Consider the following 57482-nt stretch of genomic DNA (forward strand, 5'->3'; position numbering starts at 1 on the left):
CGTACAGGTCGTGGGTCGCCGGGGTATCGGGCAGCAGGTTGAGCACGTAGTCGACCTCGCCGACCAAGCGCGGCAACTGATCGAGCCCAGCCACCTCGACAAACGGCGCCTGCTCGCGGGCACTGCTGGCCACGCCGTAGAGGATGACGCCGAACGGCTGCAGGAACTCCGCCACCCGCTGGCCAATGTCGCCGGTGCCGACGATCAGCACCCGGCGCCCTTCCAGGGTGCGCCCCGGGCGGTCGTCCCAACGCCGCTCGACCTGGCTGACCAGGCGCGACAACACCTCGCGTTCATGGCCCAGCAGATAGGTGAGCATGTACTCGGCCATCACCTGGCCAAAGATTCCCACAGCGCGGGTCAGGCGGTAGTCACGCGGCAGGCCGTCGGCCAACAGCGGTGTGATACCAGCCCAGGTCGACTGCATCCACTGGGGTTTGTGGCCCTGGCGCAGCAGGCTGGCCAGCAGGTCCGGCTGGCCCAGCCACACCGGGCACTCGGGAGCGAAACGCGCCAGCTCGGCGGAATCGCCGCTGGTCAGGACCTCCAGGTCCGGTGCCAGCTCGCGCAGCAGGCGAGCGTAGTGGGCATGATCCTGTTCAGCGATCAGAACACGCATGTGCAAACACAACCTTGGCAAACAACGAAAGCGGCCCGCCAGGCGGGCCGTGGGGAGGAGACCACGCCGGGATCAGGCCGGGTCGTTACGACGCAACAGCTCTTCGGGCAGGTGCTCGATATAGTCGTCTTCCGGCGGCGGCATCTGCAGGTGGTAACCCTGGTTGTCGAGGTTTTCCAGCACCTTGGCGATGTCCTCGCGGGCCAGCTTGCGCTCGGGGGTCAGCACCAGGTCGAACGCATGAACTGGCGTGCCGAAGAACGGCAGCAGCCCCTCTGGGACGCGGGTCAGGCCTTCGGCCTTGAGCACATAGAGGTACATCTCGTTCTTGCGGGGGCTCTTGTAGATCGAGCAGATACGTTTCATCGGCAATCTCCGGCGCCGGCCAGATCGTCCAGCAGGGCCTGGCCCATGCGCTCGCGACGCCAGCCGCGCAGTGCATCAGGCAGTTGATAGGGGCCATTGGGGTAGCCGCTCTTGAGCAGGGCTTCGAGGGCTTTCTTGCGCAGCATCAGCTCTGGGGCGATGCCCAACCGCTCGCCCTCGGCCTGGCCGATGGCACGCAGGCGCTTGAGGATGCCGGCGGCTTCGATCGGCAGGGGCTCCGGCAGTGGCTCGGGCCATTGCTCCTGGGGCTGGCTGGCGGCCCGCTTGATCAGCTGGATCAGCTGCTCACCGTCCTGGCGGATGGTGCGCGGGTGCATCTCGTCGATTTTCGCCAGCGCAGATGGGCTATCCGGCTGGCTCCTGGCCATGGGCCACAGCGAATGTTCCTTGAGGATGCGGTTGCGCGGCACATCGCGGCTGCGGGCCTCACGCTCACGCCAGGCGCACAATTCGCGCAGCACCGCCAGTTGCTGGCGGCCGAGCTTCCAGGCCAGCTTGACATCGCGGTACAGGGTCTCGGGCTCGACTTCGCGGCGCAGCGCGGCGACCAGCTCGGCGCCGTCCTCCAGCACCCAGGCGTACTTGTCGTCGGACAACCGGGGGCGCAGGGCTTCGAACAGCTCGGCCAGGTGCACGGCGTCCTCGGCGGCGTAGCTGACCTGGGTGTCCGACAGCGGGCGCTGCAACCAGTCGGAGCGGGTCTCGCCCTTGGGCAGCTCGATGCCCAGCACATCCTGGACCAGGCGCGAATAGCCCATCGAGAAGCCGATGTTCAGGTAGCCGGCGGCCAGTTGCGTGTCGAACAGCGGTTGCGGCAGCTTGCCGGTCAGGCGCAGCAGCACCTCGAGGTCTTCGCTGCAGGCGTGCAGCACCTTGACCACGCCGCTGTCCTCGAGCAACGCGGCCAGCGGTTGCCAGTCACGGATCAGCAGCGGATCGATGAGATAGGCGCGTTGACCGTCGCCGATCTGGATCAGCCCGGCCTTGGGGTAGAAGGTGTCGACCCGCATGAATTCGGTGTCGAGTGCCACGAAAGGCAGCTCATGCCATTGTTGGCAGTGCTCGGCCAGGGTCTGGTCGTCACGGATCCAGTGAATATCGATGGCCACGAGGCTCTCCCACTAACATTGGCGCGCAGTATATACGGCGCGGGCGCTCTGGGTGAAACCTCGCAAGCCACGCCATCCTTGGTACCGACCGCGGCGGCGGTCAGCGATCGGCCGCCAGCCAGGGGCGGCAGCCGGCAAACATGTCCAGCGACTGCTGGTAGACCCCGGTGCGCACCTGCAACAGGCCAAGCATCGAGTGGAACAGGTTGTCCTGGGACAACGGTGCATCGCGCAGCTTGGCCAGGCAGTCGGTGTCGAGGCCGAAGTCCTGCTGGTAACTGTCGGAGAACCAGGCCAGCAGCGGCACATGCTTCTGCTGGTCCGGCGCCATCATGTACGGCGTGCCATGCAGGAACAGGTTGTACTCGCCCAGCGACTCGCCATGGTCGGACAGGTAGATCATCGCGGTGTCGACCTTGTCTTGCTTGCTGCGCAGGGTGTCGATCAACGATGCCAGTACCTTGTCGGTATAGCTCAAGGTGTTGTCATAGCCATTGACGATTTCCTGTTCGCTGCACTGGTTCAGCGCATTGCTGCGGCACACCGGGGTAAATGGCTCGGCACCGGCCGGGTAGCGCTTGAAATACTCGGGACCGTGGCTGCCCATCTGGTGCAGCACCAGCACGGTGTCCTGGTCGAGGTTGTCGATCAGCTCGCCGAGGCCCTGCAGCAGGATCTCATCATGGCATTCGCCATTGGCGCACAGGGCCGGGTCCTTGAGGTTGCTGACATCGATGAACTGCACCCGATCACAGGTGCCCTTGCAGCCGGACTGGTTGTCACGCCACTGCACGGCCAGGCCAGCGCGCTGGAGGATATCGAGCAGGCCTTCGCGGTTCTTCGCCACGCTCGGCACGTAGTCCTTGCGGCCCATGCCGGAGAACATGCAAGGCACCGACACCGCGGTCTCGGTACCACAGGAATGCACGTCGGTGAAGCTCAGCAGGCCCTGTTCCTTGGCCAGTCGCGGCGTGGTATCGCGGGCATAGCCAAGCACGCCGAAGTTGTCCGCCCGGGCGCTTTCGCCCACCACCAGCACTGTCAACGACTTGCGCGCATGGTGCTGCCAGGCGGCATCGCGGCGGGCATCTTCGCCATAGGCTTGGAACGGCTGGGCAGCACTGCCGATCTGTTCACGCACATAACCGAACGAGGCGCCGACGATATTGCTCGGCGTGAGCATCAGGCGCAGTTCGTGGTGATTGCGCAACAACGAGGAAAGCCCCTGGTAGTTGACCAGCGCCACCGAACCCAGCGCCACCACGCAGGCGCCACTGACCACCAGCTTGCCAAGCAGTTCGCGGTGCCAGGAGCGATAGGCGATGTTGGCCTTCCACACCAGTAGCGACGGCAACACGCCGAGCAACAGCATATACAAGGCAAACTTCAACGAGAGCAAGTCTCGCACTTCCGCAGCGTTGGTTTCGGCGACATTACGGAACATGCCGGCATCGATAAGTACGCCATATTGGTTCATGAAATAAGCCACCGCCGCGCCACTCATGAACAAGACAATCAATACCGGCTTCAATACATAACGAAATGCCAACAGCGTGAGAATGAGATTGAACGCGAACAGCATCATCACCGCGAATGCCAGGCTCAGCCACAGCCCCACCATGCCGGGCGGTACGATATCTTCTAGGTGCCCCCAGAGAAACATGTTCATACCGACCAGCAGGTAAAGGCTGGCCAGCAACGTGACCCATTCAGTCCGCAGGGATTTAATTTTTAGCATGGCGTTCGCAGTAAGGGTTCGACGGGGTCGACCTGCTCGCAGGGGCAGGTTGGGAAGTTGGGCGAACTCTAGAAAGCCGGGCATCAATTTTTTGTGAAAAAGACGCCAACAAATCGCTGACTTGGCGTCTTTCTGTAATTAAACAACTTTCATTCAGCCGCCATTCAGCCAGGCAGGCGAAGTTTGGCGTACGGCGCGCGGTCGATGTCCAGCACCTCCACGCACAGTTGAATGTCCAGCCCGGCCTGGGTCGGAATCGCCTCGCGCAGGACTTCGAGCAAGCTATTGGACAGCTGCTGCTTGACCTGCTCCGCGCGGCCGCTGAGGATCGCCAGGCGCACATGGGCAAAGGCTCGCTCGCCCGGCGCGGTGCCGATACGGTATTGGGCAAACGCTTGGGCGCGACTTTTGATGTCCAGCTCTTCGGCGAACTGGCCGCTGCCGACCAGGGCATGGTTGAGGCGCAACAGCAGCACGTCGACATTGAGGTCACGCAGGTTGTCGCTGTATTCGAGGTTCAGGTGAGGCATGGCGCAGGTTCCAGTTGCACGGGGGAAGTGCGACAGCCTACCCCAGTCCCGCAATGGGGCAAAGGCGACTATCCTCAGGATTCAGGCTCGTTCGACAACCCGCCAGAGAGGTGAAGAAATGCCCGTTCCGCATGATTTGCTCGCAGACCTGCATGTTTCCGCCGAGCAGTTCCAGGCCCTCATCGACAAGGACCACGACCTGCACAAGCTGCACAAGGAATACAACGCCAAGGACAAGGAAGTGGTAGCCGCCGAAGGCAACGGCACCAATGACGACAAGGTCACCCAGCTGCGCAAGGAACGCTTGCTGCTCAAGGACAAGATCGAACGGATCGTCCATCCGCCCAAATCCTGACTGAATCAGAACACTTGCCGGCCTCTTCGCGGGTAAACCCGCTCCCACAGGGTCACCACCCTCATTGCAATCGGTGCTGTACCTGTGGAAGCGCGAATGGGCCGGCAGCCATCACGCGTCAGCCGAAGCCTTCAACGCCATATCCAGATCCTCGATCAGATCGCGATAGTCCTCGATCCCCACCGACAACCGCAGCAGGTTCTCGCTGATCCCCATCCCCCCCTTCTGCTCCGGGCTCAGCGAGTTGTGCGACATGCTCCAGGAGTGGTTGATCATGCTCTCCACCCCACCCAGCGAGTCGGCCAGCACGAAGATCTGCAGGGCCTCGACCAGGCGATTGACCGCCGCCCGATCACCCTTGATACGCAACGCCACCACCGCGCCACCGGTGCGCATCTGCCGTTTGCAAAGGTCATGCTGGGGGTGGCTCTCAAGGCCGGGATAGAACACCTGCTCGACCTGCGGGTGCTGTTCGAGGAACTGCGCCACGCGCAGGGCGTTGGCGCTCTGGCGTTCCATGCGCACATCGAGGGTCTTCAAGCCGCGCAGCGCCAGGTAGCAGTCGAACGGCCCCTGGATCGCGCCGACCGCCATGCTGATCTTGCGCAGGCGCCCCAGCAGCTCCGGGTTGGCCGCCACCACCACACCACCGGTGAGGTCGGAGTGGCCGCCGATGTACTTGCTGGCCGAGTGCATCACCAGGTCGACGCCCAGGGTGATCGGCTGCTGGTTCCACGGCGAGCAGAAGGTATTGTCGATGCAGGTCAGCACGCCGCGGGCGCGCGCCAGCTCGCACACTGCCTTGATGTCCACCAGGTGCAGCAGCGGGTTGGTCGGCGACTCGATCCAGATCAGTTGCGTGTCCGGGCGGATCGCCGCCGCCACGGCGTCGATATCGTTGAGGTCGACATAGGTGGTGGTCAGGCCCGAGGTACGCCCACGGTAGTCTTCCAGCAAGCGGAAGGTGCCGCCGTAGACGCCGTTCATCACCACCACATGGGCATCCTTGGAGAGCAGTTCCAGTACCGTGGCGGTAGCACTGACGCCCGAGGCGCAGGCAACCGCGCCAACGCCCTCTTCCAGCGCCGCGACGCAGGTCTCGTAGGCATGCCGGGTCGGGTTGCTGACCCGGCTGTAGGCGTATTCGGGGTTGTCGTCCAAACCGCGCTTGATGAACGAGCTGGAGGTGACGATCGCCGGGAAGATGGCGTTGTCGGCAACGCTGGACTGCTCGCCGGCGTGGATGGTGCGAGTGGCGAAATTGCGCGGCTTGTCGGACATGTTCGGGCCCATGGGCTGAGAGTGGAAAAGCGTCACTATCTCATATCCGCCCTGGCTCGGCGCTGGCGGAACGTTGTTATCGCCTGGTCGTGCATGACGATTCCAATGGCGTGCGCCAGCCGCTACTCTCTGGAAACTTTTTCTCTTTCCAGGCCATGTCACGCAATGGACAGTTTCGACCAGCACATCCTCACCCTGCTCCAGCGCGACGCCTCGCTGTCGCTCAAGGACCTGGCCGAAGCGGTCAACCTGTCCACCACACCGTGCTGGAAACGGGTCAAGCGCCTGGAGGAGGACGGCTACATCAAGGGGCGCGTCGCCCTGCTCGACCCTGAGCGCCTGGGCCTGGGCCTGACGGTGTTCGTCCAGCTCAAGACCCAGCGCCACGACAGCGCCTGGCTGGCCCAGTTCGCCGCCACGGTGACGGCGTTCGAGGAGGTGATGGAGGTGTACCGCATGTCGGGGGACTGGGACTACATGCTGCGGGTGGTGGTGGGCGACATCGCCGCCTACGACCGCTTCTACAAGAAGCTGATCACCAGCACCGACGGGCTGTCGAACATCACCTCGAGCTTTGCCATGGAGCAAATGAAGTACACCACGGCGTATCCAGTGCATCGCTAACACCCTGCGGCGTGCCCCCTGTGGAAGCGGGTTTACCCGCGAACACCGGCATAGCCAGCACCAGGCACCGCGTCGCCGGGTTCGCCAGCAAGGCCGGCTCCCACAGTTAGTCGACCAGCGGTGTTCCTCAGTCCTGCGCGGCGATCACTTCGATCCGGTTGCCGGCCTGGGCCTTCTCCAGCTTGATCGCCACGAACTTCGAGGTCGGCGTGTAGGTGCCTTCGCCATAACTTTCCAGCGGCACCAGCGGGTTGGTCTCCGGGTAGTACGCCGCCGCCTGCCCTTGCGGCACGTCATAGGCCACCAGGCGGAAGCCCGACACCCGCCGCTCACGGCCATCCTCCCACAGCGACACCAGGTCGACCTGCTCGCCCGGCTCGAAGCCCAGGCGACGAATGTCGGCCTCGTTGACGAACACCACCTCGCGCAGGCCGAACACGCCGCGATAGCGGTCGTCCAGGCCATACAGCGTGGTGTTGTACTGGTCGTGCGAGCGCAGGCTCTGCAGGATCAGGTCCGGCTTGTCGCCGCGCGCCAGCACCGCTTCGTTGACCAGTTGCACCGGCAGTTCGCTGGCGGTGAAGCGCGCCTTGCCAGTGGCGGTGCGGAAGTTGCGGTCCGCGGCGTTGTTGCCCAGGTGGAACCCACCCGGATGCTGCAAGCGCTCGTTGAAATCGCCGAACCCCGGAATCACTTCGGCAATCAAGTCGCGGATGCGGCCGTAGTCAGCGATCACATGGTCCCAATCGATCGGCCGCTTGCCCAGGGTGGCCTGGGCCATGCCGGCGACGATCGCCGGCTCCGAACGCAGGTGCGGCGAACGCGGTTTCAGTTGGCCATGGGAGATGTGCACCATGCTGAAGGTGTCTTCCACGGTAACGCCTTGCGGGCCTTCGGCCTGGATGTCGATCTCGGTGCGGCCCAGGCATGGCAGGATCAGCGCATCGCGCCCGGTGACCAGGTGCGAGCGGTTGAGCTTGGTGGAAATCTGCACGGTCAGCTCGCAGTTGCGCAACGCCGCATGGGTGCGCGGAGTGTCCGGCGTGGCTTGGGCGAAGTTACCGCCCAGGCCGATGAACACCTTGGCCTGGCCCTCTTCCATGGCCTTGATCGCCAGCACGGCGTTGTGCCCGTGCGCACGTGGCACCGTGAACTGGAAGCGCCGCTCGATGGCATCGAGCAACTGCGCCTTGGGTTTCTCGTCGATGCCCATGGTGCGGTCGCCCTGCACGTTGCTGTGGCCACGCACCGGCGACAGGCCGGCGCCCGGCTTGCCGACGTTGCCGCGCAGCAACTGCAGGTTGACGATTTCCTGCACGGTCGGCACCGAATGGCGGTGCTGGGTGACGCCCATGGCCCAGCACATGATCACCCGCTCGGCCTTGCGGTACATGCGCGCGGCCAGCTCGATCTCGGCCTTGCTCAGGCCGGACTGCTCGATGATGTGCTCCCATGGCGTGGCATCCACCAGCGCCAGGTAATCCTCGACGCCGCTGGTGTGCTCGGCGATGAAGGCATGGTCGAGCACCGGCGGCTCGTTGTTCAGCTGTGCCTCGCGCTCCCACTGCAGGAGGAACTTGGCAATGCCGCGCATGGCCGCCATGTCGCCGCCCAGGGCTGGACGGAAGTAGGCAGTGTTGGTCGGCTCGGAGCCATTGCTGAGCATCTCGAACGGGTGCTGCGGATGCTGGAAACGCTCCAGGCCCCGCTCCTTGAGCGGGTTGAAGCAGACCACCTGGGCACCACGCTTGACCGCCTCGCGCAATGGCTCGAGCATGCGCGGGTGGTTGGTGCCGGGGTTCTGGCCAATGACGAAGATCGCGTCGGCCAGCTCCAGGTCGTGGAATACCACAGTGCCCTTGCCCACCCCCAGCGTTTCGGCCATGCCCACGCCACTGGCCTCATGGCACATGTTCGAGCAGTCAGGGAAGTTGTTGGTGCCGTAGGCGCGCACGAACAGCTGGTAGAGGAACGCCGCCTCGTTGCTGGCCCGACCCGAGGTGTAGAACTCGGCCTGGTCGGGCGACTCGAGGGCGTTCAGGTGCCGGGCGATCAGGGCGAAGGCTTCTTCCCAGCTGGTCTCGACGTAGTGGTCGGTGGCTGCGTCGTAGCGCATCGGATGAGTGAGGCGGCCCTGGTATTCAAGCCAGTAGTCAGTCTGCTCACGCAGCGCGCTGACGCTGTACTGGGCGAAGAACGCCGGGTCCACCGAGCGGCCGGTGGCCTCCCAGTTGACCGCCTTGGCGCCGTTCTCGCAGAACTTGACCATGTCGCTTTCCGGCGACTCGCCCCAGGCACAGCCTGGGCAGTCGAAACCGCCGTTCTGGTTGGTCTTGAGCATGGCCCGCAGGTTCTTGAAGGCGTTCTCGCTGCCCAGCCAGCTCTTGGTCACGCTCTTGAGCGCGCCCCAGCCGGCGGCCGGCCCCTTGTAGTCCCTGATGTGTTCGTCCTGGCTCATGCTCTGAATATCTCGCGCGGTGTTTTTTCCAGCCTAAGAAGCGCGCCCCAGATGCGTCCAATCGAAATAAGTGAAAGCGTGATAAACGCCGTCGATCACGGAGCCAAGCCCTTGCCTGCCGTGGCTTGCAGCCACGATAGAGGAGACTGATCGAACGGTCGGGCAAAGCAATTTGACGGCACTGGGCACAGGTTATAGCTTGAACCTTGTCTGCGGCTTATCGCCGCCCCCTTCTTCTTCAAAGACGAGCGCGAACGTGGAAAAGAACCCCCAGGCCCTGATCGACGGTTTCAACCGCAAAGTCGACTACCTGCGGATGTCGGTCACCGATCGTTGCGACTTCCGCTGCGTCTATTGCATGGCCGAAGACATGCAGTTCCTGCCGCGCCAGCAGATTCTCAGCCTCGAGGAGCTGTACCAGGTTGCCGAGCGCTTCGTCGCCCTGGGCACCCGCAAGATCCGCCTGACCGGCGGCGAACCGCTGGTGCGCCAAGGTATCGTCGAACTGTGCGGGCGCATCGCCGCCCTGCCCGGCCTGCGCGAACTGTGCCTGACCAGCAATGGCTCGCAGCTGGGTCGCCTGGCCCAGCCACTGTTCGACGCCGGCGTGTCGCGCCTGAACATCAGCCTCGACAGCCTCGACCGCGAGCGCTTCCGTGCCCTGACCCGCACCGGCGACCTCGACCAGGTGATTGCCGGCATCGACGCCGCGCGCGCTGCGGGTTTCCGTCGCACCAAACTCAACGCCGTGGTGCTCAAGGGCCGCAACGATCACGAGATCGTCGACCTGGTGCGCTTCGCCATCGACCGCGAACTGGACATTTCCTTCATCGAGGAAATGCCCTTGGGCGTGATCAGCGAGCACGAGCGCGGCGAGTCGTTCTGCTCCAGCGATGATGTGCGCGCGCGCCTGGCCGAGCACTTCACCCTGATCGAGTCGGCCGAGTCATCCCAAGGCCCGGCACGCTACTGGCGCCTGGCCGAGGCGCCGAACACCCGGGTCGGGTTCATTTCGCCCCACAGCCATAACTTCTGCGCCACCTGCAACCGCGTGCGCCTGACCGTCGAAGGCCGCCTGCTGCTGTGCCTGGGCAACGAGCACTCGGTGGACCTCAAGCAGATCCTGCGCCAGCATCCCGGCGACCGCGAGCGCCTGGAGCAGGCGATCCGCGACGCCATGCAGCTCAAGCCCTACCGCCATCATTTCGAGGTCGGCGGCGAGGTGCAGATCCTGCGCTTCATGAACATGACCGGCGGCTGATCGGCTGCCTCTGGAACCGCCTTGATCGTCCATTCACGCCCCGACATGCTGCGCGTGCTGTTCACCCTCAAGGGCTCGATCGTCCAGCGCATCGCCTTGCGCTGCCTGGGCGTGACCCTGCTGGCGGCATTGATCGTGCTGATCGAGCGGCACTACCCGGCGCTGTTCTACCCGGTCAGCGCCACGCCGTTCACCCTGCTCGGCCTGTCGCTGTCGATCTTCATGAACTTTCGCAACAACGCCTGTTACGACCGCTGGTGGGAAGGGCGCAAGGCCTGGGGGCGGATGATCATCGAGGTGCGCTCGTTCATCCGGGAAAGCGTGGCAATCGACGATCAGCAACTGCGCGCGCAGATGCTGCGCGGCCTGTGCGGCTTCGCCCACGCCCTCAACGCCCGCTTGCGCAACGAAGACGAACGGCCCCTGGCCCGCACCTGGCTGGCCGCGGACGCGCCGATCACCGCGCACAACGTGTGCGACGGTATCCTGCGCGATATCGGCGGGCAGTGCTCACGGCTGGCCAAAGACGGCGCGATCAGCGAGTTTCGCTACACCGTGCTGGAACAGCGCCTGACCGGGCTGTCGGATGTGCAAGCCACCTGCGAGCGGATCAAGGGCACGCCCCTGCCCTTCCCCTATACCCTGCTGCTGCACCGCACCATCTACATCTTCTGCCTGCTGCTGCCGTTCGCCCTGGCCGAACCCCTGGGCTGGCTGGCGCCGCTGTTCACCACCATCGTCAGCTACACGTTCTTCGGCCTCGATGCCATTGGCAACGAGCTGGAAGACCCGTTCGGACGCGATGAGAACGACCTGCCGACCGATGCACTGGTGCGCACCATCGAACGCGATGTGCTGGCGGCACTGGGGCACGAGCCGCTACCACCGGCGCTGGAGCCGGTGGATCATGTGCTGAGCTGAAGCGTCGGATTCTTCCGCTCCGGCCTCTTCGCGGGCAAGCCCGCTCCCACAGAATTATCTGGCGCCTGGCGTGTTCCAAGGGTTGGGGGCAGTCCCCCTGTGGGAGCGGGCTTGCCCGCGAAGAGGCAAGTACAGAAAAGCACTAACCTCGGCTTTCACATGGCCCGATCGGCTTGAGGTGGGCAACGAAGTTGCACGGCCGGTGCCGCGCGTCCAGTTGCTCGGCAAGGATCCCCTCCCAGGCCGTGCGGCAGGCGCCGGTCGAGCCCGGCAGGCAGCACACCAGGGTACCGTTGGCCATGCCAGCCAGTGCCCGGCTCTGCACCGTGGAGGTACCGATATCGAGAATCGACAGGGCGCGGAACAATTCGCCAAATCCATCGATGTGCTTGTCCAACAGGCAGCCCACCGCTTCCGGCGTGCTGTCGCGCCCGGTGAAGCCGGTGCCGCCGGTGATCAGCACCACTTGCACCTGCTCGTCGGCGATCCAGGTGGCGACCTGGGCGCGGATCTTGTACAGGTCGTCCTTGAGCAGCTCGCGCGCCACCAGGCGATGCCCGACGCCCACCGCGCGGCTGGCCAGCAGTTCGCCGGAGGTGTCGTTGTCGAAGGTACGGGTATCGCTGACGGTCAGCACGGCGATGTTCAGCGGCACGAACACCGCATCGGGTTTCACGCTCATGGGAACGGCTCCGGAAATGGACTCGCGGCCACGTTAGAGGCATGCCCTGCCAGCGTCCAATCGATAGCGCATACCGCGTGATCGACGCTTTCTATCAGCGCCCACGCCCCGCCCACTGGCGCTTGGCCGCCTTCGCCGGCGCAGGTTTGCGTCGCGGTTCGCGCAATAGATCTACATCAATGATTAGCCAGATGCTTCACTCTTGGTTAAGGTCATCACACCCCGCAACCCAGGCCGCCCCATGGACATCAAACAGCTCAAGTTCCTCATCGCCCTCGACCAGACCCGCCACTTCGGCCAGGCCGCCGCGCTGTGCCACATCACCCAGCCGACCCTGTCCATGCGCCTGCGCAACCTTGAGGACGAGCTCGACCTGGTACTGGTCAAGCGCGGCCAGCGCTTCGAAGGCTTCACCGAGGCCGGCGAGCGCATCCTGGCCTGGGCCCGCACCCTGCTCGCCGCCCACGACGGCCTGCAGGCCGAGGCCGCCAGCTGTCGCGGCCAGGTAGTCGGCAGCCTGCGCCTGGGCACCGTGCCGCTGGCCAGCTTCAACCCGATGGCACTGCTGATGCCGCTGCGCGAAAAGTACCCCGAGCTGCATTTCCAGCTGTCGTCGCTGAGTTCCGAACAGGTCATCGACGGCCTGAGCCGCAACCAGCTCGACCTCGGCATCTGCTACCTCGACCAGGTCAACACCAGTTTCTTCGAGGTCATCGAGCTGAGCACCACCACCATGGGCCTGCTGCACGACACCCGGCATTTCCAGTTCGAGGCCGAGTCCCTGCGCTGGGACGACCTCGGCGAGCTGCCGCTGGGCCTGCTGAGCAAAGGCATGCACTATCGCCAGTCGCTGGACCTGAGCTTCCGCAGCCGTGGCCTTGAACCCAACGCGGTGCTCGAGAGCGACTCGACCTTCCAGCTGATCCAGGCGATCAACACCGGCGTGTGCTGCGCGATCATGCCCCTCGATTGCGGGCTGGAGGAGTTGAGCCAGCACATGCGCATCATCCCGGTGCAGGACGCCAGCATCCACAGCCCGGTCGGCCTGCTGCTGCGCCGCAGCGAACCACGTTCGGCGATCGCCGAGCAGTGCTTCGACGAAGCTAAGGCACTGTTTCAGCCTTCCTGAGCCGTCGCCTGGCGGTACTGCCGCGGGGTGAAGCCGGTCAGTTGCCTGAACTGCCGGCTGAAGGCGCTGTGATCGGTGTAGCCGCAGCGCAGGGCCACCTCGATGATCGGCAGGTCGCTGTGCAACAGCCGATGGGCGTGTTCCAGGCGCGCCTTGTGGATCATCTGCCGCGGCGTGAGATGGAAGACCTTCTTGCAATAGCGCTCCAGCTGCGCCACCGAGATGCCGGCGATGCGGGTCAGCTCGCCCATGCTGATCGGCTGGTGGAAGTGCGCGCGGATATGCCCGTCCACGGCGGCCAGGCGCTGGTAGGCCGGGTGGGTGTCGGCGGCTGACTGCAGGTCGATGGAAATCCCCACCAGGCCGATGATACGACCGCCCCGATCGTACAGCGGACGCTTGTGGGTCAGGCACCAGCCCGGTTCACGGCTGCCGTACAGGTGCAACTCGAGCTGGTCCTCCAGCACCAGGCCCTGTTCCAGCACGCGTCGGTCCTGCTCGGTGTAGCCGGGGCCCAGGCGTGCCGGAAACACCTCGGCGCTGGTCTTGCCCAGCAGCGGCTGCAACTGACGCAGGCCGCAGCGCTGCACCAGGGTGCGGTTGGCCAGCACGTAGCGGGCCTGGTCGTCCTTGATGAATATCGCCGCGTTGGCGATGACGTCGAGCATCGGCAGCAGCCATACCGCACCGGCCAGCAAGGCCTCCAGCGACTCGGGGCGGTGCTGGTCGAGGTGTTGGTGCAGGGTTGCCAGGGCGTTCACGGTCATCTGCCTTCACCTTGCTGAGCGCGCCGCGCGCTTCGCGGGTAAACCCGCTCCCACTGGGACGGTGCCAGTTTCGAATTCAACGCCTGGCCCGCGAAAGGGCCGGCGCGTTCAGCCTATCCACTGGCCCTGTCCCACCGCCAGTTTTTTCTGAAACTGTGCCGATTTCGTCATCCACCTTGGCGAAAACCATCAAGAACCGCCGCCTTGATCGGTCCACTCTATGCCCCACGCAAGCCCCATCGTGACATCAGACCTGCCTACCCAAAACCTACAAAAAGGCGACCCCATGTCAGGCAAATTCAAGAAACAGCTCTCCCTGCTGGACCTCACCTTCATCGGCCTGGGCGCGATCTTCGGCTCCGGCTGGCTGTTCGCCGCCAGCCACGTCTCGGCCATCGCCGGTCCGGCCGGCATCCTCTCCTGGTTCCTCGGCGGCTTCGCCGTGCTGTTGCTGGGCATCGTCTACTGCGAGCTCGGCGCCGCCCTGCCGCGGGCCGGTGGCGTGGTGCGCTACCCGGTGTACTCCCACGGGCCGTTGCTGGGCTACCTGATGGGCTTCATCACCCTGATCGCCTTCTCCAGCCTGATCGCCATCGAGGTGGTCGCCTCGCGCCAGTACGCCGCGGCCTGGTTCCCGGCCTTGACCAAGACCGGCTCCAGCGATCCGACGGTGCTCGGCTGGCTGGTGCAGTTCGCCCTGCTCGGGCTGTTCTTCCTGCTCAACTACCGCAGCGTGAAGACCTTCGCCAAGGCCAACAACCTGGTCAGCGTGTTCAAGTTCATCGTGCCGCTGCTGGTGATCGGCGTGCTGTTCACCTTCTTCAAACCGGAGAACTTCGAAGTCCAGGGCTTCGCCCCGTTCGGTCTATCCGGGGTGGAAATGGCGGTGTCGGCGGGTGGGATCATCTTCGCCTACCTGGGCCTGACGCCGATCATCTCGGTGGCCAGTGAAGTGAAGAACCCGCAGCGCACCATCCCTATTGCGCTGATCCTCTCGGTGCTGCTGTCCACCGCCATCTATGCGCTGCTGCAACTGGCCTTCCTCGGCAGCGTGCCGACCGAAATGCTCGCCAACGGCTGGGCTGGGATCTCCAAGGAACTGGCCCTGCCCTACCGTGACATCGCCCTCGCCCTGGGAGTGGGTTGGCTGGCCTACCTGGTGGTGGCCGATGCGGTGATCTCCCCCAGCGGCTGCGGCAACATCTACATGAACGCCACCCCGCGTGTGGTCTATGGCTGGGCGCAGACCGGCACCTTCTTCAAGTACTTCACCCGCATCGACGAGCAGTCCGGCATTCCGCGCCCGGCGCTGTGGCTGACCTTCGCCCTGGCGGTGTTCTGGACCTTGCCGTTCCCTTCCTGGGAAGCGCTGATCAACGTGGTCTCCGCCGCCCTGGTGCTCAGCTATGCCGTGGCCCCGGTGTCGGTCGCCGCCCTGCGTCGCAACGCCCCGAACATGGCCCGCCCGTTCCGGGTCAAGGGCATGGGCGTGCTCGGCCCGCTGTCGTTCATCATCGCCGCGCTGATCGTCTATTGGTCGGGCTGGAACACCGTGTCCTGGCTGCTGGCCCTGCAGATCGTGATGTTCGTGCTGTACCTGCTGTGCCGCCGCTTCGTGCCCACCGAACACCTGCCCCTGGGCCAGCAGGTGCGCTCGTCAGCCTGGCTGATCGGCTTCTACGCCGTGACCATCCTGCTCTCCTGGCTGGGCAGCTTCGGCGGCCTGGGGGTGATCGGCCATCCCTTCGACACCCTGGTCGTGGCTGGCGCCGCGCTGGGCATCTACTACTGGGGTGCCGCCACCGGCGTGCCGGCCCATCTGGTACGGCTGGATGGCGACGACGAGAGCGAGGCCGCCACACCAGCCCCTGGCACGCATTCCCCTGCCGCGCTGGCCTCCTGAACGCAACGCACATCCTGTGGGAGCGGGCTTGCCCGCGAACAAGGGCGAAGCCCTTGCCAGGCACCGCCACATTCACATTGCAACGGACACGCCCATGAAACAGATCCACGTCATCGACTCCCACACCGGCGGCGAACCCACCCGCCTGGTGATGAAGGGCTTTCCCGCCCTGACCGGCCGGACCCTGGCCGAGCAGCGCGACGAACTGCGCGAACTGCACGATCACTGGCGTCGCGCCTGCCTGCTGGAACCACGCGGCAACGATGTGCTGGTGGGCGCGCTGTACTGCCCGCCAGTGTCCGAGGATGCCATCTGCGGGGTGATCTTCTTCAACAACGCCGGCTACCTGAACATGTGTGGCCACGGCACCATCGGCCTGGTCGCCTCGCTGGCGCACCTGGGCCGGATCCAGCCCGGCGAGCACAAGATCGACACCCCGGTCGGCCCGGTCAGCGCCAACTTGCACGCCGACGGTGCCATCACCATCGGCAACGTGCCGTCCTACCGCTACCGCCAACAGGTGGCGGTGCACGTGCCGGGGCATGGCCTGGTGCACGGCGACATCGCCTGGGGCGGCAACTGGTTCTTCCTGGTCAGCGAGCATGGCCAGCGCATCGAACTGGATAACCGCGACGCCCTCAGCGACTACACCTGGGCCCTGCTCAAGGCCCTCGAAGCCCAGGGCATCACTGGCGAGCACGGCGCGCCGATCGACCATGTCGAGCTGTTCGCCGACGACGCCCATGCCGATAGCCGCAACTTCGTCATGTGCCCCGGCAAGGCCTACGACCGCTCGCCCTGCGGCACCGGCACCAGCGCCAAGCTCGCCTGCCTGGCCGCCGACGGCAAGCTCGCCGAAGGCCAGGTCTGGGTCCAGGCCAGCATCACCGGCAGCCAGTTCCAGGGCCGCTTCGAGCGCGACGGCGAACGCATCCGCCCGTTCATCACCGGCCGCGCCCATATGACCGCCGACAGCACCCTGCTGATCGACGAACAGGACCCCTTTGCCTGGGGCATCTGACCCCGTTCATTTCCCACTGAATACCGCCAGGAGTGACAACAATGACCAACAACATCTTCACCGGCACCATGCCCGCCCTGATGACCCCCTGCACCGCCGCGCGCAAACCGGACTTCGACGCCCTGGTGCGCAAGGGCCGCGAGCTGATCGAGGCCGGCATGAGCGCGGTGGTGTACTGCGGCTCGATGGGCGACTGGCCGCTGCTGACCGAGGCCGAGCGCCAGGAGGGCGTGGCGCGCCTGGTGGCCGCCGGCATCCCGACCATCGTCGGCACTGGCGCGGTGAACACCCGCGAAGCCGTGTCCCACGCCGCCCATGCGGCCAAGGTCGGTGCCGCCGGGCTGATGGTGATCCCCCGGGTACTGTCCCGCGGCGCCTCGCTGATCGCCCAGAAGCACCACTTCTCGGCCATTCTCGCTGCCGCGCCGCACCTGCCGGCGGTGATCTACAACAGCCCCTACTACGGCTTCGCCACCCGCGCCGACCTGTTCTTCGAACTGCGCCGCGAGTACCCGAACCTGATCGGCTTCAAGGAGTTCGGCGGTGGCGCCGACCTGCGCTACGCCGCCGAGCACATCACCTCCCAGGACAACGACGTGACCCTGATGGTCGGCGTCGATACCCAGGTGGTGCATGGTTTCGTCAACTGCGCCGCCACTGGCGCCATCACCGGCATCGGCAATGCCCTGCCACGGGAAGTGCTGCAACTGGTGAGCCTGAGCAAGCAGGCGGCCAAGGGCGACGCCCGTGCCCGCCGCCTGGCGCGTGAGCTGGAGGCCGCGCTGGCGGTGCTGTCGTCGTTCGATGAAGGCTGCGACCTGGTGCTGTACTACAAGCACCTGATGGTGCTCAACGGCGACACCGAGTACAGCCTGCACTTCAATGAAACCGACGTACTCACCGATGCCCAGCGCAACTATGCCACGCAGCAGTACGCGCTGTTCCGCAGCTGGTATGCCAGCTGGTCGGCCGAGCAGAACATGGCCTGATCACAGCAATCCCTGTGGGAGCGGCCTTGTGTCGCGAAAGGGGCGCATGGCGCCCCCAACAGGTCCAGACCTCACTCAAATCCTCCAGGATGCCCCATGACCCTCACCGGCAATCTACTGATCGGCCAACGCGCCATCACAGGCACCCAGGCCGCGATCCATGCCATCAACCCGGCCACCGACACCCCGCTCGATCCACTCTACGCTGGCGCCAGCGCCGAACAGGTAACCCAGGCCTGCACCCTGGCCTGGGCGGCATTCGATGCCTACCGCGAAACCACCCTCGAACAACGCGCCCACTTTCTCGAAACGATCGCCGAGCAAATCGAAGCCCTGGGCGATACCCTGATCGACCGCGCCAACGCCGAGACCGGCCTGCCCAAGGCTCGTCTGCTGGGCGAGCGCGGCCGCACCTGCGCGCAACTGCGCACCTTCGCCCGCGTGGTGCGCGCTGGCGAATGGCTGGATGTACGCGTGGACAACGCCCTGCCCGAGCGCCAGCCCCTGCCACGCCCCGACCTGCGCCAGCGCCAGGTGGCCCTGGGGCCGGTGGCGGTGTTCGGCGCCAGCAACTTCCCCCTGGCATTTTCGGTTGCCGGTGGCGATAGCGCCTCGGCCCTGGCCGCCGGCTGCCCGGTAGTGGTCAAGGCCCATGGCGCCCACCCCGGCACCAGCGAGCTGGTCGGCCAGGCCGTGGCCCGTGCGGTGAAACAATGCGGGCTACCCGAGGGCGTGTTTTCGCTGCTGTACGGCGCCGGCCGTGAAGTCGGCATCGCCCTGGTCAGCGACCCGCGCATCAAGGCGGTCGGCTTCACCGGCTCGCGCAGCGGTGGCCTTGCCCTGTGCCAGGTCGCCCAGGCACGGCCGGAACCCATCCCGGTGTATGCCGAGATGAGTTCGATCAACCCGGTGTTCCTCTTCGACGCGGCCCTGCAGGCCCGTGGCGAGGACGTGGCGCAGGGCTTCGTCGCCTCGCTGACCCAGGGTGCCGGACAGTTCTGCACCAACCCCGGGCTGGTGATCGCCCGCCAAGGGCCGGCATTGCAGCGCTTCATCGACGCTGCCAGTGTTCAGGTACGACAAGCACCGGCGCAGACCATGCTCACCCCCGGCATCGCCAGCGCCTACAAGGCCGGTGTCGGCGCCCTGGCCGGCAACGCCAATGCCCAGGCCGCCGCCAGCGGCTTGCCGCAGCAAGGGCCGAACCAATGCCAGGCGCAGCTGTACGTGACCCAAGCCGAAGCCTTTCTCGCCGACCCGGCGCTGCAGGCCGAAGTGTTCGGCGCCGCCTCGCTGGTGGTTGCCTGCGATAGCGATGAACAGGTCCGCCAGGTGGCCGAGCACCTCGAAGGACAGTTGACGGCCACGCTGCACCTGGACGATGGCGACCTCGATCAGGCCCGCACTCTGCTGGCGACCCTCGAACGCAAGGCCGGGCGCATCCTGGTCAACGGCTGGCCGACCGGGGTCGAGGTGTGCGATGCGATGGTCCACGGCGGCCCGTTCCCAGCCACCTCCGATGCCCGCGGTACCTCGGTCGGCACTGCGGCGATCCTGCGCTTCCTGCGCCCGGTGTGCTACCAGGACTTCCCCGACGCGCTGCTGCCTCCTGCCTTGCAGCACGCCAATCCGCTGCAACTGCGGCGGCTGCTCGACGGCCAGCGGGAGGCCTGACCATGACCACCACGGACACCGATATCGCCGTGGTCGGCGCTGGCATCGTCGGCGTCGCCTGCGCCCTGCAGCTGGCCCGCCAGGGCCGCCGAGTGCTGCTGATCGACCGCCAGGCCCCAGGCCATGGCGCCTCCTGGGGCAATGCCGGGCACCTGGCCACCGAACAGGTGTTCCCCATCGCCGACCTGTCGATCCTCAAGCGCCTGCCGGCCATGTTGCTGGACCCGATGGGCCCGTTGCGCCTGGACTGGAAGTACCTGCCCCGGGCCCTGCCCTGGTTCAGTCGCCTGCTGCTCAACCTGCGCCAGGCGCCGTTCCAGCGCAGCGTGGCCGGTATTCGTGCGCTCAACGAGGCCAGCCTGGATGCCTGGCAGCGCTTGCTTGCCTCCATCGAGCGCAGCCACCTGCTCAAGGCCGACGGCTCACTGCTGGTGTTCGAACATCAAGCCTCGCGCCAACCGCTCGACGCCCTGCGTGCACGCCTGCAACAGCAGGGCGTGCCGGTGGATTGCTGGTCATCCGACAACCTGCGCGAAGCGGCCCCGCAACTGAGCCCGACACTCCAGGGCGGGTTGTTCTTTCCACGCACGGGGCACTTCCTTGACCCTTACCAGGTGGTCGGCGAGCTGTTCAGCGCCGCCAGGGCCCATGGCGTGCGCTTCGTGCGCGCCCATGTCAGTGGCGGACGGCTGCTGGCCGACGGCGTCGCCCTCGATAGCGACCAGGGCCTGTTCCAGGCGCGGCAGGTGCTGGTCAGCGGCGGCGCTCATTCGGCAGCGCTGACCAAGGCCCTCACCGGCAGGCAAGTGCCGCTGGACACCGAGCGTGGCTACCACCTGATGCTGCCCGGCGAACGACAACGCCTGCCGTTCGCCGTCACTTCGCTGGAGCGCAAGTTCATCATGACGCCGATGGCCGATGGCCTGCGTCTGGCGGGCACGGTGGAGTTCGCCGGGCTCGAGGCGCCACCGAGCATGCAACGGGCGTGGCAGCTGCACCGATTGAGTAAAGGATTGTTCAAGCAGGACCTGGATGCCGAGGGCGCAACACCATGGATGGGCTTCAGGCCGTCATTGCCGGATTCGCTGCCGGTGATCGACCGGGTGTGTGACGGGCGGGTGTTGTTGGCGTTCGGGCATCAGCATTTGGGGCTGACCCAGGCGGCAGTGACGGCGGAATGGGTGGGGCGGATGGTCGAGCGGTCGGCCGGGGTGGAGACCGCTGCATACCGGTTGGATCGGTTTTAGCCTTCGCCGCAAATGGGCTGCATAGCAGCCCCTTGTGAACTCAGCGATAACGCTCGAGCCAGTGAGCGTAAGGCGCAGGCAAGGTCCAGGCAGCCTTGTCGACCCCCAGCGCCTTGGCAGCGGCATACGGCCAGTGCGGATCCGCCAGGTGCGCGCGCCCCACCGACACCAGGTCCAGCTGGTTGGCCTGCAGCGCCCCTTCGGCCAGCTCCGGGGTGCCGAAGCCCCAGGCCGAGGTCACCGGCAGCTTCGCTTCACGGCGTACTCGTTCGGCGATCGGCCCCATGAACGCTGGCCCCCACGGGATGTTGGTCTCGGGAATGGTGAAGCCAACGCTGACGCTCAGCAGGTCCAGGCCGCCGGCCTTGAAGCGCCGGGCCAGCTCGATCGACTCCTGCAGGGTCTGCTCGTCGCGACCGTCATACTCCAGCACCCCGAAACGCGCGGTCAGCGGCAGGTTCTCTGGCCAGACTTCACGCACCGCGGCCAGGGTTTCCAGCAGGAACCGGGTACGGTTGTCGAAGCTGCCACCATAGGCGTCGGTACGCTGGTTGGAATGCTCGGAGAAGAAGCTCTGGCCCAGGTAGCCGTGGGCAAAATGCAGTTCGATCCACTCGAAGCCCGCGTCACGTGCGCGGCGCGCGGCATCGACGAAGTCCTGTTTGACCCGGGCGATATCGTCCAGGGTCATGGCCTTCGGCACTTTCGGCAGGTGGGCGCCAAAGGCGATGGCGGATGGGGCGATGGTGTCCCAACCGCGTGCGTCGTCGGCGGCGATATGGTCATCGCCCTCCCAAGGGCGATTGGCGCTGGCCTTGCGCCCGGCGTGGGCGATCTGGATACCAGGCACGGAGCCGGCGGCCTTGATCGCCTTCACCACCGGCACGAACGCCTGGGCCTGGACGTCGTTCCAGATGCCGGCGCAGCCGGGGCTGATGCGCCCTTCCGGCGACACCGCAGTGGCCTCGACCACCACCAGGCCGGCACCGCCGCGGGCCAGGCCGGCGTAATGCACCTGGTGCCAGTCGTTGATCAGGCCATCCACGGCCATGTACTGGCACATCGGAGGTATGGCGATGCGGTTGCGCAGGGTGAGGTCTTTGAGGGCATAGGGTTCGAACAGTGCGGCCATGATGAGGCTCCAGGGGACGGATACGATTGTTCGATCATATTCGAACTTTGGTATTTGTGAAACCCCCGCTATCATGTCGTCCATGCGAGCCTATACCCACCCCAATCCTGAAGACCTGACCCTGGAGCGTCTGCTGTACGCCCTGAGCGACCCGGTGCGCCTGCAGATCGTGCGCTACCTGGCCGACGTTGCCGAGGCCAGTTGCGGCGAGCTGGACGGCGGTCGCCCCAAGTCCAGCATGTCCCATCATTTCCGTGTATTGCGCGATGCCGGGCTGGTGCACACCCGCAACGTCGGCACCACGCACATGAACTCACTGCGCAGCGAAGCCCTGGATGGGCGCTTCCCCGGGCTGCTGGCGAAGATCCTCGAACAACGCTGAGCGCCCGCGCAGCGTTCAAGCCATGCGCGTCTGTTGTAGGAGCCAGCCTTGCTGGCTAACCAGGCGACGCGCTGCCTGGCACCGGCTACGCCGGTGTTCGCGGGCAAGCCCGCTCCCACAGGGATCGCGCTAGATTTAGCAGTTGAGCAAGACAGTTGTTCCCACAGGGATCGCGTCAGATCTAGCTATATCAGCCGGGCACAAAAAAACCACGAGGCCGCCAGGGGCGATCCTCGTGGTCGATGGTGCCGGGCAAGCCCGGCAACCCTTCTGGCGTTACAGCGCCATGTCGTTCGCAGGCTTGCTCTCGACCGCCGCGGCTGGCGCCACGTTGGTCTTGACGCTCTGGTCGATCACCGGCGGTTTCTCCAGCTGCAGGACTTCGGCGGTGTAGTCCCACTCTTTCTGGGTGGCGGCAGCCGAATCGTTCAGCTTGGTCCCGTAGCTCGGTACGATCTCCTTGATCTTGGCCTGCCACTCTGGGGTCGCGACCTTCTCTTTGAACACGGTTTCCAGCACGTTGAGCATGATCGGCGCGGCGGTCGAGGCACCTGGCGAGGCGCCCAGCAGGCCGGCGATGGTGCGGTCTTCGGAAGCCACGACCTCGGTACCCAGCTTCAGCACGCCGCCCTTGTCGGCGTCACGCTTGATGATCTGCACGCGCTGGCCGGCCTGCCACAGTTTCCAGTCTTCCTTCTTGGCGTTCGGGAAGTAGGTCTGCAGGGCAGCGAAACGGTCGTCGTCGGACTGCATCAGCTGGCCGGCGAGGTATTCCACCAGCGGGTACTGGTCGATACCGACACGGGCCATTGGCCAGACGTTGTGGGTGGTGGTGCTGCTCAGCAGGTCCAGGTACGAGCCGTTCTTCAGGAACTTGGTCGAGAAGGTGGCGAATGGCCCGAACAGGATCACGCGCTTGCCGTCCAGCACGCGGGTGTCCAGGTGCGGAACCGACATGGGTGGCGCGCCGGTGGAGGCGATGCCGTAGGCCTTGGCCATGTGCTGCATGGCAACGGTCGGGTTCTCGGTCACCAGGAACGAGCCACCGACCGGGAAGCCGGCGTATTCCTTGGCTTCCGGGATGCCCGACTTCTGCAGCAGCTTGAGCGCGCCGCCGCCGGCACCGATGAACAGGAACTTGGCGTCGGTGGCCGATTCGGTACCGTCCTTCAGGTTCTTGTACTCGACGTGCCAGGAGCCGTCTTCGTTGCGGGTGATGTCCTGCACTTCAGTGGAGAGCTTCAGGTCGAAGTTCTCTTTGGTCTGCAGGCTGCCAACGAACTGGCGGGTGATTTCGCCGAAGTTGACGTCGGTGCCGATCGGCGTCCAGGTGACCGCCAGTTTCTGGTTCGGGTCACGGCCTTCCATCATCAGCGGGACCCACTTGGCGATCTGCGCGTGGTCCTCGGAGTACTGCATCGGACGGAACAGCGGGCTGGCCTGCAGGGCGTCGTAGCGCTTCTTCAGGAACTTGATGTTGTCATCGCCCCAGACGAAGCTCATGTGCGGGGTGGTGTTGATGAACGAGTGCGGGTTCTTCAGCACACCCTGGCGAACCTGCCAGGCCCAGAACTGGCGGGAGATCTGGAACGACTCGTTGATCTCGATGGCCTTGGTGATGTTGACGTTGCCGTCTTTGTCTTCCGGGGTGTAGTTCAGCTCGGCCAGCGCGGAGTGGCCGGTACCGGCGTTGTTCCAACCGTTGGAGCTTTCTTCGGCGACGCCGTCCAGGCGCTCGACCATTTCCATCGACCAGGTGGGTTCCAGCTCGTTGAGCCAGACCGCCAGGGTGGAACTCATGATGCCGCCGCCAACCAGCAGCACGTCGACTTTCTTGGTGTCGGCCGCATGCGCTTGCATGACGCTCGCCGCGACAGCCAGACCCAGCAAGGTCTTGCCAGCTTTCTTGAACATTGATCGATTCCAGTCAGTAGAACGGAGGGTGGGCCTGTGGCTGGCCCGGGTTTCCATGTTCTTCAGCGCAGGCTTGTTGTGATCATTGTTCAGCAGCCAGAGAGACATTGGACGTGGCAGCCTTTGGTCGGATTGACCGACAAGGCTGAAACGATTTACGGATTGTAACCGAATTGCCAGCACAAACAAACGCGCGCCGGGGCGTCAAGACGACAGGTTGCCACGCGACAAGCCACCACGCCCCTGAAAAACAAAAACCCCCGGCCACATCCATGGTCGGGGGTCTTGGATCAGGCCGTTAACGACCCGATCGGGGTATTTCCAAGATTACTGCTGCTGAGGCAGTTTATCGATCGGGCCGCAGCCGCCGATGATCTTGGAGATGGAAACCGATGGGTGGAACAGGTAGTCGTACGAGCAGTTCTTAGGCTGGTTGTAGACTTGGCCGGTGCAGCCGGACAGCAGGGCAACGCCCGAAACGACAGCAACAGCAACAGTAGCTTTGATCAGCTTTTTCATAAAAATCCTTTAGTCCATGATCCACCATCACACTGATGGCGCGCGGATCATACGGGAAATGGATAGGCAAGTGAAACCTGTTAGTGCAACTAAGCGCCTGGGGTGGCGTGAACTAACAAGTTCCCCGAACAGCAACTAAGCACGTTCAACCACTTGCTAAAACGTTACAGGTCGGCACGGTCCGCCTGGATCGAATCAGGTAGCAATTACTTGGTTGCCTGGGCGCTGCACGCCTCGATGAGACGACGGGTCACCCCACTGGCTCGAATCGCCGCCGCCTCAAAAACAGTCCCACGCCGATTCCCACGGCAAGCACCGACAGTAATCCCAGGTCCATCCCGAACGAACGGGCCTGGCTGACAACGATGCAACCGACGCCCCCCATAACCACCAGCACCACTCCGAACCACTTGCGCAGCGGGTAAGGCCTGAGGAACCGATCCAGCAGGCCATAAAGCACCAGAGCGATGACCGCATAGGTAATTTCGGACACAGGCGTCTCCCTCAGGTCTTGATGATCAGGGTCGAGGTGGTGTGCTGCGGCCCGATGCCGCCATTGACCTGCGCTTCGATGCTGACCAGTACATCGCCAGCATGGTAGGTGGGCAGGAGGTCATTGGCATAGGCGCGCACCCCAGCGCCCACCGGCACACCTACATAGGAAGTAGCCACTGCGCTGGTGGCGGCAGCGAACGCCGAGGCGGCGAGGTTGGCGACCTTGGTGCGCTGGGCATTGAGGGTATCGCCCTGCTGCCGGGTCAGCGGCTTTGAGATCCCGATTTTCATCACGCACGGCAGCCCCTTGGCCAGCATCCTGTCGTAGGTCTCGACGACCTTGCTGTTGACTTCGTAATGGGCGCTTCGCGCTTCACCGAAATGCAGTTCACGCAAGCGTCCGCGCTCACTGTCGGTCAGGGTGATCTGCGAGACGTTGAAGACGATCCCGTGATTGCCCATGTATTGGAAAGTCCCTTCGAACTTCATTGCACGCATCCTTTCGAGGCAAAGGGTGCGATTCTCTACAAGGCGCGGCAGGGACGCAAACAGTGGCATTTGGCTATACCAGCCTACCGCCCTGTTGCGAGTAGTCCATTTCCGAATCGGGCATCCAGGCCCGCCGAAGCATTGCCGCTGACCAGATAGCGCTCTAGGCTCTCCTCATCGCTACCTCATCAACAGCACTATCAAGAACATTGCAAATGCCCCACAAGCCGTATAGACCATGGACGAGCAGAGCGTGGTGCTTCAGACACTATTCGAAGCGGAGGGCTAAATGCCTCAAAACGATATGCCAGACAGCCGACTGCAGGAGCCGTGGGCCAACTATTTTCAACGGCTATATCCAGCAGGCATGAGCTTGGCTAGACATGACTCACTCGTAGAAATGATGGGTGCCGTAACCATGAATGACCTGCCCCGTGACGAACTCAACGCCAAGCTCGAGACCATCGCGATCAAGATGGACGCTCGGGTAGAAGCCATCGCGTCGAAAATCGACGGTTTTCTCGTTGCCCAAAATGAGCGCGACAAGCGCCTGGACGACTCGATCGCAGGTGTGCGCCGCGACATTGATCGATTGGGGAGCCTGAAGCTGAACATCTGGGGGGCCATGCTTACCGCTGTTGCGCTGGGTGTAACGGTGGCGGCTCTGAGCGTGACGTTCTACCAGACTGGTAAAGGCGACATCGCCATCTCGCCCCTGTCGTCACTCGCGATAGAGGTCCCCGGCTCAGTTCACAACGCTACCGACGAGTAAAGGCATACCGCTCCATCTGCCCTAAAATTGCCTTCATGCGCCCCAGAAACGACGAAGCCCCCGAAAACTCAACGTTTTCGGGGGCTTCGACTACTTCGCGTATGGCGGAGAGATAGGGATTTGAACCCTAGGTACTGTTGCCAGTACAACGGATTTCGAATCCGTCCCGTTCGACCACTCCGGCATCTCTCCAATGCCGCGCATCATACCAGCGATTTCTCGAAAGGCAAACTATTTTTCAAAAAAAATCGCGTGGTATCAGGCGCTTGCGTGAACGCGCCGCTTACAGCGGCACGCCCAGGCGCTTGGCAACTTCTTCGTAGGCTTCGATTACGTCGCCCAGGCCCTGACGGAAGCGGTCCTTGTCCATCTTCTTGCGGGTCTCTTTGTCCCACAGGCGGCAGCCGTCCGGGCTGAACTCGTCACCCAGGACGATCTGGCCGTGGAACACGCCGAACTCCAGCTTGAAGTCGACCAGCAGCAGGCCGGCGTCGTCGAACAGCTTGCTCAGCACTTCGTTGACCTTCAACGACAGCTTCTTCATCTCGACCAGTTGCTCGGCGGTGCCCCAGCCGAAGGCGACAACGTGGGACTCGTTGATGAAGGGGTCGCCCTTCTCGTCGTTCTTCAGGAACAGCTCGAAGGTGGACGGCTCGAGCTTGATGCCTTCCTCGACGCCCAGGCGCTTGACCAGGCTGCCGGCGGCGTAGTTGCGCACCACGCACTCGACCGGAATCATGTCGAGCTTCTTCACCAGGCACTCGTTGTCGCCCAGCAGCTTGTCGAACTGGGTCGGTACGCCGGCTTCTTCGAGCTTCTGCATGATGAAGGCATTGAACTTGTTGTTCACCATGCCCTTGCGGTCCAGTTGTTCGATACGCTTGCCATCGAACGCCGAGGTGTCGTTACGGAACAGCAGGATCAAGCGGTCGGCGTCGTCGGTCTGGTAAACCGATTTGGCCTTGCCGCGGTAGAGTTCGTCGCGTTTTTCCATGATGGGCTCCGCTTGCTTGAGTAGATGGGCTAGGCGATGTGACGCCAGTCGAGCCCTTGATCCTGGTTGGCCACCTGGAGCCAGTCCGGGTCGCACCCGAGGGTGTCGACGAAGCACTGGCGCGCCAGGTGTGGCAGGTTGTTCTTGCTGCTGAGGTGGGCCAGCACCAGGTGCTGCAGGCGTTGCCAACCCAACTCGGCCACCAGGCTTGCGGCCTGGTGGTTGTTCAAATGTCCCTGGCTGCCGCCGACCCGCAACTTGAGAAAGCGCGGGTAATGCCCGCGGGCCAGCAGGTCACGGCAATGATTGGCCTCGATCAGCAGTGCGTCGAGGTCCTGGTAACGCGCCAGCAGGTTGGCATCATAGCTGCCCAGGTCGGTCAGCATACCGAACCGCCGGCTACCATCGCTGATCACGTACTGCAACGGCTCGTAGGCATCGTGCTCGACCCGCGCGGCGCTGACCTGCAGATCGCCGACCTGCAGCACATCGCCACAACCGAGAAAACCGGCCACTTCAACCGGCTTGCGCAGGCCACGCAAGGTGCCCTGGCTCATGTACACCGGCGTATTGTAGCGCCGCGCCAGCAACCCCACCCCATGCACGTGGTCGGCATGTTCGTGGGTCACCAGCACCGCGCTCAGTTGCGTGGCCGATACCCCGAGCAGCGCCAGGCGCCGCTCGGTTTCCCGTAGCGAAAAGCCGCAATCGACCAGGATGTACGTGTCACCACTGGCGATCAGCGTGCCGTTTCCCTGGCTACCGCTTCCAAGAACCGCGAAGCGCACTTAGCCCAGACGGTCCTGGATCGCGCTCAGCACGCGGCGGGCGACATCGGCCGGGGCCACGGTGTTGATGTTCTTCTCGACGGTCACCTGGACGTTCTCGCCGACCTTGCTCAGGCGAACCTGGTAGCGCTCGGCACGGGCTTCACGTTCTTCCTTGCTCGGCTCGCTGCCGAACAGACGACTGAAGAAGCCAGGCTCCTTCTGCTTGTCGTCAGGCTTCTCGGACAAGTTGATGTAGTAAAGGCCCAGGCTGCGGTTGATGTCCTCGACACGCCACTCGCCCTGCTCCAGGGCGCGGCCCACGCCAGACCAGGCACGGTCCAGGTCGGAGCCCAGGTACAGCACCGGGTTGCCGCTGCCGTCCTCGCTCAGGCTGACCTGGCTCGGGGCATCGAAATCACGCGCTGCCAGCAGCGAGACCGAACCGCCCTTCTCGGCGCTGCGGTTCATGCTGGCGAGCATTTCATCGACCAGCAGCGCGTCGGCGCCAGTGTTGCTGGAGGTTGCCGGGAACTCGGGCTCGGCGGTGCTGCCGGCCGGGCGTTCGATGCTGACGATGTACACCTCGGAGGTGTTGCGCTGCACGCCGGGCTCCATGCGCACCCGCACGCGCACTTCGCTGTTCGGGCTGCTGGAGGCACTGGCCAAGCGCTGGCCAAGGGATGCCGACAACTCGTCGAAACGCTGCCAGGTGGTATTGAACTCGCCAGTCTGCGGGCGCTCTTCGGCGATGCGGAAGCCGTTGTCCTCGAAGAACTGGCGGGTTACCGGCCAGACTTCGGCCGGCGCGCGCTGGGCCAGCACCCAACGGCTGCTGCCGCTGCGCTGCAGGCTGAAATCGCTGATGTCGGCGGTGGCCGAAAGCGGCTGCGGACGCGGCACCTCGAATTCGCCGGTGGCGCGATCGTCGGCGACATTGCGCGGGATCGGCAGCAGCGGATCCAGGCGCTTGACGTTGCTGGCGTCCGGCGGCAGCTGCATCGGCGCGGTCGGGTGCGCCTGCAGGTAATCGCTGCCGCGGTCGCGGAAATAGCCATCCTCGCCCCACAGCCAGCCGCACCCGCTGGTGCTGGAGATGATCAGGGCGAGAGCGGAAAGACCAGCCAGTCGCTTCATGCGGTGTACTTCCTCGTTTAAACCAGTACGCCGGACTGGCGCAAGGCAGTACGGACTTTTTCGTGACAGCCTTCGCTCAGCCAGGTCAGCGGCAGGCGGATACCCTTGTGCATCAAGCCCATCTCGACGAGCGCCCATTTCACCGGAATCGGGTTGGCCTCGCAGAACAGGTCCTTGTGCAGCGGCATGAGTTTTTCATTGATTGCGCGGGCCTTCTCGGCATTGCCCTCAAGGGCGGCCTCGCACAGGTCGGCCATTTCGCGCGGGGCGACGTTGGCCGTGACGGAGATGTTGCCTTTGCCGCCCATCAAGATCAGCTCGACGGCGGTCGGATCGTCGCCGGACAGGACGATGAAGTCCTTGTCGACGCCGTCCAGGATCTGCTTGGCACGCACCAGGTCGCCGGTGGCTTCCTTGATGCCGATGATGTTCTTGACCTTCGACAGGCGGATCACGGTGTCGGCCTGCATGTCGCAGGAGGTGCGACCGGGCACGTTATAGAGGATCTGCGGGATGTCGACGGCTTCGGCGATGTGCTTGAAGTGCTGGTACAGGCCTTCCTGGGTCGGCTTGTTGTAGTACGGGACTACCAGCAGGCAGGCATCGGCACCGGCATTCTTGGCGTTCTTGGTCAGGTGCACGGCTTCGGCAGTGGAGTTGGCGCCGGTGCCGGCGATCACCGGGATCCGCTTCTTGCTGTGCTTGACCCGCTCGACCACGTGCTTGATGACCAGGATGTGCTCTTCGACATCCAGGGTGGCGGACTCGCCGGTGGTGCCGACAGCTACGATCGCGTGGGTGCCGTTTTCCAGGTGGAAGTCTACAAGTTTGTCGAGGCTGTCCCAGTCCAGACGCCCTTGTGCATCCATGGGTGTGACCAACGCCACCATACTGCCCGCAATCATGTAATTGCTCCTGCCGGAAAAAGAGAGCGGTAATGGTACTGGGGGCATCGACCTTGCACAAGCGAAGCAGGCGGGCGGAGCATTCCCCTTCGCGCCGCTTTTCGCTACCCTTGATCCTTTGATCGGTGCAGCGCGGCCCGCCGGGCCGTCGACAGTGCTCCCGGCCTGCGTCCACAGCCGCCAAAACCGGCCCGGGCCCTGCTGAACAAGGAGGCTTGCCCCCGTCCTGCACCGACCGCTCATCGCTTTAGGAATGCTGCATGTCCACCCCCACCGTTCGCGAACAATTCCTCGTCATCAGCGCCCTGGGCCCCAACCCCATGGAGCTGGCCAACGTCCTCAGCCGCGCGGCCTTCGACAATCGCTGCGCGGTGGTCACCTCGCGCCTGTCGCGCCACGGCGAGACCAGCGCCCTGGTACTGCAGGTCGGCGGCAGCTGGGATGCCCTGGCCCGCCTCGAAGCCACCCTGCCGGGCCTGGGCAAGAAACACGGCCTGACCCTGGACGTGGTGCGCAGCGCCGACCAGGAAGTGCGCCCGCAGGCACTGCCGTATGTGGCCTATGTCAGCGCCGCCTACCGCCCGGACATCATCAACGAGCTGTGCCAGTTCTTCCTCGACCACCGCGTCGAACTGGAAGCCATGACCTGCGACACCTACCTGGCGCCGCAGACCGGCAGCAGCATGCTCAATGCCCAGTTCACCGTGATCCTGCCGGCCGGCACCCAGATCAGCTGGCTGCGCGACCAGTTCCTCGACTTCGCCGACGCCCTGAACCTGGACGCGCTGATCGAACCGTGGCGCCCACAGAACCCCATGTAAGGAAGCTCCCATGGCCGTAGCCATCGACCAACCCGTCGCCGATTTCCAGGTCCAGGCCACCAGCGGCCAGACCGTCAGCCTGGCTGAGCTCAAGGGCCAGCAGGTGGTGCTGTACTTCTATCCCAAGGACAGCACTCCCGGCTGCACCACCGAGGGCCAGGGTTTCCGTGACCAGCATGCGGCATTCCAGGCCGCCAATACCGTGGTGTTCGGCGTTTCGCGCGATGGTCTCAAGTCGCACGAGAACTTCAAGGCCAAGCAGGCCTTCCCCTTCGAGCTGATCAGCGACAAGGACGAGGCGCTGTGCCAGCTGTTCGACGTGATCAAGCTGAAAAAGCTGTACGGCAAGGAATACCTGGGCGTGGACCGCAGTACCTTCCTCATCGACAAGGACGGTGTGCTGCGCCAGGAATGGCGCGGGGTGAAGGTGCCGGGGCATGTGGATGCCGTATTGGCGGCGGCGCAGGCCCTGAGCAAGGCCTGAAGCCCACAAGGGCCTCTTCGCGGGTAAACTCGCTGCCACAGGGATATTACTGAACCTGTGGCAGCGGGTTTACCCGCGAAGAAGACATCTCATTTCTAAAGCATTGGCGCGACCGACGACTCCTGCCGCGGCCACGCATCCAGCACCGCCTTGAACAGCGTCGCCAGCGGGATCGCGAAGAATATTCCCCAGAAGCCCCACAGCCCGCCGAACAGCAGCACCGCGCAGATGATCGCCACCGGGTGCAGGCTCACCGCCTCGGAGAACAGCAGCGGCACCAGCACGTTGCCGTCCAGCGCCTGGATGATGGCGTATACCGCCATCAGATAGATGAACTGATCGCCCCAGCCCCACTGGAACAACGCAATCAGCGTCACCGGCACGGTCACCACCACCGCGCCGACATAGGGCACCACCACCGACAACCCCACCAGCAGCGCCAGCAAGGCGGCATAGTTGAGCCCCAGGGTAATGAAGGCAATGTAGGTGGCGATGCCGCAGATCAGGATCTCGATGCCCTTGCCGCGGATATAGTTGGCGATCTGCCGGTTCATCTCATCCCCTACCCGATTAAGCAGCGTGCGCTCACGCGGCAGGTAGCCACTGACCCAGCGCCCGATCAGTTCGCGATCCTTGAGGAAGAAGAACACCAGGATCGGCACCAGCACCAGGTAGATCATCGCGTTGACCAGCAGCGGCAGGCTCGACAGCGAGAAGGTCAGCGCCCATTGGCCGAACTTGCCGATTTCACCGCGCACCGACTCGATGGCGCGCAGCACTTGTTCGTCCGACACCAGGTGCGGGTAGCGTTCGGGCAGCAACAGCAACAACGACTGCCACTTGCCGAGCATCCCCGGCAGTTCGTTGAACAGGGTGATCAACTGGTGCCAGAGCAGCGGTACCAGCACCAGCATGAACACCGCCAGCGCGCCCATGAACAGGGCGAACACCAGCCACACCGCCAGCCTGGAGGGCACCTTCAGGCGCTCCAGGGCATTGACCAGCCCCTGCATGAGGAACGCCAGGACCATGCCCGCCAGCACCGGCGCGAGCATGCCACCCAGGGTCAGGACCACGGTGAAGGCCAGGAACAGCAGGACCGCCAGCACCACCGCCTCCTCATCGGAGAAGTAGCGCTGCATCCAGTCGCGAAGCACTTTGAACATTGACGATCCTTGGGAAAGACTCAGGCCTTGCGCAGCCAGTAGGTGTACACGCCGGCCTCGGCCGTTTCGCGCAGCAGCGTATGACCGGCAAGCTGGGCGAAAGTGCGGAAGTCGCGCTGGGAACCGGCGTCGGTGGCGATCACCTTGAGCACCGCGCCGCTGGCCAGGCGATTGAGTTCCATCTTGGCCTTGAGCAGCGGCAGCGGGCAGTTCAGCCCGCTGGCGTCGAGTTCGGCGTCGCAGGTTGGGGTGTCACTCATCAGGCGAGTCTCCAGGGGCATGAACAGAAAGGTTCGCTAGGATACCGCCACTGGTCGGCATCGCGCGACCCGGCTACAGTAAGGCTTTTGACCGACGCGAGCTTGTGCATGAATCTACTGCGCCCTACCCTGCTGGCGCTGGCCTGCCTGATGGCCCTGCCCGGCCATGCCGACGACCTGCCGTCACTGGGCGACGCCAGCTCCGCGATCGTTTCGCCGCAACAGGAGCACCAGCTCGGCCGCGCCTGGCTGAGCCTGCTGCGTGGCCAGGTCAACCAGCTCAACGACCCGCAACTCAAGGACTTTGTCGAAACCAGCGTGTACAAGCTGGCGGAAACCAGCCAGCTGCAGGACCGGCGCCTGGAATTCATCCTGATCGACAGCAAGGAGCTCAACGCCTTCGCTGCGCCCGGCGGCATCGTCGGGGTCAACGGTGGCCTGTTCCTCAACGCGCAGACCGAAGGCGAATACGCCTCGGTTCTGGCCCACGAACTGGCGCACTTGTCACAACGCCACTTCGCCCGCGGGGTCGAGGCGCAGCAGCGCATGCAACTGCCGATGATGGCCGCCCTGTTGGCCGGCATCGTACTGGCGGCAGGCGGTGGCGGCGATGCCGGCATCGGTGTAATTGCCGGCACCCAGGCCGCGGCGATCCAGGAACAGCGGCGCTTCTCCCGGCAGAACGAACAGGAAGCCGACCGTTTCGGCATTCTCAACCTGGAAAAGGCCGGCTACGATCCACGCAACATGCCCAGCATGTTCGAACGCCTGGCCCGCCAGTACCGTTATGACGCCAAGCCCCCCGAATTCCTGCTGACCCACCCGGTCACCGAGTCGCGTATCGCCGATACCCGCAACCGTGCCGAACAGGCGCCCAAGGGCGGTATCGAGGACAGCCTGCGCTACCAGCTGATTCGCGCCCGTGTCGCCCTCACCTACGAAGGCACCCCGGGCCTGGCCGCCAAGCGCTTCCGCGCCCAGCTCGACGACAACCCCGGCATGGACGCCGCGCGCTACGGTCTGGCCCTGGCGCAGATCAAGGGCGGCCAGCTCAACGAAGCGCGGGAGAACCTCAAGCCGCTGCTGGCCAAGGCGCCCAACGACATCACCTACAACCTGGCGCAGATCGACCTGGACATCACCAATAATCGCCTGGCCGACGCCCAGCAGCGCGCCACACGGATGCAGAGCTTGTACCCGAGCAACTACCCGCTCAAGCAAGTGCGTGCCGACCTGCTGATCAAGCTGGGCAAGCCGGCCGAGGCGGAGAAGGTACTGGATGACCTGGTGAAGAACCGCCCGGACGACCCGGACGTGTGGTACGACGTTGCCGAAGTGCGCGGGCTGTCGGGCAACACCATCGGCCTGCACCGGGCACGCGCCGAGTACTTCACCCTGGTGGGTGACTTCGACCAGGCGATCCAGCAGCTCGACTACGCCAAGCGCCGCGCGGGCAGCAATTTCCCGCTGGCCTCGCAGATCGACCAGCGCCAGCGCGAGATCATGGAGCAGCAGCGTATGGTCAAGGAGATGATGGGGCGCTAGACCTGGCAATGGTCGCGCTGTAGGAGCGGCCTTGTCGGGGCGCTCCTACAGGGATTGTGCAAGCAGCTTCAGGCGTTACCCGACAATTTCAACCGCGCAGCCTGGGTGAAATCGAGCATGCGGTTCAGTGGCTTGATCGCCTTGGGGATCAGCGCCGGCTCGACGAAAATCTCGTTGCTGCCATGACGCAGGCAATCCAGCACCCGCTCCAGGGTATTCATCGCCATCCACGGGCAGTGCGCGCAACTGCGGCAGGCCGCGCCGTTGCCAGCAGTCGGCGCCTCGACAAATTCCTTGTCCGGGCACAGCTGCTGCATCTTGTAGAAGATGCCGCGATCGGTGGCGACGATGAAGGTCTTGTTCGGCAGGGTCTGCGCCGCCTTGATCAACTGGCTGGTGGAACCCACCGCGTCGGCCAGCTCGATCACCGCCTCCGGCGACTCCGGGTGAACCAGGATCGCCGCGTCCGGGTACAGCGCCTTCATATCGGCCAGCTGGCGCGACTTGAACTCTTCGTGAACGATGCAGGCACCGTCCCACAGCAGCATGTCGGCACCGGTCTGCTTCTGGATATAGCGTCCCAGATGCTGGTCTGGGCCCCAGATGATGGTCTCGCCGTTATCCATCAGGCTTTCGACGATCTCCAACGCGCAACTGGAGGTCACCACCCAGTCGGCCCGCGCTTTCACTGCCGCAGAGGTGTTGGCATAGACCACCACGGTACGCTCGGGATGCTGGTCGCAGAACGCCGAGAACGCCTCGACCGGGCAGCCCAGGTCGAGGGAGCAGGTCGCCTCCAGGGTCGGCATCAGCACGCGCTTTTCCGGGGTGAGGATTTTCGCGGTCTCGCCCATGAAGCGCACGCCCGCCACGACCACGGTCTCGGCCGAGTGGTTCTTGCCGAAACGCGCCATTTCCAGCGAGTCGGACACACAGCCACCGGTTTCCTCGGCCAGGGCCTGGATCACCGGGTCACAGTAATAGTGGGCGACGAGCACGGCATTCTGCTTTTTCAGCTCGGCGGCGATGGCCGCACGGTATTCGGCCTCCTGCGCGGGCGTCAGCGGGTTGGGCTGCTTGGCGTCGAGGTGGGCCTGTACCAACAGGCGTTCGGAAATCTGGGTCATGATCGCTGGACCTGCGGGGCGCGCGAGCGCGTCAGTCGAGTGTATCACCCGGCCCTGGCAGATCGGCTAGCGGTGCCGGACGGCCTGCGTCTCGGCCCCTCTGCGGGCGCGGATTCTTATCGGACGCGAAGGCTACAGGCAATCGGGGGGATGCAAAAGGGGTTTTTGCGTTAGCCGGGCCAATGCCGTCGCAGGGCAAACTGGTCCCACAGCCCCAAGCCATGCGCGTCACCTGCTGGAGCCAGCCTTGCTGGCGAAGCAGGCGACGCGGTGCCTGGCACCGGCTGCGCCGGTGTTCGCGGGTAAACCCGCTCCCACAGGGATCGCGGCAGCAATCAACCCTGCGGCTGGAGTGCCGCCAGGTGACCGCTGATGAGCATGGCGAACTCTTCGACGGTCATTTTCTTGCCGTTGAAATCGACCATGCCATCGGCATAATGCAGGCTCGACACCACGTCGGAGCCCTCCACCGTGGCCATGCCGCTCTGCAGCGCCATCATGCCGACCATCTCACCGGCCTGGCTGGACTGCTGGGCGATGGCCTGGGCATCGGTCTCGCCTTCAAGCAAGGCCTGCAAGGTGGCCAGGTCGGCGACCATCGGCTTGGACACACTGAGCTTGGCCTTCAGTTGCGTCAGCAACTGCTTGCCCAACTGGTCGGGCGGCAGGTCGAACGAGCTCGGGTTGGCGAAATCCATCGCTAGGTTGAAGTGGCTCTCGCCATTGGCGGTCTTGAACGCCAGCTTCTCCACCGCCACCTGCGGCTTGGCCACCAGCAGCTGCTGCAGATCACCCTGGACCTTGGCCTGCTCTTCGGGAGTCATCTGCAGCGATGGCGCCTCACCGTCGGCGGCCGCCTGCTGCATCTGCGGCAGCTGGGTCTGGTACCAGGCCATCAACGCCTGCATGGCGGGAATGTCGATGGACTTCATGGTCAGGACCATTTCCGCGCTGCCCACCTTGCGACCGGCATAGCTGATGTCACCGACCTTGTATTCCAGGCGCCCGGCCAGCTTGTCCTTGGCCTCGCCCTCGGCGTTGTACAGGTTGTTCTGCTGCAGCCCTTTGAGCACCAACAGCTCCTGCTTCGGCCCGAAGGTCGCCTGGACGTCGGCCAGGGCCAGGTCGAAGTTGCCGACATAGATCATGTCATGGCCGGTCTCGGTCAGCTTGCCACCGGCCTTGAAGCCATTGAGCTGGATCTTCACCGGGGCTTGTTGCTCGTCGACGAAGTTCAGTTCCAGGTGCCCGGCGTCGGCATGAATGCCCACAGCCTTGCCGTCGCGATCACCGCTCATCAGCACCTGCATGCCGGAGAAATCCAGGACATTGTCGCCGTCTTCCTTGAGGGTGACCGGGGCCAGGCGAATGTCGCTGTCGACGTTGCCGCCATACCCCAGGCTGAACTGCGCGGTGACCGGTGGTTTGTCGCCAGCAGCGGCGTACCAGCCCTTGGTGAAGTCGTCCTTGTCCAGCACGCTGTTGCTGGTGGCCATCACCGGCATCAGTTTGAACGCCTTGACCCGCGACCAGGGGAACGGCCCGTGCTCGATCTGATCGGTCACACCCACGGCAAAGTTGATTGCATCGGCCTCGCCTACCTGCACGTTCTCGGCCTTGAGGCGGTAGTGTGCGGTGCTGGTGAAGAAATGCTGCTCAAGCGAGACCAGTTCGAGGGTCATGCTGCCGCCGTTGCCGGCCAGGGCTTTCTTCAGTTCTTCGTTGCCACGGGCGACGGAGCGCTCCAGCTCGGCGGGCAGCTGCTTGCCGGTGTACCAGGCGCCAGCGGTGGTTGCGACGGCAATGGCGACGGCCAGACCGCAAAGGATGCCTACTGATTTCTTCATGAATAGAACCGATGACTGTCCATAGGGAGGGCGATTGGGGCGCCCCCGGTAAACGGCGGTGCGCGCCGGGGCAAGAATATCACCGGCATCCGGGCCGCGTGATGATCCTCGCTGCATTTTGTGTGTACATGGATGACGGCATACCCGTGACAGTCCGTGGCAAGCGTAAATTTTTACGAACATCAAAATCGATTTACGATCCGCTCAATCAGCCAAACAGAGTGCATAACGGCCAAATAAACCGATTCACCAACCACTCATCTGACACCCTGTCATGTTTAACTTGACACCCAAACGACCATCGTCTTTTATTCCGCCACCCCGCAGCTCCAACATAAAAGGTGAACAACATGGAGCCCATTCGCTCGACCTTGTCGTGCCCGTCACGCGCCGTGCCCGTTGTTTCGAGACAGGAGCAGCGCCTGCATGCAGCCTGACCACAGCGCCCCCGGCAACGCCCAGTTTCGCAAGTCCCTACGCCTCTGGCACGTGGTGATCATCGGCCTGGCCTACCTCACCCCGATGACCGTGTTCGACACCTTCGGCATCGTCTCCGGCATCACCGCCGGGCACGTGCCCAGCGCCTATATCCTGGCCCTGGCCGGGATCCTCTTCACCGCCGTGAGCTACGGCACCCTGGTGCGGCGCTTCCCGCAGTCCGGCTCGGCCTACACCTACACCCAGCGCGCAATCAACCCACATGTGGGCTTTCTGGTCGGCTGGTCGTCGCTACTGGACTACCTGCTGCTGCCGATGGTCAACGCCCTGCTGGCCAAGCTGTACCTGTCGGCGATGTTCCCCGAGGTGCCGGCGTGGGTCTGGGTGGCAGGCTTCGTCACCCTGATCAGCCTGATCAACATGCGCAGCGTCAACCTGGTGGCGCACTTCAACCTGCTGTTCGTCGCCGTGCAGGTGGCGATCATTGCGGTGTTCATCTACCTCTGCTGGCGCGGCCTGGGCCATGGCGAAGGCCTGGGCACGGCCTGGAGCCTGGTGCCGTTCGCCGACGAGCAGACCCAGTTCGCCGCCCTGGCCGCTGGCGCGACCATCCTGTGCTTCTCGTTCCTGGGCTTCGATGCGGTGACGTGCCTGTCGGAAGAAACCCGCGACCCGGGCAAGACCATTCCCCGGGCAATCTTCCTCACCGCGCTGATCGGCGGCGTGGTGTTCATTGGCGTGTCCTACTTCATCCAGGCCTATTTCCCGACCATGGCGCGGTTCCACGACCAGGAAGCAGCCCTGCCGGAAATCGCCCTGTATGTCGGCGGCAAGCTGTTCCAGTCGGTATTCATCGCCTGCACCGTGATCAACACCATCGCCTCGGGCCTGGCCTCGCAGACCAGCGTGTCGCGCCTGCTCTATGTGATGGGCCGTGACAACGTAATCCCGGCCAGCGTGTTCGCCCGCCTGCACCCGCGCTACAAGACCCCGGTGCTGAACATCGCCGTGGTCGGCCTGATCTCGCTGTCGGCGATCTTCTTCGACCTGGTCACCGCTACCTCGGTGATCAACTTCGGCGCGCTGGTGGCGTTCAGCTTCGTCAACCTGTCGGTGATCAACCACTGCTATATCCGTGAGCGGCAGAACAAGGGCCTGACGAACAACCTCAAGTATCTGGTCATGCCGACGATAGGCTTTTGCATCATCGTGTCGCTGTGGCTGGACCTGAACCAACACTCGCTGCTGTTCGGCGGGGTCTGGGCCTTGCTGGGCGTGTGCTACCTGGGCTGGCTGACCAAGGCCTTCAGGGTCGCGCCACCCAACTGCATTGCCGAATGAACCACCCGACGCCCGCCTGACCGCGGGCGTCCTTTTGCCCGAGAAGGAAACGCCCATGCTGTCGCGCCGCCTCTCCATCCAATGGAAGATCACCCTGCTCGCCGGCCTGTGCCTGCTGGCCATCGTCGCTTTGCTGGTGACGACGTCGCTGACCCAGGCTCGGCACAGTGCCGAGCAAGTGTTCCAGGCCAACAGCGAGCTGCTCGATCGCAGCGCACGCCTGCGCCTGCAGGCCCATGGCGAGACCCAGGCCCTACGCATCCAGCGCTACTTCATGGACGCCTACCAGTACGGCAATGGCTTCGCCCGCCTGGTGCAGGCACTCAAGGCCCGTGGCGGCAGCGACCTGCGCGACGAGCTGACGCGCCAGGCCCGCGCCGCGCTGGCCGGCAACAGTGACCTGATCGGCCTGTACCTGGTGTTCCAGCCCAATGCCCTGGACCAGGCCGACGCTCGTTTCGTCGGCCAGGCCGACAACGGCAGCAACGACAGCGGGCGCTTCTCGCTGTATTGGTCGCAGCCCAGCGCCGGTGCGCTGGAGCAGGAAGCCATGCCCGAATCGATGCTGGCCGACACCAGCGTTGGCGCCAACGGCTCGCCCTACAACCGCTGGCTGACCTGCCCGCAGGAAACCGCCAAAGCTTGCGTGCTCGATCCGTACTTCGACGAGGTCAACGGTCACCAGGTGTTGATGACCAGTATCGCCCTGCCCTTGCTGGAAAACGGCAAGGTGATCGGCGTGGTCGGCCTGGACATCGGCCTGGACAACCTGCAGCAATTGAGCCTGGCCGGGCGTCAGGAGCTGTTCGACGGCCAGGGCCAGGTGAGCATCGTCAGCCCTGCGGGCCTGCTCGCGGGGCACAGCCAGGACGCCACGCAGTTGAGCAAGACCGTGGAGCAAGCTTTCGGTGCCGGCGCCAGCGCACTCACCGGCCCGCTGCGTGCCGGCCAGGCGGTCGAGCGCCTGGACGCAGGCAGCATGCGTATTTCCCGCCCGTTCGCACCGATCCCCGGCGCCGCGCCCTGGCAGGTGTTGCTGGATCTGCCCGAACAGGTGCTGCAAGCCCCCGCCGTGGCTCTGAACCAGCGGTTGGACAGCCAGAACCAGAACGCCAACCTCATCAGCCTGCTGATTGGTCTCGGTGCGGCGGTGCTGGGTTTGTTGCTGGTGTGGTTGACGGCCCGTGGCGTGACCCGGCCGATCCTTGCCGTGGCCGCGCGTCTGGAGGACATCGCCAGCGGCGAGGGTGACCTGACGCGGCGTCTGGACTATGCCCGTGACGACGAGCTGGGCAAGCTGACGGGCTGGTTCAATCGTTTCCTCGACAAGTTGCAACCGGTGATCGCCCAGCTCAAGGGTTCGGTGCAGGAGGCGCGGGGCACTGCAGATCAATCGGCGTTGATTGCCAGCCAGACCAGCGATGGCATGCAGCAGCAGCACCGTGAGATCGAGCAGGTGGCCACCGCGGCCAACGAGATGAGCGCCACCGCCCACGATGTCGCCCATAACGCGGCCCAGGCGGCACAAGCCGCGCGCGGTGCCGACCAGGCGACCCGTGATGGCCTGGCGCGGGTGGCGGCGACCCGCACGGCGATCGACCAGCTCGCCGATGGCATGACCGCGGCCATGGACGAAGCCCGGGCTCTGGAAAGTCGTGGCGAGCAGATTGGTTCGGTGCTGGAGGTGATTAGGGCGATTGCCGAGCAGACCAATTTGCTGGCCCTCAACGCTGCGATCGAGGCGGCCCGGGCGGGTGAGGCGGGGCGTGGTTTCGCGGTGGTGGCTGATGAGGTGCGCAACCTGGCGCAGCGTACTCAGGTGTCGGTGGAGGAGATTCGCCAGGTGATCGAAGGCTTGCAGCAAGGCACCCTGGATGTGGTGGGGGCCATGCAGGCTGGTCAGCGCCAGGCTCAGGACAGTGCCACGCAGATGGAGCAGACTTTGCCGGCGTTGCAACGGATTGGCGAGGCGGTGGCGGTGATCACCGATATGAACCTGCAGATTGCTTCGGCGGCCGAGGAGCAGAGCGCGGTGGCCGAAGAGGTGAACCGTAACGTGGCGGGGATTCGCGATGTTACCGAGACGTTGTCGGGGCAGGCGGACGAGGCGGCGCGGATCAGCCAGGCGCTGAACCGGTTGGCCAATCAGCAGCAGGTCTTGATGGCGCAATTTCGGGTGTAGTCTTTTGGAGGGAAGTGTCCCTCCACCACCCTACCCGTAATCCGGGCTGATCTTGAACTTGATCTTGATCTTGATCTTGATCGGAAGATTAACCTCGCACTGGCTAGCGACAGCTGCCTCAGTGCAGGCGCCGCCGCTAACTTCGCGACTTCAGGAGGCCGAACGCAGGCCTTGCGGAGGGAGGTGACGGGCATGGATGCCCGTCAAGCGCTGCGCCCCAGGATGGGGCGTTCAGCGCGGTCCTCCCGGGAGCAAGGCCGGAGTGAGGGGACCCGGAGCGTAGCGGAGGGCCGGATGAATGGAGCGCAGCGTTTTTTGGTTACTTTTTGTCGCGTTTGACAAAAAGTGACTCGCCGTTGAACTGACCCCCGAAAGTTGGACGGGGTACGCTATGGGTTCAGCGCTTGGGTCCGAAATTGTACCGGACTCAAGCCATTCAGTCTTAGACTTATACGCTCTTGGTTGTAGTAGGCGATGTAGTCCTCAAGGCCTGACGCCAGTTGTTCAACACTCTCAAACGATTGCAAATAGAAAAACTCGCTCTTGAGTGTGCCAAAGAAGCTTTCCATCGCGGCATTGTCCAGGCAGTTACCCTTACGCGACATACTCTGTTGTATTTTCTTTCTGCCCAGCATATGTCGATAAGCGGGCTGTCGGTATTGCCAGCCCTGATCGGAGTGCAATATCGGTTTGTCATCTGGGTTCAGCCGCTCGAAAGCTTGCTCCAACATCGCCGACACCATCTTGAACTCAGGGCGCGGATTGATCTGATAGGCAAGAATTTCGCCGTTGTACAGGTCCATCACAGGCGAAAGAAACAGCTTCTGCCCTTTCACCTTGAACTCTGTCACATCGGTTACCCATTTCTGATTAGGGGCTTCCGCCTTGAACTCACGCTTGAGCAGATCAGATGCAACAAGCCCTTCGGAACCTCGGTAGGAGCGATATTTCTTCACTTTTACCAGCGATTTCAGATCCATTAACTGCATCAACCGCTGCACCTTCTTGTGATTGATCACCTCGCCATGGCACCCAAGCACGGCGGTGATGCGGCGATAGCCGTACCGCCCCTTATGCCTGTGATAGACACTCTTGATGCGTTCTTTGAGGGCCGCATGCTTGTCGGCCACCAAGGCTTTGCTTTGGTAATAGAAGGTACTGCGTGCCAGCCCTGCAGCACGTAACAGCAGAGCCAGTCGATGTTCATGCCTCAATCCTTGGACAGCCTGCGCTTTCTTGGTTGCGCAGTGCGTGGATCCGCTTGGATCAAGGCATCGAGCTTTTTTAGATAGGCATTCTCCGCACGTAAATACTCCAGCTCTTCGAGCATTTGCTTAGGTGTCAACTCAGCATCTGCAGGCTTAGCAGGGCTTACGTTGGGTTGTTCTGATGCTTTGCGGGGCATACTGGATTCTCGGGCACGATGCGGGTGAAGTGCTTCTAGTCCGCCTTCATCGTACAACCTTTTCCATTGCCTGATGCTACTCGGGCCACGAATATCAAACTGTATGCAGGCTTGCTGGGCTGACAGTCCGTCTTGCTCGATGCACTGCAAAACCTTCAACTTGAACTGGGCGTCGTAGTGGCTGTACTTGGTAGCCAGACCTGCAGCACCGTGTTGCTCATAGCCCTTTATCCAACGGCGCAGCAGCGATGCACTCAGGCTATGCCTCAGTGCCACCTCATGAACACTCCGGGCAGAAAGACACTCCTCGATGAGTGCTTGCTTGAGCGCTAGGTCGTATTTCGTCATGGAACACCCTCCGCTTGGGGTCAGGCGTCCAACTTTCGGGGGTCAGTTCACGTAAGGGCGAAAAGGTGACTATGCGTCGACATAGCAAATGAATGCGCTTACATCTGTATAAACCCACACCGACCGACTTTGACTTTGACTTTGACTTTGACTTTGACTTTCAAAGCGTGGGTCTTGAAAGTTATACGCTCATTCATTGGCGATGGCGACGCATAGTCACCTTTCCGCCCTTACGGCGGGTAACTTTTTGAAGGATCAAAAAGTCACCAAAAAATCCTCGCTCCATTCATCCGGCCCCTACGCTTCGCTCCGGGGTCCCCTCGCTCCGTTCTTGCTCCCGGGAGGACCGCGCTGAACGCCCCATCCTGGGGCGCAGCGCTTGACGGGCATCCATGCCCGTCACCTCCCTCCGCAAGAACTCCGCTCGGCCTCCTGAAGTCGCAATTGGCGGCGCCTGAACTATCGCGCACTTAGAAGCAAGATCAAAATCAAGATCAAGATCAAGATCAAGAATTTCTACATGCAAAACTCATACTGCCTGATTTATCCCGTACTCAAAGACAAACAAAACACCAAAAGTAAAAATAATCATTCCCCTCCCCATCACCCTCTCCGGGACTTTCATGATTTGTTGACGATCTTTTCACGCCCCGCGCTTTAGCGTCGCCTCCCAACCGATCCGGCAAGCAACTGGCTTTCTGAGGCGCACGTGTCCCGCACAACTCCCCCCACCCGTACATCCACCGACTGGGCCGCCCTCGGCTGGCTTCTGCTGTTTTTCTGGTATTTCTCCGGCGTCACCCAAGCCCTGCTGATGCTCAGCGGCACCACCGGCTTCGCCGGCTTTCGCGATGCCTTCTTCCTCAGCAGCCTGTGGCTGGCCCCGGTATTGCTGCTACCACGCCTGACCCGCCCCCTGGCCGCGCTGATCGGCCTGGTGCTGTGGGCCTGCTCACTGGTCGGCCTCAGCTACTTCGGCATCTACCACCAGGAATTCTCGCAAAGCGTCATCTTCGTGATGTTCGAATCCAACACCGCCGAAGCCGGGGAATACTTCAGCCAGTACTTCAGCGTCTGGCTATGCCTGGCACTGCTGCTCTACAGCCTGGTCGCCGTACTCCTGTGGAAACGCCTGCGCCCGGTCAGCCTGCCCCTGTACAGCCGCATCCCACTGGCCCTGCTGCTGGTGACCGCGACCCTGGGCTACCCCTTCTACAAACAGATGGTCTCCCAGCAACGCAGCTTCGCCGAAGCCCAGGAAAAGGTCGAACAACGCATGGCCGCGGCAGTGCCCTGGCAACTGCTGGTCGGCTACCGGCAATACCGCGAGCAGCTCGACAACATGCAGGCATTGCTGAACCAGAACGCCGCCCTGCCACCACTGCAGAACCTCAAGGACAACAGCGGCGACGCACCACGCACCCTGGTGCTGGTACTCGGCGAATCCACCACCCGCGAGCACATGCACCTGTATGGCTATGGCCGCGATACCACGCCAAACCTCGATGCCCTCGCCGCCCGCGACAACAGCCTGACCGTGTTTCGCAATGTCGTGTCGCCACGCCCGTACACCATCGAAGTCATGCAGCAGATCCTCACTTTCGGCGACGAGCAGCACCCTGACCGCTTCCTCACCGACCCGTCGCTGATCAACCTGATGAAACAGGCCGGCTACAAGACGTTCTGGATCACCAACCAACAGACCATGACCAAGCGCAACACCATGCTCACCACCTTCTCCCAGCAGACGGACGTGCCGGTGTACCTGAACAACCAGCGCAGCCAGAACGCCAGCCAGTTCGACAGCGTGGTGCTCGAGCCCTTCGACAAGGCGCTGCGCGACCCGGCGCAGAAGAAGCTGATCATCGTTCACCTGCTCGGCACCCACATGGATTACCGCTACCGCTACCCGGCGCAGTTCGAGCACTTCAAGGACAACGTCGGCGCGCCGGCGGCCCTGTCGCCCGACCAGGTGGAAACCTACAACTTCTACGACAACGCGGTGCGCTACAACGACTTTATCGTCTCGGACCTGATCAAGCGCTATTCGGCCACCACGCCGAACGGCTTCCTGCTCTACCTCTCCGACCATGGCGAGGATGTCTACAGCTCCGGCAAGCATGACCGCCTGGGGCGCAACGAGGCCGACCCGACCCGGCCGATGTACACCATCCCCTTCCTGCTGTGGACCTCGCCCAGCTGGCAAGCGGCCCACCCTCGCGATTTGCAGGCCATGGCCAACCGCCCCTACAGCAGCGCGCACCTGATCCACACCTTGTCCGACCTGGCAGGCCTGAGCTACGACCACTTCGAGCCCGCCAAGAGCCTGGTCAGCCCGCAATTCAGCGCCAGCCCGCGCTGGATCGGTGACCCGTACGCAAAGAACGGGCTGCACGAATTCGACAAGCTGCCCGGCGCCAACGCTGACAAGGAACAACGCACCGCCAGCAGCGATGTCGCTCGCCCCGGCGAAGGCTGAAACCGCCCCTCTCCCCCCAACCCCCCTGCAGCCGATACCTGGACATCCAGGTATCGGCTTTTTTATGCAGCGCATTGAAGGATGATTTTTTTTCTGGCAATGCAAATACGCCGTACTCATGCCACTACAAATAGACGAAGACAATCGTCATTGTGCATCGACACCCACCTATAAAAACGGCGAACAAAAGAAAGAATCAACGTCAAAAGGCACTTTTGCCACAGTTCCAACCTATCAAAATGACGAATGATGTCATTCCAAAAGGGAATGATGTAACGAGTAATGCTCGTTTGTTCCCCGCGCCTTTCAAGGCCAATACTGATTTCCATCAATGCAATCGTGACCGCCATGGCCGTGGAGCAGCCATCGGCCAACGTGCGTCCGCGCACGCGCTGTGCGTCGCTACAACTGCAAGTGGAAGGAACACAACAAGAACAACAACTCACTTGAATGCAGATCAAATAGGTTGCCCATGACCCTTTCCAACAACACCACAAGTTCGCCTGCCGCACCGCCCTCCTCAGGCCACCTCAAGCGCACCCTGACCAGCCGCCACCTGAACATGATCGCCATCGGCGGATCGATCGGGACCGGGCTGTTCGTTTCCTCCGGCGCCACCATCGCCCAGTCCGGCCCGGGCGGCGCCTTGCTGTCGTTCGCGGTGATCGGGCTGATGGTGTATTTCCTGATGACCAGCCTCGGCGAACTGGCCGCTTGCATGCCGGTCAGCGGCTCGTTCTCCACCTACGCCTCGCGCTACGTGGAAGAAAGCTTCGGCTTCGCCCTCGGCTGGAACTACTGGTACGCCTGGGCCGTGACCATCGCCGTGGACCTGGTGGCGGTGCAGATCATCATGACGTACTGGTTCCCCGACACCCCCGGGGTAATCTGGAGCGCGGCATTCCTGGGCTTGCTGTTCGCCCTCAACGTCGCCTCGGTACGCTTCTTCGGCGAGGCCGAATTCTGGTTCGCCCTGATCAAGGTGGTGACCATCATCGTCTTCATCATCGTCGGCGTGCTGATGCTGCTGGGCATCCTCGAAGGCGGCCAGGACGGCGGCGCCCACCTCTGGCAGCTCGGCGAAGCACCGATCGCCGGCGGCCTGCCGGCGCTGATCGGCGTGGCGATGATCGTCGGCTTCTCGTTCCAGGGCACCGAGTTCGTCGGCATTGCCGCGGGCGAGACGGAAAACCCCGGGCGCAACATTCACAAGGCAGTGCGGCAGATCTTCTGGCGCATCCTGCTGTTCTACGTGTGCACCATCATCGTCATTGGCCTGTTGATCCCCTACACCGACCCGCGCCTGCTCAAGGACGGCCTGTCCGACATCACCATCAGCCCGTTCACCCTGATCTTCTCCAAGGCCGACATGCTCGCCGCCGCCGCCGTGATGAACGCGGTAATCCTCACCTCGGTGCTGTCGGCCGGCAACTCGGGCATGTATGCCTCCTCGCGCATGCTCTACAGCCTGGCCCTGGAACGCAAGGCACCGGCGATCTTCGCCCGGCTCACCCGCAGCGGCACCCCGGTATGGGCGCTGCTGGCCACCGCGGCGGTGGCCGGTCTGTGCCTGCTGAGCTTCCTGTTCAGCCCCGGCAAGCTCTACCTGTGGCTGCTCAACACCTCCGGCATGCTCGGCTTCATCGCCTGGCTGGGCATCGCCGTCAGCCACTACCGCTTCCGCCGTGGCTACCTGCACCAAGGCCACGACCTGGCCCGGTTGCCCTACGTGTCGAAGTTCTTCCCGATCGGGCCACTGTTCGCCTTCGGCCTGTGCCTGGTGGTGATGCTCGGGCAGAACTACCAGGCGTTCCTCGGCGGGCAGATCGACTGGATCGGCGCCCTCGCCACCTACGTCGGCCTGGTGCTGTTCGTGCTGATGTGGCTGGGCCACAAGCTGCTCACCGGCTCGCGGACCGTGCGCTACAAAGACATGGATTTCTCCGTCATCGAGACCCGCAAAAACGCCGACACGGCCGCGAAAACCCACGCCAGCACCACCACGGCAAACCAGCTACCCGCCTGAGAACCACCGCGCGGACCGGCAACGGTCCGCCCCTGACTGCCCGGGATCATGATGAACAGCCATTTCCTCGACTCCTATTACGAAGCAACCGTGCGGCGTACCGCCTACCCTGCCCAGGCCGGCCGCACCACGACCCGCGTGTGCATCCTCGGTGGCGGCCTGGCTGGCCTGTCCACGGCCCTAGGGCTGGCCGAGCGTGGCGTGAGCGATGTGACCCTGCTCGAAGCCGAGCGCATCGGCCATGGCGCCTCGGGGCGCAATGGCGGCTTCGTGTTCGGCGGCTACAGCCTGGGCAACGCCGAGCTGCTGGCGACCCTGGGCGCCAGCGAGGCCCGACGCCTCTACCAGCTGACCCTCGATGCCGTCGACCTGATCCGCCAGCGCACCCGCCAGTACGCCATCGACTGCGACCTGGTCGACCAGGGGGTGATCCTCGCCAACTGGTTCAACGACCCCGCGCGCCTGGACAAGCCCCGCCAATTGATGAAAGAGGCCTATGGCGTGGACTGGACCTACCTGTCCCCTGGCGAATTACGCGAGCAGCTCAAGAGCGGGCGCTATTACGGCGGCCTGCTCGAGCGCAACGCGTTCCACTTCCATCCGCTCAAATACGTCTGTGGCGTGGCTCGCGCCGCCAGCGACGCCGGCGTGACTCTGTTCGAGCACTCGCCAGTCACTCGGATCGAGAGAAAAGCCGGTGGTGGCTACATCGTGCGCACCGAACAAGGCGAGGTCCATGCCGAGGACGTGGTGTTTTCCGGCGGCGGCTATGCGCGCGGCGTGCACGCACCGGTCGAGCGCGCGGTGTTGCCGATCGCCACCTACGTGGTGACCACCCCGCCGCTGGGTGAACGCCTGCAAGAGGCGATTACCTGCCAGTCGGCGATCTACGACACACGCTTCGCCTTCGATTACTACCGCCCACTGCAGGACACACGAATCCTCTGGGGCGGGCGCATTTCCATCCTCGACCGCGGGCCGCAGGCAATCGCCAAATTGCTCAAGGCCGACCTGGCGAGCGTCTACCCACAGCTTGAAGATGTGCAACTGGAGTACTCCTGGGGCGGATTGATGAGCTACGGTCGGCACCAGATGGCCCAGATCGGCCAGGATGAACAGGGCATCTGGCACGCCGTCGGCTTTGGTGGGCATGGCATGGCGCCCACCACCGTGGCCGGCGAGGTGCTGGCCGATGCCATCGCCCGGCGACTGCCGGTGCCCCAAGGGTTTGCCCGCTTCGGCCTGGAGCGCACCTATGGGCTGGCCGGGATGCTGGCCGCGCAGGCCACCTACAGCGCCTACCAGGCCCGCGATGCGTTCGATGCGCGGCGCCTGAATCGCTGAATCGCGTCACTCCGGCCAGTCACCGCGTCGCCTGGTCGACGAAGCAGGCGCCGCGGACGCGAGCCAGTAGGCCGGGAACAGGATCGCACCCGGTCAACGCCGGGCCGGGCAATGCGAGTAGCCATCCCCCCTACCCCGGCATAGCATGCAAGCCTGATGGTCGGCCTACCAAACGGACTTGGAAGATGAACGCCAACACACGCCTCGATGTCATTGCCTTTGAACAACGCCCGCTCACCCAACCCCAGCGCGACACCCTGGAAACCTGCAGCCTCGAACAACTGCGCGACGTGCAACTGCGACGCCTACGCTGGTCGCTGAAACACGCCTGGCGCAACGTGCCCTGGTACCGCCAGCAGTTCGAAGCCATGGGCCTGCACCCCGAGCAGTTCCAGCAGTTGGAAGACCTCGCCCGCTTTCCCTTCATCGGCAACGCCGAGCTACACCACCACTACCCGTTCTCGCTGTTCGCCGTTTCCCCACGGCAAGTGGTACGCCTGCAAGCCTGCCACGACGGCAGCGCCCGCTCACCACTCATTGGCTACACACGCAACGACCAGGAGGTCTGGGCGACGCTGGTCGCACGGTCACTGCGCGTTGCCGGCGCCCATGCCGGTGATCGCCTGTACGCGCTCGGCAGCCTGGACGGCGCCAGTGCCGGCCTGCAACTGGGCGCTGAACGCCTGCACTGCGCACTGATCCCCCTGGCCGCGCGCGAAGCCTATGAACAGGTGCGCCTGCTATGCGACTTCCAGCCGCAAATACTGGTGGCAAGCCCCGCACAACTATTGGCCCTGGCGCCGGAGCTGGAGCGCCAGGGCGTCAGCCTGCCGGGCCTGTCGCTGCGCACCGTGCTGCTCGGCCCGCAACCATGCAGCACCAGCCTGCGCCACGAGCTTGAGCGCCGCCTGGGCGTCCAGACCTTGGCCTTGTACGGCGTATCGGCGCTGATGGACCCGGGCATCGGCATGGAATGCCTGGAATCAGGTGATGGCATCACGCTGTGGGAAGACCACTTCTACCCCGAGATCATCGACCCCGACAGCGGCACGCCACTGCCCGATGGCCAGTTCGGCGAGGTGGTGCTGACCACCCTGAGCCGCGAAGCGCTGCCGATGATCCGCTACCGTACCGGCGAGATCGGCCGCTTGCTGCCAGGCACCAGCCACAGCATGCGCCGCCTCGAACGCCTCGCCGGCCCCGAGGCCAAGCCCCTGCGCCAGAGCGCCTGAACAGGACCCGCGCCATGACCGTCATGCACCCGCTGCAAGTCGCCGATATCCGCCGCGAAAGCGCCGACACCGTGTCGATCGCCTTCACCGTACCCGCGCACCTGAGCGCGACCTACCGCTTCCAGCAAGGGCAGTACCTGCAGCTCGAAGCCCAGTTGCAAGGTGAGCCGGTAAGACGTTCGTATTCGATTTTCAGCGCCCCTGACGACGGCGAGTTGCGGGTGGCGATCCGGCATGTGCCGCAAGGCCGTTTCTCCAGCTATGCCAATACCCAATTGAGCGTGGGCGACACCCTGCTGGTCATGCCACCGGCAGGTTCGTCCTATCGCCCCGAGCCACAAGCCCCGGTCCACCATTGCCTGGGCATGGCCTCGGGCAGCGGCATCACCGCGTTGCTGCCGATCATCAAGACCACCCTGGAAAACGACAACGACAGCCGCTTTACCTTGGTCTATGGCAACCGCGACCGCGCCAGCCTGCTGTTCGGCGAACGCCTGGCCGCGCTGCAGGCCCTGTATGGGCAACGCCTGGAACTGATCCTGTTGTTCAGCCGGGAAAGCAACGACAACGGTCTGCCGTCCGGGCGCCTGGACCTGGCCATGTGCGACACGCTGTTCCGTGAATGGATCGACGTCAGCCGGCTCGACGCGGCGTTCCTGTGCGGCCCGCAGGCCATGGTCGAGACGGTGGGAGGGGCGCTGAAGGATTACGGCCTGGCGGCCGAGCGCCTGCATTTCGAACGCCTGGCCGAGCCCAGGCTGCAGCCCTGCTAGGGCCCGAGGGCCTTGCGCTGCCCGGCAGCGCAAGGCGAACGTGCACTCAATCGCGGTCGCGATGGTCGGCGACGCCGCGCATCCAGTAGCCCTTGCCGCGCACCAGGCGGCGCTGTATCGAGCAGGTTTCGGTGAGGTAGTCACGCACCTCGTTGACCGCCTGCGCCTCGCTGGCAATCCAGAACTGGCCGATCCCCGAGGGTAGCTGCAAACGCTTGATACCTTCGAGCAACAAGTTGCTGCCGGCCGGGTGCTCATCACGGAAGTACCACTCGCAATTGACCGTGGCCAGCGAATCCACCGCCTGCAGTTCACTCAGGCTTGCCGCCTCCAGCACCACCAGTGCGCGGTCGCGCGGCGACAGGCTCTCGAGAATACTCATCACCGCCGGGGTGCCAGTCTCATCGGCGGCCAGCAGCATCCACTCGGCATCGTCCTGGGGCTGGAAGCCGCCGCGCAGGGCCGAGCAGCCAATCTGCTCACCGACCCAGGCCCGCTCCACCCAACGTCCCGCAGGGCCATGGTCATGGCGCACGAAGTCGACCTCGACCCGGGCCGATTGCGGAAAATGCCGGCGGATGGTGTAGGCGCGGGTCACTTGGCTGCCACCGCTGGGCAGGAACAACTTCAGCCATTGCCCCGCCTGGCAAGGTGGCACCTCGGCAAACAGGTCGCCCTTCAAGGTGACACGCCGCACCAGCGGCGTGACATCACGGATATCGGTGACTTCGAGGTTGTATTTCATTTTTTTGCGAAATTCGAGCATGAAGACTCCAGGTTTACTTGGCTTTCGCCTTGGGTGAGCGGGCCATCCAGACAATCGCCAGCACCGCGCAGAACAGCCAGGCGCTGGCCAGGGAGAAATCGTTCAGGGCCAGCATGTGTGCCTGCCGGTCGATGGTGCGGCCCAGCGACTCCAGGGCGCCCTGGGCCGACAGCCCGAGCTGGCCGAGGTTGTCCTGGGCCTGGGCGCTCCAGTGGTCGAACGGGGTCATCCGCTCGGCCAGTTCCACCTGGTGCTGGCGCGCGCGGTGGTCCCAGAAGGCCGGGCCGAGGGACACCGCAAAGCTGGCGCCGGTCATGCGCAGGGCGTTCTGCAGGCCCAGGGCCGCCGGGATCTTCTCCGGAGGCAGGCGCGACAACGAAATGGCCACCAGCGGGGTGAACAGGAACGCCGTTCCGGCGCCCATCAGCACCGAGTTCCAGCCGATGAAGGCGATGTCCAGGTTGGTTTCGAAATGCATGCGCCACAGCGACGCGCCGATCCAGCAGATGAAGGCCATGCTCGCCAGCACCCGCGCATCGGTGTGTTGCATCATGCGACCGATGAAGGGCGCCAGCGCCACCCCGGCAATACCCAGCGGCGCGGTGGCGATGCCGGCCCAGGTCGCGGTGTAGCCCATTTCGGTCTGCAACCACAGCGGCACCAGCACCAACGAGGCGAAGTACAGGGCAAAGCCCAGGCTCACGCACAGCGTGCCGATGGCGTAGTTGCGCTCCTTGAACAGGCGCAGGTCGAGAATCGGGTGCTGCGCGGTCAGCTCCCAGGTGATCAGCGAGGCGAAGCCCAGCACGGTGATCACCCCCAGCGTACGAATCGGCGTGGAAGCGAACCAGTCCAGGTCCTGGCCCTTGTCGAGCAGGATCTGCAGCGAGCCAACCGCGACCATCAGCAGCAGCAGGCCGACCACGTCCACCGGCAACTTGCGGGTAGGGTTGTCGCGACCGCTCAGCACCTGGCCGAGGGCCAGCAGGATGAAAATGCCGACCGGCACATTTATATAGAAGATCCACGGCCAACTGATGTTGTCGGTCAGGTAGCCACCAAGGATCGGGCCGCAGACCGGCCCGAGGAAGGTGGTCATCGACCACACCACCAGCGCCGTGGTACGCCGCGCCGGTGGGAAGATCGCCACCAGCAGCGCCTGGGACAGCGGCGCCAGGGGGCCGCAGACGGCGCCCTGGAACACTCGGAAGACCAACAGCGAGGTCAGGTTCGGCGCCAGGCCGCAGCACACCGACGCCAGCACGAATAGCACCACCGCGCTGAGGAACAGTTTGACCTGGCCGAAACGCTGGGCCAGCCAGCCGGTCAGCGGCAGGCCGATGGCCAGGGAGATGCTGAACGAGGTCAGCACCCAGGTGCCCTGGTCCGGGGCCACACCGAGGTTGCCGGAAATGGTCGGCACCGCGACGTTGGCGATGGTGGTGTCGAGCACCATCATGAAGTTGGCCATGCCGATCGCCAGCGCGCCGAGCACCAGCGTGCCGCCACTGAGCGGCTCGATGGGACGCTTGGCGCTGCTCATCGATCGTTCCTCGACACGCTCAGCTTCGAGGCCTGCAGGTTCTCGGCGATGATCCTGTTCACCAGGGCATCGCTGCCGCTGCCGACACTGCCGTAGACTTCGGTGTTGTCCTGCACGCTGCTGGGCGCCGGTGCGTCCGGCTCACCCAGGGTCGCCTTGGCGGTCATCGACAAACCGATGCGCAGCGGGTGGCGCAGCACCTCGTCGCGATCCAGGGCAATGCGCACCGGGACCCGTTGCACCACCTTGATCCAGTTACCGGTGGCGTTCTGCGCCGGAATGGTGGCGAACGCCGCGCCGCTGCCGGCCTCGATCCCCTGGATACGGCCGTGATAAACCACGCTTTCGCCATACAGGTCGGCAAACAGCTCGACCCGCTGACCGACCTTGATCTGGCCCAGCTGCGATTCCTTGAAGTTGGCTTCGACCCAGACCTTGTCCAGCGGCACCAGGCCCATCAGCACGGTGCCCGGCTCGATGTGCTGGCCCACTTGCACGGCACGCTTGGTGATCAGGCCATCGACCGGTGCCGGCACCTTGGTCCGTGCCAGCGCCAGATAGGCTTCGCGTACCCGCTCGGCAGCGGCGGCCACCTGAGGGTGGTTCTCTACCGTGGTGCCCTGGATCCGCGCCTGTAGCGCCACCAGCTTGGCCTCGGCCGCACGTAGGCCGGACTGGGCGATCTGCGCGGCCTCCTCGGCATGGTGCAGGTCCTCGCCGGACACACCGCCCTGGGCGATCACCGAACGACGCCGTTGCAAATCCTGGTTGGCCCGATTGGCTTCGGCCTGGCGCAGTTTGACCTGGGCGGCCAGGTCGTTTTCCTCGGCGTACAGGCTGTTGACCGTGCGCACGGTCAGGGCCAATTGGTGGGTGGCGGCATCCAGGCTCAGGCGCGCGTCGGCCGGGTCGATTTCGACCAGGGCGTCACCGGCCTTGACCGTGTCGGTGTTCTGGATGTTCACCGCGGTGGCGGTGCCGCGCACCTGGGCCGAGATCAGCACCACGTCGCCGCGCACATAGGCGTTGTCGGTGCTCTCGTAGAGGCGCCCATACAGCCAGTACCACAGGCCAACGACGACGGCCGCGGCCACCGCGACCAGGGCGATGAGCAGGAAAATCAGGCCACGGCGCGACTTGGCCGGCGCCGGGGCTGGGGTTTGGGTGGCGTCACTCATGGGAGACTCCTGCGAGCGTAGTAGGGTTCTGATCGGATTCTTTCCAGCCGCCGCCGAGGGCGCGCAGCAGGCCGGCATGGTTCTGCAGTGCGGCGGTTTTCAACTGCACCAGCTGCATGCGCGTATCGAGCACTCGGGTCTGGGCATCCAGCACATGCAGGAAGTCGGTGAGGCTTTGCCGGTAGCGCAGGTTTTCCAGGTCGTAGACCTGCTCCGCTTCATCCAGCCCTTGCACGGTCTTCAGCCGCTGGCCTTCGATGGCGCGCAGTTGCGAGACATGCCCGGCCACCTCGCCCAGGGCGTTGACCAGGGTCTGGTTGTAGCTGGCGACGGCCTCGGCATAACCGGCCTGCTGCGCCTGGTATTGGCTGCGCAGGCGCCCGGCATCGAAGATCGGCAAGGTCACCGCCGGTCCCACGCCATAGGTGCGGCTGTCGTGGTGGAACAGGTTCTGGAAACTGAAACTCTGGAAGCCGGCGAATGCGAGCAAGTCGATGTTCGGATAGAACGCCGCGCGCGCCGCGCCGATGCGCTTGCCCTGGGCCTCGACACGCCAGCGCTGGGCGACCACATCGGGCCGGCTGCCGATAAGCTCGGCCGGCAAGTGGCTGGGCAGGGTCACGCTGCGCCGCGGATCGCTGATGCGTGGCCGCCATTGCTCGCCCCAGCCCGGACCTTTGCCGGCCAAGGCGGCCAGGCGCAACTGATAGCCACGGGCGGCGCCTTGCAAGCGTGCCTGCTCGGCTTCGAGCAGCGGGATCGGCCCACGGGCGCGGACGACGTCGACCTGGGTGCCCAGGCCGGACTTCAGCCGGTCCTGGCTCAGGCGCAGGATGCTGCGGCGTTGTTCCAGGGTCTGCTCGACGATCGCTTGCTGTTCAAGCACACCAGCAAGGGCGAACCAGGTTTCCACCAAGCTGCCACTGAGTGCCAGGCGCGCCACCGCCTGATCGGCCTGGGCGGCACGCAGGCTGCCTACCGCCGCCTCGTTCAAGGCGCGGTTCAGGCCCCACAGGTCAAGGTTGTAGCGCCCCTGCAGCAGCGCCTGGCCATCGGTGTGCCAGACCCCGGCCTCGTCGGCGCCGGTCTTGTAATGCTGCGAATCCTGGCTACGCAGGATCTGGGTCATGGCCGACAGGTTCGGCCGGGTGTTGGCCAGGGTGATGCCGGCCTCGGCTTGCGCCCGATCGATACGCGCACTGGCGATCGCAAGGCTCGGCGCCGTGTCCAGGGCAGTGGCCAGCAGGCGGTCGAGGTCACTGTCGTTGAACCGCTGCCACCAGCGGTCGTCCAAAGGCGACGAGGGTTGGGTCGCGACATGGTCGATGTCCCGGCCAGCTTCGAGCTGCTCCGGTGACAAGGGTTTGGGCGGTTCGGGGCTGTGCCCGGGGCTGACGCAGCCTGGCAGCGCCAGCAGCAGGCAGATCGCCAGCCCCTGCTGAAGCGAATGAGAGGATTCCATCACAACATCCTTGGCGGGTTGGGTTGCAATGGGATGTTAGGTAGCGTGATGCATATTGAAAATTGCAATAACCAGAGACTAGACTTGCATTTTTTGCAAAGGACTGCGAAATGAACCTGCCTGACCTGAACCTGCTGCTGACCTTCGATTCGATGCTGCGCGAAGGCAGCGTCACCGGCGCCGCCGAACGCATGAACCTGAGCATCCCGGCCATGAGCCGACGCCTGTCGAACCTGCGCGAGGCCATGGGCGACCCACTGTTCGTGCTTGCCGGACGGCGCCTGGTACCCACGCCGCTGGCACTGGAGCTGGCGCCCCAGGTGCATAATTTGCTCGAAGAAGCGCGCCACGTGCTGGGCACCAAACAGAAGCTCGACCTGGGCACGGTAAAGCGAGTATTCACCCTGCGCACCGAGGATGGCTTTACCGGTGCCTGGGCCCTGCGCCTGAGCCAACGCGTCGCGCAACAGGCCCCTCACGTGACCCTGAGTTTCATGGCCCAGGGCAACGAGGATGTCGCCGCCCTGCGCGACGGCCTGATCGACCTCGACATCGGCATCGCCGGCCCGCTGGGGCCTGAGGTCTATAAACAGCGGCTATACATCGACACCTTCGTCGGCGTGGTCAACAACCAGCACCCCCTCGCCCGCCAGGACAGGGTCAGCGCCGAGGACCTGGTGGCCTTCCCGCACCTGTCGGTGTCGCGCCGCGGCCGCACCCGCGGGCCGCTCGACCTCGAGCTGGAGAAGCTTGGCCTGCAACGCAAGGTGCCGTTGGTGGTGCCGGGCTTCCAGGCGGCCATGCAACTGGCCAGCTCCTCGGAGATGATCGCGGTGATCCCCCGGCGCTTCGTCGAATGGTCGCTGCCGCTACTGCCGCTGCACATCTTCACCCTGCCGGTGGAGACACCTGGCGGCGAGTTTTGCCAGGCCTGGCACCCACGGGTGAACAACGACCAGGTGCATCGCTGGCTGCGCCAATTGGTGCAGGAATGCGCCGCCAGCTGAATCGGTTCGCGCGCCGAGGGGCAAATGCGAGCCCCTGGCGCCACTGCTGAAAAGCGCAAAAACCACCAACAGTAGCCAGCGCCAAAAAGCGTCCACAACCCCTTCTGCGAGCAATCGTAGATTGCACGTTTCGAAATTTACATTTAGTCACACTCCTCCCTAATTTGTGGTCCGTGCAAGCCAGCATTTACTTCACCACAACAGCGCGCCGCCCCAATGGGCAATCAAGATGCGCGAATTCACGGACACGGAGCAGACTGATGATGGATCGTACTGGTTTCTCTCAACAACGCAGGGGCCTGCAAACCTCCCAGGAATACCTGGAAAGCCTGAGGGACGGACGTGAGGTATGGATCAACGGCGAGCGGGTCGAGGATGTCACCGAGCACCCGGCGTTTCGCAATGCGGCATTGATGAATGCGCGGTTCTACGACGCGCTGCATGACCCGGCGCTGCGCGACAAGCTCACCATCGAGATCGACGGCGCTCCGGGGCTGCGCTGCCACC

Annotated in this window: 50 protein-coding genes, 1 tRNA gene and 2 pseudogenes (2 of these 53 cut by a window edge); 25 read left to right on the forward strand and 28 right to left on the reverse strand. The window is 64.1% G+C overall.

What is annotated here, in order from left to right:
• From HU772_RS18100 to HU772_RS18120, 5 genes are all read right to left on the reverse strand, one after another.
• Positions 1-619, reverse strand: the 5' portion of a protein-coding gene (locus tag HU772_RS18100) for a D-2-hydroxyacid dehydrogenase (RefSeq protein WP_186662169.1). Its footprint begins 314 nt before the window's first position; only the first 619 of its 933 coding nucleotides appear in the window; the start codon lies at positions 617-619; its stop codon lies off the left edge, out of view.
• A 72-nt stretch (positions 620-691) separates the two neighbouring features.
• Positions 692-985 carry a YcgL domain-containing protein gene (locus tag HU772_RS18105; RefSeq protein WP_186662170.1) on the reverse strand — a complete coding sequence of 98 codons (294 nt, stop codon included), beginning with the start codon at positions 983-985 and terminating at the stop codon, positions 692-694.
• Positions 982-2115, reverse strand: a complete 1134-nt coding sequence (rnd, locus tag HU772_RS18110) for a ribonuclease D (RefSeq protein ID WP_186662171.1) — start codon at positions 2113-2115, stop codon at positions 982-984. The genes HU772_RS18105 and rnd overlap by 4 nt, the downstream gene beginning before the upstream one ends.
• A gap of 100 nt (positions 2116-2215) precedes the next feature.
• Entirely contained in the window at positions 2216-3853 is a 1638-nt protein-coding gene (locus HU772_RS18115) for a phosphoethanolamine transferase (protein ID WP_186662172.1), read from the reverse strand.
• A gap of 164 nt (positions 3854-4017) precedes the next feature.
• A complete protein-coding gene (locus HU772_RS18120; RefSeq protein WP_186662173.1) occupies positions 4018-4383 on the reverse strand; it encodes a 5-carboxymethyl-2-hydroxymuconate Delta-isomerase in 366 nt (121 codons plus the stop codon).
• 118 nt (positions 4384-4501) lie between these two features.
• Here HU772_RS18120 and HU772_RS18125 point away from each other — a divergent pair, with 118 nt between their 5' ends.
• The gene (locus tag HU772_RS18125; RefSeq protein ID WP_186662174.1) at positions 4502-4738 is read left to right on the forward strand and encodes an HP1242/YdcH family protein; all 237 of its coding nucleotides are present in this window, start codon (positions 4502-4504) and stop codon (positions 4736-4738) included.
• A 111-nt stretch (positions 4739-4849) separates the two neighbouring features.
• Here the strand turns inward: HU772_RS18125 and HU772_RS18130 are convergent, their stop codons facing one another.
• Positions 4850-6031, reverse strand: coding sequence for a trans-sulfuration enzyme family protein (locus HU772_RS18130; protein ID WP_186662202.1), 1182 nt, complete (start codon positions 6029-6031; stop codon positions 4850-4852).
• Positions 6032-6184: 153 nt separating this feature from the next.
• On the opposite strand from HU772_RS18130, the gene HU772_RS18135 reads away from it, so the two are divergent.
• Positions 6185-6643 (forward strand): Lrp/AsnC family transcriptional regulator, encoded by a 459-nt coding sequence (locus HU772_RS18135; RefSeq protein ID WP_186662175.1) that lies wholly within the window; start codon positions 6185-6187, stop codon positions 6641-6643.
• A 127-nt stretch (positions 6644-6770) separates the two neighbouring features.
• Here HU772_RS18135 and HU772_RS18140 read toward each other — a convergent pair whose 3' ends face one another.
• Positions 6771-9101, reverse strand: a complete 2331-nt coding sequence (locus HU772_RS18140) for an FdhF/YdeP family oxidoreductase (protein ID WP_186662176.1) — start codon at positions 9099-9101, stop codon at positions 6771-6773.
• A gap of 256 nt (positions 9102-9357) precedes the next feature.
• Between HU772_RS18140 and moaA the strand changes: the two genes are divergently transcribed.
• On the forward strand, positions 9358-10362 hold the full coding sequence (gene moaA / locus HU772_RS18145; RefSeq protein WP_186662177.1) for a GTP 3',8-cyclase MoaA: 1005 nt from the start codon (positions 9358-9360) through the stop codon (positions 10360-10362).
• Positions 10363-10407: 45 nt separating this feature from the next.
• Positions 10408-11283 (forward strand): bestrophin family protein, encoded by an 876-nt coding sequence (locus tag HU772_RS18150; protein ID WP_186662203.1) that lies wholly within the window; start codon positions 10408-10410, stop codon positions 11281-11283.
• A gap of 142 nt (positions 11284-11425) precedes the next feature.
• Here HU772_RS18150 and moaB read toward each other — a convergent pair whose 3' ends face one another.
• Positions 11426-11965 (reverse strand): molybdenum cofactor biosynthesis protein B, encoded by a 540-nt coding sequence (moaB, locus tag HU772_RS18155; RefSeq protein ID WP_186662178.1) that lies wholly within the window; start codon positions 11963-11965, stop codon positions 11426-11428.
• A 241-nt stretch (positions 11966-12206) separates the two neighbouring features.
• Here moaB and HU772_RS18160 point away from each other — a divergent pair, with 241 nt between their 5' ends.
• On the forward strand, positions 12207-13094 hold the full coding sequence (locus HU772_RS18160; protein ID WP_186662179.1) for a LysR family transcriptional regulator: 888 nt from the start codon (positions 12207-12209) through the stop codon (positions 13092-13094).
• Here the strand turns inward: HU772_RS18160 and HU772_RS18165 are convergent.
• A complete protein-coding gene (locus HU772_RS18165) occupies positions 13082-13861 on the reverse strand; it encodes an AraC family transcriptional regulator (protein WP_186662180.1) in 780 nt (259 codons plus the stop codon). The genes HU772_RS18160 and HU772_RS18165 overlap by 13 nt on opposite strands.
• A gap of 286 nt (positions 13862-14147) precedes the next feature.
• Between HU772_RS18165 and HU772_RS18170 the strand changes: the two genes are divergently transcribed.
• The 5 genes from HU772_RS18170 (at position 14148) to HU772_RS18190 (ending at position 20695) form a co-directional block, all read left to right on the forward strand.
• Positions 14148-15764, forward strand: coding sequence for an APC family permease (locus HU772_RS18170; protein ID WP_186662181.1), 1617 nt, complete (start codon positions 14148-14150; stop codon positions 15762-15764).
• 94 nt (positions 15765-15858) lie between these two features.
• Complete coding sequence (locus HU772_RS18175) at positions 15859-16785, forward strand: 4-hydroxyproline epimerase (protein ID WP_186662182.1); 927 nt, start codon at positions 15859-15861, stop codon at positions 16783-16785.
• A gap of 41 nt (positions 16786-16826) precedes the next feature.
• Positions 16827-17774, forward strand: a complete 948-nt coding sequence (locus HU772_RS18180; RefSeq protein ID WP_186662183.1) for a dihydrodipicolinate synthase family protein — start codon at positions 16827-16829, stop codon at positions 17772-17774.
• A gap of 96 nt (positions 17775-17870) precedes the next feature.
• Positions 17871-19448, forward strand: coding sequence for an aldehyde dehydrogenase (NADP(+)) (locus HU772_RS18185; protein ID WP_186662184.1), 1578 nt, complete (start codon positions 17871-17873; stop codon positions 19446-19448).
• Between the two features lie 2 nt (positions 19449-19450).
• Entirely contained in the window at positions 19451-20695 is a 1245-nt protein-coding gene (locus HU772_RS18190) for an NAD(P)/FAD-dependent oxidoreductase (protein ID WP_186662185.1), read from the forward strand.
• Positions 20696-20735: 40 nt separating this feature from the next.
• On the opposite strand, the gene HU772_RS18195 is transcribed toward HU772_RS18190, so the two are convergent.
• Positions 20736-21827: an NADH:flavin oxidoreductase/NADH oxidase gene (locus tag HU772_RS18195; protein WP_186662186.1), complete on the reverse strand. Its 1092-nt coding sequence runs from the start codon at positions 21825-21827 to the stop codon at positions 20736-20738.
• Between the two features lie 73 nt (positions 21828-21900).
• On the opposite strand from HU772_RS18195, the gene HU772_RS18200 reads away from it, so the two are divergent.
• A complete protein-coding gene (locus HU772_RS18200; protein WP_186662187.1) occupies positions 21901-22209 on the forward strand; it encodes an ArsR/SmtB family transcription factor in 309 nt (102 codons plus the stop codon).
• 276 nt (positions 22210-22485) lie between these two features.
• Here the strand turns inward: HU772_RS18200 and mqo are convergent, their stop codons facing one another.
• The 4 genes from mqo to HU772_RS18220 form a co-directional block, all read right to left on the reverse strand.
• A complete protein-coding gene (gene mqo / locus HU772_RS18205; protein ID WP_186662188.1) occupies positions 22486-24123 on the reverse strand; it encodes a malate dehydrogenase (quinone) in 1638 nt (545 codons plus the stop codon).
• 327 nt (positions 24124-24450) lie between these two features.
• Positions 24451-24642 (reverse strand): DUF4223 family protein, encoded by a 192-nt coding sequence (locus tag HU772_RS18210; RefSeq protein ID WP_023630554.1) that lies wholly within the window; start codon positions 24640-24642, stop codon positions 24451-24453.
• Positions 24643-24892: 250 nt separating this feature from the next.
• The gene (locus tag HU772_RS18215; RefSeq protein ID WP_186662189.1) at positions 24893-25135 is read right to left on the reverse strand and encodes a hypothetical protein; all 243 of its coding nucleotides are present in this window, start codon (positions 25133-25135) and stop codon (positions 24893-24895) included.
• A gap of 11 nt (positions 25136-25146) precedes the next feature.
• Complete coding sequence (locus HU772_RS18220) at positions 25147-25626, reverse strand: hypothetical protein (RefSeq protein WP_186662190.1); 480 nt, start codon at positions 25624-25626, stop codon at positions 25147-25149.
• Positions 25627-26044: 418 nt separating this feature from the next.
• On the opposite strand from HU772_RS18220, the gene HU772_RS18225 reads away from it, so the two are divergent.
• Complete coding sequence (locus HU772_RS18225; RefSeq protein ID WP_225923049.1) at positions 26045-26398, forward strand: hypothetical protein; 354 nt, start codon at positions 26045-26047, stop codon at positions 26396-26398.
• Positions 26399-26500: 102 nt separating this feature from the next.
• Here the strand turns inward: HU772_RS18225 and HU772_RS18230 are convergent.
• The 5 genes from HU772_RS18230 to dapA all read right to left on the reverse strand — a co-directional run bounded on the left by HU772_RS18230 (position 26501) and on the right by dapA (position 30201).
• Positions 26501-26590, reverse strand: a tRNA-Ser gene (locus tag HU772_RS18230).
• 91 nt (positions 26591-26681) lie between these two features.
• Positions 26682-27392, reverse strand: coding sequence for a phosphoribosylaminoimidazolesuccinocarboxamide synthase (gene purC / locus HU772_RS18235; RefSeq protein ID WP_016392503.1), 711 nt, complete (start codon positions 27390-27392; stop codon positions 26682-26684).
• A gap of 29 nt (positions 27393-27421) precedes the next feature.
• Positions 27422-28180 (reverse strand): MBL fold metallo-hydrolase, encoded by a 759-nt coding sequence (locus HU772_RS18240; protein ID WP_186662192.1) that lies wholly within the window; start codon positions 28178-28180, stop codon positions 27422-27424.
• Positions 28181-29296 (reverse strand): NlpB/DapX family lipoprotein, encoded by a 1116-nt coding sequence (gene bamC, locus HU772_RS18245; protein ID WP_186662193.1) that lies wholly within the window; start codon positions 29294-29296, stop codon positions 28181-28183. It lies immediately after the preceding gene.
• A gap of 17 nt (positions 29297-29313) precedes the next feature.
• Positions 29314-30201 (reverse strand): 4-hydroxy-tetrahydrodipicolinate synthase, encoded by an 888-nt coding sequence (gene dapA, locus HU772_RS18250; RefSeq protein WP_186662194.1) that lies wholly within the window; start codon positions 30199-30201, stop codon positions 29314-29316.
• Positions 30202-30461: 260 nt separating this feature from the next.
• On the opposite strand from dapA, the gene HU772_RS18255 reads away from it, so the two are divergent.
• Both HU772_RS18255 and HU772_RS18260 read left to right on the forward strand, forming a co-directional pair.
• Positions 30462-31022 (forward strand): glycine cleavage system transcriptional repressor, encoded by a 561-nt coding sequence (locus HU772_RS18255; protein ID WP_028692994.1) that lies wholly within the window; start codon positions 30462-30464, stop codon positions 31020-31022.
• 10 nt (positions 31023-31032) lie between these two features.
• Complete coding sequence (locus HU772_RS18260; protein WP_186662195.1) at positions 31033-31506, forward strand: peroxiredoxin; 474 nt, start codon at positions 31033-31035, stop codon at positions 31504-31506.
• A gap of 95 nt (positions 31507-31601) precedes the next feature.
• Here HU772_RS18260 and HU772_RS18265 read toward each other — a convergent pair whose 3' ends face one another.
• A complete protein-coding gene (locus HU772_RS18265; protein ID WP_186662196.1) occupies positions 31602-32672 on the reverse strand; it encodes an AI-2E family transporter in 1071 nt (356 codons plus the stop codon).
• 20 nt (positions 32673-32692) lie between these two features.
• Positions 32693-32932: a sulfurtransferase TusA family protein gene (locus HU772_RS18270; RefSeq protein WP_011535136.1), complete on the reverse strand. Its 240-nt coding sequence runs from the start codon at positions 32930-32932 to the stop codon at positions 32693-32695.
• A 108-nt stretch (positions 32933-33040) separates the two neighbouring features.
• On the opposite strand from HU772_RS18270, the gene HU772_RS18275 reads away from it, so the two are divergent.
• Entirely contained in the window at positions 33041-34477 is a 1437-nt protein-coding gene (locus tag HU772_RS18275; protein ID WP_186662197.1) for a M48 family metalloprotease, read from the forward strand.
• Positions 34478-34545: 68 nt separating this feature from the next.
• Here the strand turns inward: HU772_RS18275 and nadA are convergent, their stop codons facing one another.
• Positions 34546-35604, reverse strand: coding sequence for a quinolinate synthase NadA (gene nadA, locus HU772_RS18280; protein WP_186662198.1), 1059 nt, complete (start codon positions 35602-35604; stop codon positions 34546-34548).
• Positions 35605-35939: 335 nt separating this feature from the next.
• Entirely contained in the window at positions 35940-37451 is a 1512-nt protein-coding gene (locus tag HU772_RS18285; RefSeq protein ID WP_186662199.1) for a YdgA family protein, read from the reverse strand.
• Between the two features lie 426 nt (positions 37452-37877).
• Here HU772_RS18285 and HU772_RS18290 point away from each other — a divergent pair, with 426 nt between their 5' ends.
• The 3 genes and pseudogenes from HU772_RS18290 to HU772_RS25320 all read left to right on the forward strand — a co-directional run.
• A complete protein-coding gene (locus tag HU772_RS18290; RefSeq protein WP_186662200.1) occupies positions 37878-39230 on the forward strand; it encodes an APC family permease in 1353 nt (450 codons plus the stop codon).
• A 274-nt stretch (positions 39231-39504) separates the two neighbouring features.
• A pseudogene (locus HU772_RS25315) lies at positions 39505-40506 on the forward strand (PDC sensor domain-containing protein); the annotation flags it as partial.
• Positions 40507-40896: 390 nt separating this feature from the next.
• Positions 40897-41412: pseudogene (locus tag HU772_RS25320) on the forward strand (methyl-accepting chemotaxis protein); the annotation flags it as partial.
• A 389-nt stretch (positions 41413-41801) separates the two neighbouring features.
• On the opposite strand, the gene HU772_RS18300 reads toward HU772_RS25320, so the two are convergent.
• A protein-coding gene (locus HU772_RS18300) for an IS3 family transposase (protein WP_437182400.1) occupies positions 41802-43165 on the reverse strand; the annotation gives its coding sequence in 2 pieces (ribosomal slippage) (positions 41802-42700 and positions 42700-43165; 1365 coding nt in all).
• Positions 43166-43874: 709 nt separating this feature from the next.
• On the opposite strand from HU772_RS18300, the gene HU772_RS18305 reads away from it, so the two are divergent.
• From HU772_RS18305 to HU772_RS18325, 5 genes are all read left to right on the forward strand, one after another.
• Positions 43875-45644 (forward strand): phosphoethanolamine transferase CptA, encoded by a 1770-nt coding sequence (locus tag HU772_RS18305; RefSeq protein ID WP_186662398.1) that lies wholly within the window; start codon positions 43875-43877, stop codon positions 45642-45644.
• Positions 45645-46116: 472 nt separating this feature from the next.
• On the forward strand, positions 46117-47670 hold the full coding sequence (locus HU772_RS18310; RefSeq protein ID WP_186662397.1) for an amino acid permease: 1554 nt from the start codon (positions 46117-46119) through the stop codon (positions 47668-47670).
• A gap of 48 nt (positions 47671-47718) precedes the next feature.
• The gene (locus HU772_RS18315; protein WP_225923051.1) at positions 47719-49014 is read left to right on the forward strand and encodes an NAD(P)/FAD-dependent oxidoreductase; all 1296 of its coding nucleotides are present in this window, start codon (positions 47719-47721) and stop codon (positions 49012-49014) included.
• 185 nt (positions 49015-49199) lie between these two features.
• Positions 49200-50246 carry a phenylacetate--CoA ligase gene (locus tag HU772_RS18320; RefSeq protein WP_186662396.1) on the forward strand — a complete coding sequence of 349 codons (1047 nt, stop codon included), beginning with the start codon at positions 49200-49202 and terminating at the stop codon, positions 50244-50246.
• A gap of 14 nt (positions 50247-50260) precedes the next feature.
• On the forward strand, positions 50261-51019 hold the full coding sequence (locus HU772_RS18325; RefSeq protein ID WP_186662395.1) for an FAD-binding oxidoreductase: 759 nt from the start codon (positions 50261-50263) through the stop codon (positions 51017-51019).
• Positions 51020-51065: 46 nt separating this feature from the next.
• Here HU772_RS18325 and HU772_RS18330 read toward each other — a convergent pair whose 3' ends face one another.
• The 4 genes from HU772_RS18330 to HU772_RS18345 are packed head-to-tail and all read right to left on the reverse strand — an operon-like array spanning position 51066 to position 55968.
• Positions 51066-51785 (reverse strand): siderophore-interacting protein, encoded by a 720-nt coding sequence (locus HU772_RS18330; RefSeq protein WP_186662394.1) that lies wholly within the window; start codon positions 51783-51785, stop codon positions 51066-51068.
• Between the two features lie 13 nt (positions 51786-51798).
• Positions 51799-53328, reverse strand: coding sequence for a DHA2 family efflux MFS transporter permease subunit (locus HU772_RS18335; protein WP_186662393.1), 1530 nt, complete (start codon positions 53326-53328; stop codon positions 51799-51801).
• A complete protein-coding gene (locus HU772_RS18340) occupies positions 53325-54506 on the reverse strand; it encodes an HlyD family secretion protein (protein ID WP_134689402.1) in 1182 nt (393 codons plus the stop codon). Before HU772_RS18340 ends, HU772_RS18335 begins: the two co-directional genes overlap by 4 nt.
• The gene (locus HU772_RS18345; protein WP_186662392.1) at positions 54499-55968 is read right to left on the reverse strand and encodes an efflux transporter outer membrane subunit; all 1470 of its coding nucleotides are present in this window, start codon (positions 55966-55968) and stop codon (positions 54499-54501) included. Before HU772_RS18345 ends, HU772_RS18340 begins: the two co-directional genes overlap by 8 nt.
• A gap of 110 nt (positions 55969-56078) precedes the next feature.
• On the opposite strand from HU772_RS18345, the gene HU772_RS18350 reads away from it, so the two are divergent.
• Complete coding sequence (locus HU772_RS18350) at positions 56079-56975, forward strand: LysR family transcriptional regulator (RefSeq protein WP_186662391.1); 897 nt, start codon at positions 56079-56081, stop codon at positions 56973-56975.
• Between the two features lie 260 nt (positions 56976-57235).
• Positions 57236-57482: the start of a 4-hydroxyphenylacetate 3-hydroxylase family protein gene (locus HU772_RS18355; protein ID WP_186662390.1), read on the forward strand. Its footprint extends 1286 nt past the window's final position; the window shows 247 of its 1533 coding nt (coding positions 1-247); its start codon is at positions 57236-57238; its stop codon lies beyond the right edge, outside the window.

The sequence above is a fragment of the Pseudomonas xantholysinigenes genome, from assembly GCF_014268885.2.
In the GTDB taxonomy this organism is placed as follows: domain Bacteria; phylum Pseudomonadota; class Gammaproteobacteria; order Pseudomonadales; family Pseudomonadaceae; genus Aquipseudomonas; species Aquipseudomonas xantholysinigenes.

Coding starts and splice junctions, on each gene's coding strand:
- HU772_RS18210 (WP_023630554.1), bottom strand. CDS start 24,642: ATGAAAAAGCTGATCAAAGCTACTGTTGCTGTTGCTGTCGTTTCGGGC.
- HU772_RS18255 (WP_028692994.1), top strand. CDS start 30,462: ATGTCCACCCCCACCGTTCGCGAACAATTCCTCGTCATCAGCGCCCTG.
- HU772_RS18150 (WP_186662203.1), top strand. CDS start 10,408: ATGCTGCGCGTGCTGTTCACCCTCAAGGGCTCGATCGTCCAGCGCATC.
- nadA (WP_186662198.1), bottom strand. CDS start 35,604: ATGACCCAGATTTCCGAACGCCTGTTGGTACAGGCCCACCTCGACGCC.
- HU772_RS18195 (WP_186662186.1), bottom strand. CDS start 21,827: ATGGCCGCACTGTTCGAACCCTATGCCCTCAAAGACCTCACCCTGCGC.
- HU772_RS18270 (WP_011535136.1), bottom strand. CDS start 32,932: ATGAGTGACACCCCAACCTGCGACGCCGAACTCGACGCCAGCGGGCTG.
- HU772_RS18135 (WP_186662175.1), top strand. CDS start 6,185: ATGGACAGTTTCGACCAGCACATCCTCACCCTGCTCCAGCGCGACGCC.
- HU772_RS18335 (WP_186662393.1), bottom strand. CDS start 53,328: ATGAGCAGCGCCAAGCGTCCCATCGAGCCGCTCAGTGGCGGCACGCTG.
- HU772_RS18170 (WP_186662181.1), top strand. CDS start 14,148: ATGTCAGGCAAATTCAAGAAACAGCTCTCCCTGCTGGACCTCACCTTC.
- HU772_RS18275 (WP_186662197.1), top strand. CDS start 33,041: ATGAATCTACTGCGCCCTACCCTGCTGGCGCTGGCCTGCCTGATGGCC.
- purC (WP_016392503.1), bottom strand. CDS start 27,392: ATGGAAAAACGCGACGAACTCTACCGCGGCAAGGCCAAATCGGTTTAC.
- moaB (WP_186662178.1), bottom strand. CDS start 11,965: ATGAGCGTGAAACCCGATGCGGTGTTCGTGCCGCTGAACATCGCCGTG.
- HU772_RS18120 (WP_186662173.1), bottom strand. CDS start 4,383: ATGCCTCACCTGAACCTCGAATACAGCGACAACCTGCGTGACCTCAAT.
- HU772_RS18265 (WP_186662196.1), bottom strand. CDS start 32,672: ATGTTCAAAGTGCTTCGCGACTGGATGCAGCGCTACTTCTCCGATGAG.
- HU772_RS18290 (WP_186662200.1), top strand. CDS start 37,878: ATGCAGCCTGACCACAGCGCCCCCGGCAACGCCCAGTTTCGCAAGTCC.
- mqo (WP_186662188.1), bottom strand. CDS start 24,123: ATGTTCAAGAAAGCTGGCAAGACCTTGCTGGGTCTGGCTGTCGCGGCG.
- HU772_RS18340 (WP_134689402.1), bottom strand. CDS start 54,506: ATGAGTGACGCCACCCAAACCCCAGCCCCGGCGCCGGCCAAGTCGCGC.
- HU772_RS18325 (WP_186662395.1), top strand. CDS start 50,261: ATGACCGTCATGCACCCGCTGCAAGTCGCCGATATCCGCCGCGAAAGC.
- HU772_RS18330 (WP_186662394.1), bottom strand. CDS start 51,785: ATGCTCGAATTTCGCAAAAAAATGAAATACAACCTCGAAGTCACCGAT.
- HU772_RS18165 (WP_186662180.1), bottom strand. CDS start 13,861: ATGACCGTGAACGCCCTGGCAACCCTGCACCAACACCTCGACCAGCAC.
- HU772_RS18130 (WP_186662202.1), bottom strand. CDS start 6,031: ATGGGCCCGAACATGTCCGACAAGCCGCGCAATTTCGCCACTCGCACC.
- HU772_RS18220 (WP_186662190.1), bottom strand. CDS start 25,626: ATGAAGTTCGAAGGGACTTTCCAATACATGGGCAATCACGGGATCGTC.
- HU772_RS18175 (WP_186662182.1), top strand. CDS start 15,859: ATGAAACAGATCCACGTCATCGACTCCCACACCGGCGGCGAACCCACC.
- HU772_RS18180 (WP_186662183.1), top strand. CDS start 16,827: ATGACCAACAACATCTTCACCGGCACCATGCCCGCCCTGATGACCCCC.
- HU772_RS18350 (WP_186662391.1), top strand. CDS start 56,079: ATGAACCTGCCTGACCTGAACCTGCTGCTGACCTTCGATTCGATGCTG.
- HU772_RS18225 (WP_225923049.1), top strand. CDS start 26,045: ATGAATGACCTGCCCCGTGACGAACTCAACGCCAAGCTCGAGACCATC.
- HU772_RS18125 (WP_186662174.1), top strand. CDS start 4,502: ATGCCCGTTCCGCATGATTTGCTCGCAGACCTGCATGTTTCCGCCGAG.
- HU772_RS18320 (WP_186662396.1), top strand. CDS start 49,200: ATGAACGCCAACACACGCCTCGATGTCATTGCCTTTGAACAACGCCCG.
- HU772_RS18200 (WP_186662187.1), top strand. CDS start 21,901: ATGTCGTCCATGCGAGCCTATACCCACCCCAATCCTGAAGACCTGACC.
- HU772_RS18115 (WP_186662172.1), bottom strand. CDS start 3,853: ATGCTAAAAATTAAATCCCTGCGGACTGAATGGGTCACGTTGCTGGCC.
- HU772_RS18190 (WP_186662185.1), top strand. CDS start 19,451: ATGACCACCACGGACACCGATATCGCCGTGGTCGGCGCTGGCATCGTC.
- dapA (WP_186662194.1), bottom strand. CDS start 30,201: ATGATTGCGGGCAGTATGGTGGCGTTGGTCACACCCATGGATGCACAA.
- HU772_RS18185 (WP_186662184.1), top strand. CDS start 17,871: ATGACCCTCACCGGCAATCTACTGATCGGCCAACGCGCCATCACAGGC.
- HU772_RS18260 (WP_186662195.1), top strand. CDS start 31,033: ATGGCCGTAGCCATCGACCAACCCGTCGCCGATTTCCAGGTCCAGGCC.
- HU772_RS18140 (WP_186662176.1), bottom strand. CDS start 9,101: ATGAGCCAGGACGAACACATCAGGGACTACAAGGGGCCGGCCGCCGGC.
- HU772_RS18160 (WP_186662179.1), top strand. CDS start 12,207: ATGGACATCAAACAGCTCAAGTTCCTCATCGCCCTCGACCAGACCCGC.
- bamC (WP_186662193.1), bottom strand. CDS start 29,296: ATGAAGCGACTGGCTGGTCTTTCCGCTCTCGCCCTGATCATCTCCAGC.
- HU772_RS18345 (WP_186662392.1), bottom strand. CDS start 55,968: ATGGAATCCTCTCATTCGCTTCAGCAGGGGCTGGCGATCTGCCTGCTG.
- HU772_RS18310 (WP_186662397.1), top strand. CDS start 46,117: ATGACCCTTTCCAACAACACCACAAGTTCGCCTGCCGCACCGCCCTCC.
- HU772_RS18315 (WP_225923051.1), top strand. CDS start 47,719: ATGATGAACAGCCATTTCCTCGACTCCTATTACGAAGCAACCGTGCGG.
- HU772_RS18105 (WP_186662170.1), bottom strand. CDS start 985: ATGAAACGTATCTGCTCGATCTACAAGAGCCCCCGCAAGAACGAGATG.
- HU772_RS18285 (WP_186662199.1), bottom strand. CDS start 37,451: ATGAAGAAATCAGTAGGCATCCTTTGCGGTCTGGCCGTCGCCATTGCC.